We start from the raw sequence: 57,671 nt of genomic DNA, 5'->3' as shown, positions 1-57,671 counted from the left end.
TGCTTTGGCAAAACAAGTTGCTCAGAAAGCAGGTCATGTTGATGACGAAATTAGAGAATCATTTTTTGAACTTGGATATGACGCAAAAGCACTAATGGACTTTATCGCTGTTGTAATCGCTATTACGTTTACGAACTATGCGCAAGCCTTGACAAAAGTAGATGTAGATTTTCCTTTAGTAGAAAACTAAAAAAAGTATTTGTTCCAAATTTAATAAAATGTAAGCAGGGGTAAACAAAAATATTATAATGCAAGAAATTTATTGCCATTGCTAATATTGTAAATAAAAGCCATATTGATTTGGGTTAATACCCCAGTCATTTTGGCTTTTAATTCATTGTTTTTATTAGACCTACTTAGTAAAATCTTATCGGATTCCCTTTAAGTAATGTGTTTGCTATATTTTGTGCTTTACCAAATAGTAATCTTAGGGATATAGATAGCAAGTTTAAAAGCGGTGGGTTTTATTCATTTTGATCATCTTTTAACCCCCAATTATCTAAACTTCTTAAAATATTTTCAAGTGATTTACCTCTAGTCGTTAGCCTGTATTCTACTTTAGGCGGTACCACAGGAAATACCTTTCTGGTAATAAGTCCATCTTTTTCTAAATCTCTTACTGTTTGCGTAAACATTTTGTTGGATATTCCTGGTATTTTCTTTTGTAATATTCCGGAACGTAAACTTCCCTCTAATAAATGAAATAGTACTAAAGGTTTCCATTTTGTCCCTATTAAATTCATTGTGTAATTCAAGGGGCAGCTATTATCTTTATTCAAAATTCAAATTTTATATAGTTGTTTATCAGTATTATACTCGTTTGGGTAACTATGCTACTTTTTGGTAAGTTATTGCTGATGAGGCAAATATAAGTTAATTTTGCAGTCTAAAATATAAGTAATGACAACAAATAAAAATTATCCAAAATCATTTTCTCATATCGGTATAACCGTTCCAGATATAAAAGAAGCCGTAAAATTTTATTCAGAAGTAATGGGCTGGTATATTATTATGGAGCCTTCTATAGTTAAAAAGGAAAAGGAAACAGCTATTGGTAAAATGTGCATGGACGTTTTTGGTAACGATTGGACCAGCTTTGAAATTGCTCATTTAGCAACTTCTGATGGTATTGGAATAGAATTATTTTCATTTCCGAATGGTATTAAGGAAGCTCCCGAATTTAATCCTTTTCATACAGGTCTTTTTCATTTTTGTGTACAAGATCCAAATATTGAAGAACTGATTGATAAAATTGTGGCTTATGGAGGTAAACAAAGAATGCCAATTAGGGAGTACTACCCAAAAGACAAGCCTTTTAAAATGTGCTATGTAGAAGATCCATTTGGAATTGTATTTGAAATCTATACGCATAGTTATGAGCTAACCTATTCTTCAGGTGCTTATTCTAAATAAAAACTAGTTGTAAATAAAATGCTAGTTTGTAAAATAAATAAAACGCAGTTCTAATAGTAGATGATTTAGTAATGCTACTATAGTTATTATTTTACTAAATTACATGTGTAAAGTTATAAGCAATATTTCAAGTGCTTAGATATTTACTTTATTGTATTTTGAAACAAGCATAAAAATGGACAAAGAGAAGAATTATATTGAAATTAATAGGCAATCATGGAATAGCAAAACCGATACGCATTTAAAATCAGCGTTTTATGACCTAGATAATTTTGTGAAAGGGAAAAGCTCCTTAAATACTATAGAGTTAGACCTTCTAGGAGATCTAAAAGGCAAAACGATTTTACATTTACAGTGTCATTTTGGGCAGGATACCATTTCTTTAAGCCGGCTTGGTGCAGAGGCAACGGGTGTTGATTTCTCTGATAAAGCCATCGATAGCGCAAAAGAGCTTGCCATAAACACTCATGCAGCAGCAAGTTTTATTTGTTGTGACATATATGATTTACCAAAGTATTTAAACAAACAATTTGACTTTGTATTTACTAGCTATGGCACTATTGGTTGGTTGCCAGATCTTGACAAATGGGCAAAAATTGTATCTAAGTTTTTAAAACCTACGGGGCAATTTATATTTGTAGAATTTCATCCAGTGGTATGGATGTTTGATGATAATTTTAAAAAGATCAAGTATAGATACTTTAACTCAGGGGCTATTGTGGAATCTGAAAGCGGCACATATGCTGATAAGAGTGCCGATATTACTCAAGAATATGTAATGTGGAATCACAGTTTGAGCGAAGTAATGCGTAGTTTAATTAAAAACGGACTAGAGATAAAAGCTTTTATAGAATATGATTATTCTCCTTATGACTGCTTTAAAGAAACTATAGAATTTGCACCAAAAAAGTATAGGATAAAACATTTGAAAAATAAAATCCCAATGGTTTATTCTATAAAGGCCGAAAAGAAAAGTAATAGCTAGTTTATTAGTTTTGCGCTAAGTCAGGTAGTTTTAGCATATAACTTTATGTTCATCCATCTTACAAAAGAACTCTTTGAAGAAAAGAAAGGTTTTGGAATCGTAACTTCTTTTGATTTGATAATGAAATAAAAAAAGCATTCTATATTTAGAAATAGATGTTGTTGTTTGTATCGAGGTGTATGTGGATTTTCTTACAGAATATTGAAATTGGCTAATCGTTTCTTGTTTAACATAATTAGGAAAAATAAGAGTTTTTTGTACAATGTAGAGTTGCAGAGGGAGTGTAAAAACTAATTAAAACAGGAGGTGGTATATGAAGCTATTAGTAGCGCCATTTAAAAATTGTTTCCAGTTTCAATCTATGAACAAAAATCTTTTCATTTTACTTTTTGGTTATTATTTGCTAACTTAGATGTATTAATACGCTTCAAATCATAACCATATTTATTGAAATAAATAAATGTTAATAATTTAAAAATTCATATTATGGAGCGTAAAGATTTCTTAAAAAAGTCAGCAATTGGAATTGGAACATTGTCGATTATACCAATTTTTAATGCATGCAAATCTGAATCAACAAGGAAGAGTGATGTTAAGTCTTTAAAAACGGTAGGAGCTATTTTACAAAATCCTAAACTTGTTACAAAAAGGGAAAGTGTTAAATTAAACGTTTTGGGAGACAATCAAAGCATCAAGTTGACAGGCGAAGATACTAATGGTCAGTACGCTTTAATTGAGCAGAACAATGAACCGGGAATTGGAATTCCGCCACATGTTCATGAAAACGAGGATGAGGTTTTTCAAGTATTATCTGGTCAAGTGTCTATGAGTATTGGTAATAAAACTAGCATTTTACAAGCTGGCGACTTGGTTTTCTGCCCTAAAGGTGTTCCGCATTCGTGGAAAGTTGTTGGGAAGGAAAATGCCCGAGCTATGTTGAGTATTTTTCCTGCTGGTTTAGAGGTTATGTTTATAGAATTAGCGGAGTTAGCTGCTGGACCAACAGACATGGAAAAAGTGAGTGAAATATGTGGGAAATATAATTTAAGATTTGTTTAAAAATACGGTTACTAAGAAAGTACCGTGGTTAAAAAAGTAATAATATATTACCTTTTCTCCAAAGTATTTCTGTGACTATCCTTAAATTCAGCTCTATATGCTTTGGGTACAGACAATTAATACACACCATTTAAACATTTCTTGCTAAGTAAAGTTTAAAGAATAAAAGACGAAAATTAATTCATTTCGTCTTCTGGTTTAATCAATTTAAATTGATGTTTTTTCAAAAATTCTTTTTGTCTTGCAATCAATTGTTTTTTTATATTATTAAGATCCATAAAATCAGAACCAAAATTGCTTTCGAAGAAACTGTCATTAAAGAAATAATTGCTTACTAATGAATCATTAGCAAAAATATCTTCAAATCCTTGATTTTTAAGTTCTAAGAAATTTGTGAAAAATTTTGATTTAAATGATTGTATTAAACTATCTCGCTGTGATATGGATAGTTTGTTGTATTTGTCCTGAGATGACCAGGAGTAGATACTATCATATCTAATTAGATTGCCGTTTTCGTCAAATTCCTTATCTACTTTCCAGGATCCTTTTGGTTCTTGAATTATTTTCTGATTATCATACTTTGCTTCTGTGTTTTCTAAGTTCTTGTTTTGGCTATTGCAGCTAATACTTAACAAGCTAATTAAGCAAAGAGATATATAAATTTTCATAGTTAAAGGGTTTTAAATTACAAATATCTAGAAGTGTAGAAGAGACCGATTCCTCGGCCTCTTTACTTCTAGTTTCTAGATTTAGTCACAAGAAATAGTGATTCGTTTAAGAAATCTTAATATTTCTTACCGGCTTTTGTTTTGCTTCATCTTTTTTTGGTAAGATAATGCTTAAGATGCCTTCGCTATAACTTGCATTGATTTTTTCATCATTTACACTTTCAGGTAGTGTAAAAGTTCTTTTGAAGGATGAATATCCAAATTCTCTACGGGTATACTTCTCCTCTTTAAGTTTTGTTTCTTCTTTTGTTTCTGATGAAATTGCTAATACTTGGTTGTCAATTTCAATTTGGAAATCTGATTTTTTAAGACCTGGAACAGCCATTTCAACCACAAAAGCATCTGCAGTTTCTTTGATGTTAACTTTAGGTAAGGTAATACCTGTATTAAAGTTTGAGTTAATTACTGATGGTAAGTCACGATTAAATATATCGTCAAACCAATTTGATAAACTAGGGAAGTTTTGATTTGAATTACTGTTTGTTAAACTTCCGTTTTTAGGAACACTAACTAAATTGCTCATAATTACAAAATTTTAAATTAAACATTATTTCAAATTGAAATCGTTTACGACTTCGTTTATGACTTTACAAAGAAAATGCCATTATTGAAATATGGTTGTTTTGTGATTTTTTTCTTTAGATTAGATGAAATTTTGTCTTTTTTTTTGTGAAATTTTCACATGATTACATTAAATAAATGACATATTTTCATGAATGTGCTTTAAGTGGGATTGTTGTAAAACTGATAAATTTATACAATTTTCCTTCTAGTTTTCTATAGGATATAATATAGTAGGTGTTGCTAAAAATTGCTTTTTCAGCGGATTTAAGCCGGGCTTACTTAGAAAAAATGCTTGAAAGTGATAATGATTTTATAGAAGTAATTAGGAGTTATGAAAAGCTAATATGTTGTTTGGAACTCTATAGTGAAAATCTATTAGCTAAAGATTTACCTTTTTATTCGAGTATGAAAAAATGGTTTCGATATACATAATTATGTCAGATTGAAACTTTAAAATGAATCTTTAAAAGGAAATCTTGGAAAAAAGAATCCATGATATTTTTACCATAAACAAAACTGTTTATCTTTGAAAAGTTGTAGGGAGTATGGGACATCAAAAAGCTGCCTCATTCAAATATCATTTCCTTTATAAAACTAGCATGAGAATTATTTCTAAGCACTAATTATAGTTTTATTTTTGACCTGTATAGACAAATACAAAAGGAGAAGAAGCTGAAGTGGCAATAGAATCTGTATCGAAGAAATCTTTGCTTGAAGACCATGCTGCGAAGTGGGATAAAGAATTTTAGATAGCGTTTGGTTGGTATAAGAACCAAGTAAGCATACGAATTAAAACTATATGAAGTTAGTGAAAATATTACATCCATTTATCTTGATACTGTGTTTTTTTATATCGGCAACAGCCTTTGGGCATGGTGTTGATGAAAATACGCAGTCCTTTTTAACATCTAACAAAGGAGTTGCTTTTGGACCTTTTTTATACATGGGAGCAAAACATATGATTACGGGTTACGATCATTTACTCTTTTTAGTAGGAGTTATCTTTTTTTTATATCGGACTAAAGAGATTATTATTTATGTAAGCTACTTTACCATTGGTCACAGTCTTACGCTTTTGTATGGGGTTATGGCAGATATACATGTAAATGCTTATATTATTGATGCTATAATTGGTTTATCTATAGTTTATAAGGGCTTTGATAATTTGGGTGGATTTCAAAAGATATTTGGAAAGCAACCCAATACCAAAGCAGCAATTCTAATTTTTGGTTTTATTCATGGTTTCGGTCTAGCAACCAAATTACAAGAATTTGAATTTGATAAAGACGGACTTTTTACAAACTTACTTGGCTTTAACTTAGGTGTAGAAATCGGACAGTTTTTAGCATTAGGGTTTGTACTATTAATTATTAGTTATTGGCGACAATATAGCAGTTATATCAAATTTTCCCAGCTTACTAACTTAGCTTTAATGGCAGCTGGCTTTTTATTGTTCGGCTATCAATTAGCAGGATACTTTATCTCTTAACCCCTATAATACTATGACTACAGTAAAGCAACTTAATTTAACAAAAGCCCAAATATTAAAATCATTACTCCTATCACTTCTTATAGGAGCAGTTGTGTTAGTAACTGCTGTTTTACCTGCGGAGTACGGAGTTGACCCTTTAGGAACTGGTGAATTGTTTGGATTTTCTAAATTACACCAAGACCATACGAAAGCAGAAACAATAAGTGTATCTACAGGTTTGCGTTTTGATAAAATTACCATGGAAAAGCTAGGGTCTCCGCAAAGCATAGCAAAGCCAATGGAAGCTAACAATCCCCCTCCAGAAGTTCCGTACCCAAACAGAGAGGATTTGGTGGAAGTTTTTGTACCCGCTAAAAAAGGCGTTGAATTTAAATTTTACAGTCTAAAACATGGTAGTATAAAATATGAGTGGGCAACAGATAAAGGGATTGTATATATAGATTTTCATGGAGAAGTAAAGCAGGAAAACCCGCCAAAAGAAGTGTTTTATGAAAGTTATACGCTTGCATATTCCAACAATATGGCAGGAACATTAACTACTCCATTTGAAGGGAAGCATGGTTGGTATTTTAGAAACGAAACAGGCGAGGATATTGTTGTTACTGTTAAGCTAAAGGGAGAGTATAAGTTATTATAATAAAATGTATAAAGCTTACAGAGTTTATGAGTTCTTTGCCATATAGGGAGTATTGAAAGTAGGTTTTTTTGAATTGCATATAAAACACTCAAGAATACATTTTTCTGATTTTTTTTATTTCAGCCAAAGAGGAGTTGTTAAAAATGCATTTAAATAGCATATTGGAAAGGGGGTAAAAAGGCAGTTTAAAAATACTGTAAATACAAGGTTTATAGTATAATCATTTTTTTACCCGTAAAACAGCATATTGGAAAGCTCTATTATAGATTGAGTTGTTGCCATCTCATCTAAAAAAAACGTTAGCAGCACAAGGGCATCTAGTTTGCTGTGATTTTATTTAAGAATTAGATTAACCATGGGTTTAGGTTGAGCCTATTTTAAGTCCCATTAATATAAAAACCACTCCGCTACATTTATTTAGCCTAGAACCAATATTTGGATTATTAATGATTCTTTCATAAAACATGCTAGCTAATATCGTCAGGCTTATATACCAGACAATCCCGATTATAGCAAAAGTAAGACCTAATAGCACAAAAGGAACCGGGTTTTGAATTTCTTCAGGATTAATGAACTGAGGAAAAAAAGCTAAAAAGAATAATGCAACTTTCGGATTTAATGTATTGGTTAAAAAACCTGTCCAAAAGTCGTTTTTTGCCTTCGGTTTTTTATTGTCTATTGAAACATTTGCTAGTAGATCCTTTTTAGTTTTCAGTTTAATAAAACCTAAGTATATTAAATAAACCGCCCCTATGTATTTAATTAAGGTAAAAGCAATAGCAGATTTTGCAATTAAAACAGACAGTCCTAAGGCTCCAATAAGCGCATGAGTCAATACACCTGCATTGATTCCAAGTGTTGCATATACTCCTGACTTCCTACCTTGACCAATAGACTTGTTTAATACAAACATAGTGTCTATTCCAGGGGTCATAACAAATAAAGTCGCAGTTATTAGGAAGGCCAAATAGTTTTCTATACCCATATTTTCTTGCTTTTAAAAATTAAGTATATTTTGACAGCAAAGAAAAGTTTTTGATAGCTTTTAAAAAATACATATTTTTGGTATAATAATGCAAAAACCGCATTAGTTATGAATATTCAACAGATAAAGTATTTTTTAATACTCGCTAATGAGTTGCATTTTTGGAGATCGGCAGAGAAGACGTTCATTTCACAATCCTCTTTAAGTAGGCAAATTCAATCTTTAGAACAAGAACTAGACGTTCAACTGTTTGAAAGAGATAAAAGAAATGTCAAACTTACCGATGCGGGCGCCTTTCTAAAAGAGAAATATACGCATCTAATAAGTGAACTAGACCAGATTCATAGACAGGCTAAAAAAATTAATGAAGGACTATCAGGGAAGATTTCTATAAGTTACCCAGGATCTATTTCCTTTAACTTTTTACCAAGCTTCCTAAAGGTATTAAATACCAATCTTCCTGAGCTCAAATTTGAATTAACGGAGCCTACAGATGAAAATCATGAAAAGCTATTGCTCCGTTATGAAACCGATATAGCATTTAGTAGAGATGCTATAGAAAACATACATATTGAATCTCTTAAATTGCACTCAGAATCCATTTGCTTAGCGGTACCTTATAATCATTGGTTTCATGAAACATCTTTAACCAGCCTTAATAAACTAAAAGATGAAAAGTTTATTATTTCTGGGCTACATGAAAAAACCTTCTTCGCTTCTTTGTTAAGAAGTTTTTTTTTAAAACATGATTTTGAACCAAAAATAATTATTGAATCTGATTTTGGAGGTATGATTTTAAATCTTGTAGCTAAAGGGCTGGGGATTTCTATTCTGCCAATTTCTTTTAAAATAGCAAAGACTCAAAATGTGCGGTTTATTGCTTTAGATGAAAAAATTGATTTATATATGCATTGGAGGAAAAAAGAAGCTAATAAAACCATTAAACAAGTGATTGCATATGCTGAAAGTGTAAAGGTTTTAGAGTAGTTAGGGGAGGTTATGGTTTGTTATGCAAGTAGTTATTGCTATGCTTAGGGGTTTAGTAATTTTAAAGACAGCATGAGTTTAAAATGCTTTATAATTAAAAAAAACGGACTATTTATACAATTGCTTTAAATTTAAATCCTTAAATTAGGGATGTGATTATAAAATTTTATGCAATCCTAAAATAAACAAATGGTTTAGCTAGGTTGAGTTATAAAATCTATATATGTTCTACATACTAAAATCACCGCATGTTCGTTAAACTCTAAAAACCAATAAATTATGAAAACAACTAATTTCTTTTTTCGCTACTTTTTGTTTTTAGGACTGTTTAGTTTCATGATTTCTTGTTTATCCGATGATGATACTACAAATACTTCAACACAAACTCAAATTCAAAATACGGTACAATCAGGAACTTGGATTATTTCTAATTTCATAGATTCTGGTAATGATGAAACGGGGCACTTTTTATGTTATTCTTTTGTGTTTCAATCGGACGGAACTTTGGTCGCAACGAGTTCCAGTAACAGCTATAATGGTACTTGGAGTGTTAGCAATAGTGGTAGTAATGATGATAGCTCGGGTGATTTAGATTTTAATATTCACTTTAACCTTAGTAATGCATTTGAAGATTTAAACGACGACTGGGATATTATAGGTTTCAATGCTAATAGTATATCCCTTATTGATGTTAGTGGTGGTAATGGTGGTACAGATTATTTAACATTTGTAAAAGGAACACCAATGGATGATTGTAGTTCTTCCACGCAAAGTACCATTCAAGATAATGTTGCTATGGGGACATGGAGAATTACCGAGTTTATAGATTCAGGAATAGACGAAACCAATCATTTTACTGGCTATAACTTTAGTTTTAACAGTTCGGGGGTTTTACATGCAAATAATGGCAGTATTAGCTACGATGGCACTTGGAGTATTACGGATAGTAATAGTAATGATGATAGTCAAGATGATTTAGACTTTAATATTTATTTCAACCTAAGCAATGATTTTGAAGATTTAAATGACGATTGGGATTTTATCTCGCACTCTCCTACAAAAATAGAACTAATAGACATTAGTGGTGGAAATGGAGGAACAGACTATCTAAGCTTTGAAAAAAATTAAACCTTAAGATTGAATAACGAGCAAACTGCAATACGAACCACTTATTTTAGCATTTTTGGAAACGCCATTTTAGCATTAATAAAAGGGCTGACAGGAGTTTTTGGTAACTCTTACGCTTTGATTGCTGATGCTATAGAATCTACAACAGATATTTTTGCTTCCTTTTTGGTTTTATTAGGACTTAAGTATGCAAACCGGCCAGCAGACGAAAATCACCCCTATGGTCATGGTAAAATTGAACCATTAATTACCTTCGCCATTGTTGCTTTTTTGGTTATTTCTGCTACCATAATTGCTTATGAAAGTATTCAGAACATTCAAACTCCTCATGAAACCCCTAAATCATGGACGCTATTAGTTTTGGCGCTCATTATAATTTGGAAAGAAATATCCTTCCAAATTGTAATTAAAAAAAGCAAACAAACCAATAGCAGTTCTTTAAAAGCAGATGCCTGGCATCATAGAAGCGATGCTATCACCTCGATAATGGCGTTTATAGGTATTAGCATCGCTATATTTTTTGGCGAAGGGTATGAGACTGCAGATGACTGGGCCGCTTTATTTGCTTCGGCTTTTATATTATACAATAGTTATTTAATTATCCGACCAGCCTTAGGGGAGGTGATGGATGAACAACTTTATGATGATTTAATACTAGAGATAAGAAAAAAATCTGTTCAAGTTACAGGGGTTTTAGGTACTGAGAAATGTTTTGTTAGAAAATCTGGAATGAAATTTCACGTAGATTTACATGCCATAGTTGCTGGGCAAATTTCTGTAAAGGAAGGACATGATATTGCACATAAGCTAAAAGATTATTTGCGAAATGAAATACCAAATTTAGGGCATGTGTTAATCCATATAGAACCAGATAATTAGGGGTTAAGTAATAATAATTTCCGTATAAGCCTGTGGTTTAAGGAACGAAAAAAACAGAAAAAAATATTAAATGGAGTTCCTAAAAAATCTAACTTTAAACCAATGAATACTTTTGTTTTGTTTGCGTAAAAGCATTATGTGATGAAAATCAGCACCTTAATAAGCTGTCTAAATAATAAAAATTAAACCCAAAGAACATATGAAAACACTAAAGAAGATTTTAATCGTTATCGGAATTATTATCGCAATACCATTAGTGGCAGCTTTATTCATAAAACAAGATTATGCTGTAGAAGAAGAAATTGTAATTAATGTGACTAAATCTGAAGTCTTTGCATATATAAAGCAGCTTAAAAACCAAGATCATTTTAGTAAATGGGCTAGTATGGATCCAAACATGAAAAAGACATATACAGGTACAGATGGGCAAGTAGGTTTTATTTCGGCATGGGAAAGTGAGGATGAAAATGTTGGTGCTGGGGAACAAGAAATTAAAAAAATCACCGAAGGCGAAAGAATCGATTTCGAGTTACGATTTTTAAAACCTTTCCAATCCACAGAAGCGGCCTATATGATTACCGAAAATGTAGCCCAAAACCAAACTAAAGTAAAGTGGGGGTTTACAGGAAGGTCGGAGTATCCTAGTAATTTATTCTTACTATTTATGGATTTTGAAAAAATGGTTGGTGATGATTTTCAAACTGGCTTACAAAACCTAAAAAACATACTAGAAAACAATAAGCAATAAATCTTATATTATGACAACAGTAAATACATACATAACATTTAAAGGCAATTGCGAAGAAGCCTTTAATTTTTATAAAGCAGCATTCGGTGCAGAATTCTCCTATGTAGGTACGTTTAAAGATATGCCGCAAGAGGACCCTAACTGTAAAGTAGATGAATCAGAGCTTAATAATATTATGCATATATCCTTACCAATAGGCAATACGACCTTAATGGGGAGTGATGCAGGAGGCGAATGGGCTAGTAAGATAACCGAAGGGAATAACTTTGCCGTTTCTATTAATACCGATACCAAAGCTGAAGCAGATAGGTTATTTGACGAATTATCCAAAAACGGACAAGTAGCGATGCCAATGAATAAAACATTTTGGGACTCTTATTTCGGAATGTTTACGGATCAATTTGGAATTAACTGGATGATTAGCTTTGACCCTAATCAAAAAGAAAACAATCAAAAAGAATAATAGACATGGAACATTATAAACAAAAAGTGCCCGTTTGGTTTTGGATGATAGCAGTTGTTTTCCTTTTATGGAATTTCATGGGCGTCCTTTCCTTTTTTGCACATACCTTTATTACTGAGGAAGCTTTAGCCAAATTACCACACGCAGAAAGAGAACTTTATGGAGATTATCCGCTATGGACTACTATTATTTTTGCCATTGCTGTATTTGGCGGTTTTATAGGATCTATTGGCTTGGTGCTAAGAAAAAAATGGGCAAAATTAGCCTTTATCTTATCCTTATGTGCTATCATTCCGCAAATGATACACAATGTGTTTTTTACAAAATCTATGGAAGTTTATGGACCAGGACAAGCAGCTACTATGCCAATTATGGTGGTGGTTTTTGGTGTTTTAATAATATGGTTTGCCCATTTCAGTATTCACAAAAAATGGTTAAAATAAAACAGATATACAAACAACCCCAGAGCACAACCATCGCATTGCAAAAATGACATTTGCCTCGGTATATCCGCATTATATAACTAAGGTGGAGAGTAAAGGAAGAACTAATGAAGATTTATTACAAGTAATAGAGTGGTTAACCGGATTTACCGAATCTGATTTAAAAACCATGATAGAGGAGAAGGTCAGCTTCGAAACTTTTTTCGAAAAAGCAACTTTAAACCCTAATGCACCTTTAGTTAAAGGCGTAATATGTGGCTATCGCATAGAAGAAATTGAAAACCCATTAACCCGAAACGTACGATATCTAGATAAGTTGGTAGATGCATTAGCAAAGGGTAGAAAAATGGAGAAAATTTTAAGAACTTAAGCACTATGAGCATCCAAGAGATAGCACAAGATTTCCTACAATTAGTGAGCAGCGGAAAAGTACATGAAGGTTTCAGCAATTATGTAGCGGCAAATTTTATTCATCACAATCCATACTTCAAAGGCACTAGAGATGCTTTGCAAACCGCAATGATTGAAGCGCACGAAACTAGTCCGAATGAATTTTTGGAAGTGAAAAAATCGTACGTAGACAAAGATACCGTTATTACACACGCCCTAGTGAAAAAACAGGATATGGAAATTGCAGTAGTACATATCTTTAGATTCGAAGATTCTAAAATAGTTGAACTTTGGGACTTAGGGCAGGTGATAGATGTGCAAAGTCCTAATGAAAATGGCTTGTTTTAGTAGGTTATATTTAACATGAATTAAAAGAAAATTAGCTATACATGGAAGTGTCACAAGAAGTAATAATTTCTAAGTTACTTTACATTTAAACCTAGCACCTTGCAAATATGGAAAATTATATAGACGGCTTCGTTCTTCCGGTCCCTAGAAAGTATTTGGATGAATATAAAAATGCTTCCCGAAAAATAGCTGAAATATGGAAAGAATATGGAGCAATAGATTACTGCGAATTTATTGGTGACGATTTATGTTTAGAAGGCACCAAATCGTTTGTAGAAGTGGTAGAAGTAAAAGAGGATGAGGTTATTATATTTGGTTGGGTGCTTTTTCCTTCAAAAGAAATTCGTGACTCAGCAAATATAAAGGTACCTGAAGACTCAAGAATGGCAAAGTTAGTCGCTCCCTTATTGGATACTAAAAAGTTAATATTTGACGGCAGTAGAATGGTTTATGGAGGATTTCAACCTTTAGAGTAATCGAACGAATAGTTTATTTACAGGAACAGAAGAAAACTATATTTTTCATCGAGTAAGCATAGGTTTAGAGAAGTTTGTTGCTAAGTTTTATAATAACAATAACAAATACCTGTAGCATTAATTGCTCGGTTGAAGCGTGTTAGAGTAGGTTATTGGCTTCATAAAAATTATAAATATAAAGTCAATATGTTGTGCTACAAAATGCATAATAAGTAAGAAAGAAAAAGCGGGAAATCTATTAGGAAATCCCGCTTCATTATTGGTTTAAAAAAAGAAGTAATTAGTTTTTAATAAACTTCTTAGTAACTTGTCCTTTATCTGTTTTTAACTGTAATAAATATACACCAGTGTTTAAGTGGCTTAGATCTATTTGTTTCGTGTTGTGAAATGCTTCTTCTAATTTTCTTCCAGATATATCATAAACAGCATAACTTTCTAGATTAGTTAAGCCTTTTAAGTTTAAGATGTCTTTCACTGGGTTTGGGTGAATTGTCCAAGTGTTTTGCACATTATCTTGTACGCTTAGGGCGTCGTAATTTATATTTACATCATCAATAAATGCAGCACCAGAGTAGTTGTCATGAGCAAATCGAATTTCATCAATATTGTATAATAATTGACCAGTATGCACAAGCGTTCCGTTTAAATAGTAACGTATATCATTTCCTTCGCCTGTTACTCTAACATCATACCAGGTATTTCTATTCCAAGTTCCAACATTAGTCACTGTAAAGTCTGTACCATTATTTTCTAAAATTTTGATACTACCATCGTAGCTAAAGTAGATTTCTAATACTAGTGCATTATCTACAATACTACCACATTCCAAAGCAAAGATTGAAGAGTTTCCACCAGGGTAACTGTCTATGCTAATGCTATAAGCAAGAGAGAAGTTTGTTTTATCTAAAGGATTGTCTAAAACACGGAATGCCCCCATAACGGGAAATGGTTGCGAAGCAATATTTGGATTATTAATAATTCGTAAAGAGTTTAGGCCTGTTTTTTGCTCTTTCATCAGTAACAATTTGCAGATCTGTAAACTGTCCACCTCCAAGACTAGTTGTAGTCCATCCTTGTTGTTGGTTTATGTCTCCTAGCACATAGCTTTCCTCTGTTTCAAAGGAAATGGTGTTGTTTTGAGCGCAGAGAAAAGACACACTAGTTAAGCATGCGGCAAAAAGTGAAAAGTAATTTTTTTTCATAGTTTAATTTTTAATTAGTTAACAATAGACACAAATATATTGTAAATTGTTAGAAATGGTCTTACGTGTTGTTAGGTTTAGCATTAGTATTTTTTGTTACAAATAATATTAGATATTTTTGTTTTAGGTTACTGTTGGAAAGTGTTTAGAGTGTTTTTAGACTGGATTGTTATGGCTTAAAATTTATACTTTTGAAAGTGTTTTTGATAGTCTAATAATCTATTTGTGAACTAGTTATGTCTTAGAGTTATTTTATAACAGATTTTTTAAAAATAACAAGTATAATGTATAAATAAAACTGGATAAGGTTAAAATAAAATTAATTGCTTGTGTAATTCTGGATACGTATCCTTTTTATATATTTATTATTTGGTTTTTGCTACAAATAAAAATATTAAAACCAAGAGACTACACTATTAAAAGTCATTTACTCTTACTATGAGAAATTTATTTCTTTTTATATTTCTAACACCTTTTTATTTAGTTCAGGGTCAGGAAATTGATCTAAGTAAGTGGAAAAAGGATTCTATCCCTATTGGGGAAAGATTGTCTCAAACAAACAAGTCAGATGCCCATTGGTCTTTTGTTATTCGAGATGATAGTGTGCATATTGTTCAAAATACCTATGAACGAATATTAGGAGATGTATTAGCATTTCCTATGGATAGTATTAAAGGAATAGTAAAGGGGAAAAATTATATAAAGAGCATATATAATGGCTATTTGATAGGTGAAAAAGGTAGTTATCTAAGTGGAGGACTGTATTTTGTATCACTACACAATGATTATAGTTATGAGGTAGAAGAAATAATTGAAGATCCTGAGCATATTTATGGCTACACAAATAAAAATATTTTAAAAATATTTGAATTTCATAATAAAATATATGCAACTAGAGGCTACCCATATAAAGGATTAAATACTGGAAATATTATTGAAGTTGTTTATGATCAAGGAAAATGGCAATATAAAAATATTAGTAAACTAATAGAGTCACCAACTATAAGTTTCGTTCACGGTACGTTTCTTTATATAATTACAAGCCAGTATGTTTTGAAAATAGATAAAGATCTTATAATAAAACAGATATTGCAGTCTCCATTTTATTGGGGTGCTTTGTATCCTACAAGCGCCTTTATTAAAAATAAGGATTTATATATAGCAATGAGAAGTGGTGTTTTGGTAATAAAAAATTTTGAAAGCTACCCTAATTATGAATGGTATGTAAAATAATACCATAATAAGTAATGTGTAAATGATCCTTGATTAAGTAAAGTGGTTTTGTCTTGCTTACAAGTTGTTTTTTAAGCAGATGGATAAAAAGTTAAAATTTTCTTAAACCTGCTTAGGTGTTTTTTGTTTTAACTACTTACTTTTGTAGTCATAAAATAGTGCAGTATCTTATGGTTTCAAGAAAAAAAATTATTGTTGTTGGTGGCGGATTTGCTGGTTTAGAGTTGATTAAACAATTAGGGAATTCCGATAAATACGATATCGTATTAGTAGATAGTAATAACTATAATTTTTTTCCACCTTTAATCTATCAGGTTTCTAGTGGTTTTATGGAGCCTTCGGCAATTAGTTATCCGTATCGTAAAGTTCTACGCGATTTAAAAAATGTACGTTTTAGACTTGGTTCGCTTCAAGAGGTTGTTCCAGAAGAAAATAGGATTCTATTAAGCAATGGGGAGTTGAGCTATGATATTCTAGTTATGGCAACGGGTACGGAAACCAATTTCTTTGGTAATAAAAATATTGAAGAAAAATGTTTACCAATGAAAACCATAAGTGATGCTTTATCCTTACGAAATACTATTTTAACCCGATTAGATCTTGCTACAAGAATTTCAGATGCAGAAGAACGAAGAAAGTACCTAAGTTTTGTTATAGCAGGAGCAGGACCAACAGGTGTGGAGTTATCTGGTATTTTATCAGAAATAAGTACCTCTGTAATCCAAAAAGACTATCCGGAGTTAGAGGAAAAAGGGCTGGGAAAAATCTATCTAATCGACGGTCAAAAATCGGTGCTATCTGCCATGTCTGATAAGGCTCAAGAATACACTAGCAAACAGTTATCTAAACTTGGTGTTAACCTTATCATGAATACCATTGTTGAAGATTTTGACGGGGATATGGTAACCTTGTCTAATGGCGAAAAGCTTTCTTCCAAAAACCTTATTTGGTCTGCCGGTGTTGTAGCAAAAGTATTTAAAGGTTTTCCTGAAAATAGTTTTGGTCGCGGTAGAAGAATGAAAACAAATTCTTTTAACCTAGTACATGCTACTAAAAACATCTACGCATTAGGAGATTGTGCTATTATGGAAGGCGATAAAAACTACCCGCATGGTCACCCGCAACTTGCTCAGCCTGCAATTCAGCAAGCTAAAAATTTGGCAGAAAACTTATTGAAAAATGAAGCTGCGTGGAAGCCTTTTAGTTATAAGGATAAAGGTTCTTTGGCTATCATTGGAAGGAATAAGGCTGTAATGGATTTTCCGAAACATAAATATTTCTTGAAAGGATTTATAGCTTGGTTAATCTGGATTTTTGTGCATATCATGGGGCTAGTAAACTTCAAGAATAAAACAAGAACCTTATATAATTGGTTGGGTTATTATGTTTATAAAGACCAATACTTTAGAATGATTATAAAGCCTAGTAAAAGGAACATAGAGTAGTTAATACTTATACTATTTGTAGACTGATTTCGTCATTCTGTTTATTGCGATTACAGAATGCATACTAATTATAGTGCATTCTTTGCTTGTATTTTAGAAGAAAAACTAGTGTCAAATTCGTAACTTGCAAGCCAAATACCACTTTAGATGCCCATAGAAAACATACCTGAAATTTACTTAGAGGAGTCAAAAGAGCCGAAAGATATATTTGTTTACGACTTTAAAATGACCAATGATGTGGTGAAAAGTAAAGTCAATCTTAGTATGAATATGTTTAGCTTTCTACAAGTAGGAAAAAAGCAGGTGCATTTTGCAGATACTTCTATTGCGGTGAATAAAGAACAATCCTTATTGCTTAAAAAAGGAAATTGGCTATGGACAGAATTATTGGATATGGAAGCGATTTACTATTGTAAGCTCTTTTTCTTTTCTGAAAAAAAATTAAGGGACTTTTTGAAAAAGTACACAAATAACTCTAAACCGTATCAGGAAGAAATACCGTATTTTGTAATTGAAAATGATGCATATATTGCTTCTTTTATAAGCTCCTTGTCTTCTACAACCTTTACAAACCAAAGTTTTAGTGATGCTTTATTGGTTTTGAAGTTTGAAGAAATTATGCTGTATCTCTTAAATAAATATGGCTCTAAATTTGAATATTACTTACATTCTTTAATCTCAAAAGAAGTATCGCCATTTAAAAAAATTGTAGAAAGTAATGTGCATTCTAATTTAAAATTAGAAGAAATTGCCTTTTTGTGTAATATGAGTTTATCTACTTTCAAACGGCATTTTACAACAGAATATCATACAGCTCCAGGAAAATGGTTAAAAGATAAGCGCTTACAGAAAGCCAAAGAGTTATTAGAAGGAGGTGACTTGAAAGCCTCAGATATTTATTTAGATATAGGTTATAACAACCTTTCTAACTTTAGTGTAGCCTTTAAAAATAAGTTTGGAATTAGTCCAACAGATATTTCGAATTAATATATTTGAATTTAAATTACTGATAATCAACCAGTAAAACGTCTTTCTGCTTAGTTGATTATCAAAATTACTCACATTGAACTTTTTTCATAAGTTATTGAACCGTATCAATAAATAGAAAGGAGAGAAGCCGACCTACATTTGCAGTGTAATTACACAGCGCTTGTTTTTAGCAAGCATAAATCAAGAATTAAAATTAAAACTATATAATTATGGCAAATGTAACAAAACCTGTATTCAAAGAAAGATACGGGAACTTTATTGGCGGTAAGTTCGTGGCACCTGTAAAAGGGCAGTACTTCGATAACGTATCTCCAGTAGACGGTAAAGTATTCACGCAAGCAGCACGTTCAACTCAAGAAGATATTGATCTTGCACTAGACGCAGCTCACGAAGCGTTTCCATCTTGGAGTACATCTTCAGCTACAGAACGTAGTAATGCGTTATTGAAAATTGCTCAAGTAATGGAAGATAACTTCGAATATTTAGCAACATTAGAAACAATAGACAACGGTAAACCAATCCGTGAATCTCGTGCAGCAGATATCCCTTACTGTATTGATCACTTCCGTTATTTCGCAGGTGTTATCCGTGCAGACGAAGGAACCATTTCAGAGCACGATAAGGACACTGTAAGTATCGTATTAAACGAGCCTGTAGGTGTTGTAGGTGAAATCATTCCTTGGAACTTCCCAATGTTAATGTTAGCTTGGAAAATAGCTCCAGCTTTAGCAGCAGGTTGTACAGCGGTTGTAAAACCAGCAGAACAGACACCAACAAGTGTTATGGCATTAATGGAGCTAATTGGTGACATTTTACCAGCAGGTGTATTAAACATCGTAACTGGTTTTGGTGCAGAAGCAGGAGCAGCATTAGCTACCTCTAAGCGTATTGCTAAACTTTCTTTCACTGGTTCTACTGAAACAGGTCGTAAAGTATTACATAATGCAGCAGAAAACATTATTCCTGTAACTATGGAATTAGGTGGAAAGTCTCCTAACATTTTCTTCCCATCGGTAGCCGATCAAGACGATGAATTCTATAGCAAAGCTATTGAAGGCGCGTTAATGTTCGCTCTTAACCAAGGTGAGATTTGTACGGCACCAACGCGTATTTTAGTACACGAAGACATTGCTGACGATTTCATCGTAAGAATGCAAGAACGTTTGAGAAAAATCAAAACAGGAAATCCATTAGATCCTGAAACAATGATTGGATCACAGGTTTCTAAAGCACAATATGACAAGATATTAAGTTATATTAATATTGGTAAAGAAGAAGGTGCTGAGGTATTAGCTGGTGGTGACGCTGGTAACTACGAAGGGGAACTTTCAGAAGGATATTACATCCAACCAACCGTATTAAAAGGGGATAACAACATGCGTGTATTCCAAGAAGAAATTTTTGGCCCAGTAGTAGCTTTAACAACATTCCGTTCTACTGAAGAAGCTATCGCCATCGCAAACGATACGCCTTACGGATTAGGTGCAGGTGTTTGGTCTCGTGACGCTCACGAATTGTTCCAAGTTCCACGTGCTATCCAAGCGGGTAGAGTTTGGGTAAACCAATACCATACGTATCCTGCTCACGCTCCTTTTGGTGGTGTGAAAGAATCAGGATTTGGTCGTGAAAACCATAAAATGGCTTTAGATCATTACCGTGTTGTAAAAAACATGTTGATCTCTTACGACAAGAAACCTATGGGCTTCTTTTAGTCAAAACTTGATCAGATAAGTTTATAATACAAAACCCCAGCAGATGCTGGGGTTTTGTTGTTTCAATGAAGTTGGTTCTTACCAACCTAAGAAAATCATTCCTGCACCACAGATGGCGATCGTTGCACCTGCAATGGCAGTCATATATTTCTCGAAGAAATCTGTTTTTATTAGCTTAAATCCATAATGTCCCAAAACCACCATCATTACCATCATTAATAAGGTGAAGAATAAAAAGACCCCAGTAATTAGATATATGCCGTAAGTAGAATCCATAATGGCAGGATAAGTAAGTAGGGGAATCATAGGTTCACATGGCCCTAACAAAAAGATGATGAACATGACCCATGGCGTAACTTTGCGTCGTTCTGTGGGCATGACAGGTCCCTGACCGTGTTTATGCTCATAGACATATACATCGCCACTATCATACACGTCAAAATGTTTGTGTTTTTTATTTCTGTAGACTTGAAACAATCCAATTAATAGAAAGACAATGCCAAAAAGGAATAATGCCCAGGCAGCCCAACCACCTCTCACTTCTTCAAACCACGTCAGTTTGTTTAAAGAAAATCCTAGTGCCACACCTCCTAAAGCCAAGAAAACGGAACTCATGACATGGCCAGTACCACAAACGACGGTCCAAAAAATAGTGCGTCTGAGGCTCCAGTTCTTCGCTTTTCCTATAGCTATAAAAGGGATGTAATGATCTGGTCCTGTTAAGGTGTGAAGCACGCTAATGGATATAGCGGCCATTAATAATACATTTAATTCTGATTCCATTCTTATACTAACTTGAGCTCTATTTCCTTCTTACGTAGAGCGTTTGCGTGTTTATCTAATTGTTTTTGAATTTTTTTTAAGGCTGAAAAAAGCTGTTCTCCGGAATTTCCCAAAACTCTTAAAGCACAAGCATCTTCTGAAAGTTGTGATACTCCAAATAGAATATCTTCTTCTTCGGCCAAAACCGTGGATATAAAGGCCATCCGATCTTTTGCTGAGTGGAAGGGATCAATACTTACAAAATTGGCTTGGTAGGTGAACGTTTCATATTGTCCAAGGGTCTTAAAATCTACGGCAGATGGCTTCAGGTATAAATTGTCTTTATAAAATAATTTGCCTTCGCGATAAATTTCCGTCAGACTGCTATATTTCGTAAAAGCGAAGGATTCGCCATTAAGTTTTCGGCCACAAGCCAATATTTCGCCCCAAATAAGCACACTGTTTTTAGCGAGATTGATGTTGTTTTTACTTTCGAAAATAGCGCCTTTATGTGGTACTGAAGGATGTGGCACATGACTGAAGTAAGCATCTTCCTCAATAATTACCTTCATTTCCTGCCGCGCGCCATCAGGTGTGTCATACACCCGTTGGTAGGATTGTGTTTGTAGATTTAGCAAGGTATCGGTCTTAACGTTTATTTCAATTTTATAATCATCCAGATTAAAAAAGCCTGGTGAAGAGCTCATAATCATCACTTCCATTAAAGGGTTGGTTTTATCCTCACGTATTTCAACCACGTTAAACGGCGGCGTAAAATAGGTGTCCTTTAAAATGGTGCGCTCTTGGTACAAGCCGGTTTCAATACTGTATTGCCCCATACCTTAATATTGTAATGCTGGTTCTGGAGCTTCTTCTTCAATTAAGGCGTATTTTTTAATCCAATTGATGACATCTTCTAATCCGTCTCCTCGCATCAAATCAGTAAAGACGAAAGGTGCCCCTTGGCGCATTCTGCTGGAATCGGAACGCATTACCTCAAGATCAGCATTGACATATGGTGCTAAATCAGTTTTGTTGATGACCAATAAATCGGAGCGTGTAATTCCTGGGCCTCCTTTTCGTGGAATTTTCTCGCCTTCAGCTACTGAAATCACAAAAATGGTGACATCTGCTAAATCTGGACTGAAGGTTGCTGATAGGTTGTCTCCGCCGCTTTCGATAAAAACAATTTCTATTTCTGGATGACGGTTAACTATCTCATCTACAGCCTCTAAATTCATACTTGCATCTTCCCGAATAGCTGTATGCGGACAACCACCTGTTTCCACACCAATAATACAATCGGCAGGTAATAAGGAGTTTTTCGTTAAGTATTCCGCATCTTCCTTGGTATAAATATCATTGGTGATGACGCCAATACTATAGTCTTTAGCTATTTTATGGGATAATTTTTCAATTAAAGCGGTTTTCCCTGAGCCTACAGGTCCGGCAACGCCTATTTTTATATATGTTCTCTCTGACATTTTATGTTTTGTTTTTATTTACTTTAAAAATCCATTTTGTAAATAGTTGTACTTCTTAAATCTTGACCTCAATCCTCATACCTAATCCCTCATACCTAATCCCTAACACCTAACGTCTATTTTAGGACATATAGAGTCGTGAGTACAAAGTTTCGTGTTGCATACATCTGATATCGAATGCAGGGTTGCATAAGCCGCGCATCTCTTCGTCTAAGGTTAAGGTGTCGTTCACAAGGGTGGCAATTAAATCGTGCATGTTGTACAAGATTTCCTGTCCGTCCATTTGTCCCAAGGGTACCATTTTTACACTATTCGTCACCATATTAACTGCGGCGTTGTAATAAAATGCACTGAGTACCAATTTAATCTCAGCACCTAAAAGGGCGGTAATCATTCCGAAAACTATTGCATAGTGTCCAGGAGTTTCTTTGTTTTTTACTTTTTTGAAAAAGGAATGCATCAATTCATAATCGTGTAGCCGCACATAAATCTTAAGCAATCGCATGCCTAATTTTAAACTGCCATCACGGAGTTCCATAGGTGTTTTTAAGGCGTGCGACTCATTATCCAATTTTAAAAGCGCTTCGAGATTTTGTTCTGTTCCGTATTTAAAAGCATCACGAACAAAAAGCCCATCATTGTATTTGTAATTATAAATGAGCATATTTTGCACGAATTCGCGGGTAGTGTCCACATCTTTCACCACTTTTTGCTGAATATAGGTTTCTAATCCGTTGGAATGCGAATACCCGCCAATCGGCAACGTCGGATCTGAAATATGCAGCAATTCCAATAAAACCCTCTGTGTGTTGTGTGTCATATTCATTATTGTTTTGTGGTGAGGTCTAAAATTCTTGAGAATAAAGAAGGTGTATCACTTGCATGCGAATGGCCAACGTTGGCTTTTAACATGTTCAACAGTTTGCAATTTCTTTTCTCTACGATATAACCTGTTGCTTCCAACTGGCGTTCCAAAGGTTTTTCGTAAGGCACCAAAACTTTCTCCTCTTGAATAAAAATAGGCAAGTGTTTGTTTCCTATTTCGTAGCAAACCGTTCCCATTTCCACAATATTTCTTGGTGTTACCTGAATGCTATCACAAGGCAATACATCAACAACTACCACAGTTGTCTCATCCTCCAAAAGAATATCCCCTTGGTGAAGGCGCTGTCCTTCCTTCAGGAATTTCACTGCCACCTCGCGACCATGTTCAGTTCTTTTCCGCATGATACGTTTGGTCATTTCAAACCATTCCAGATGTAGTGTGTCTACCGTTTTGTTTCCTATGGGATAAGATTCTATGTTTCCAATAACTTCTTTACAAAGCATATGAGCATTTCGTTTTAAAATAAAATACGCAAGGTTTATACGACGTTGCGCAGCTTTAAATTCTTATTAAAATAAAAAATAACGTTGTGCTAAAGGCACCACATCAATTGGGTCGCAGGTTACTTTTACGCCATCTACTTTTACTTCGTAGGTTTCAGGATTGACTTCAATTAAAGGAGTTTTATCGTTATGGATTAAATCCTTTTTAGAAATACTTCTGCAATTGGTAACAGCGAATAATTGTTTTTTGAGCCCGTATTTTTCTTTAATATTATTGTTCATTGCGGCTTTAGAAACGAAAGTGGCGCAGGTTTTATGTACGGCAGCTCCTAGAGCGCCAAACATTGGGCGCATCATAATAGGTTGCGGTGTTGGGATTGATCCGTTTGGATCTCCCATTTTACTGGCAATTGCCATACCTCCTTTAACAATCATTTCTGGTTTTGCTCCGAACAAGGCAGGTTTCCATAATACAAAATCGGCCATTTTTCCAGGTTCAATAGACCCAACGTGTTGGGAAATACCGTGAGCAATTGCTGGATTGATGGTGTATTTAGCCACGTAACGTTTTGCACGAAAATTATCTGCCTTCATTTTTTTATCTTCTTCCAAAAAACCTTGTTGAATTTTGTTTTTATGCGCTGTTTGCCAGGTTCTTGAAATGGTTTCACCCACACGTCCCATGGCTTGTGAGTCGGAACTCATAATACTGAAAACGCCCATGTCGTGAAGTCTGTCTTCAGCAGCAATGGTTTCTGGTCTAATTCTAGAATCAGCAAAGGCGACATCCTCAGGAATGTTTTTACTTAAATGATGACATACCATCAGCATATCCAAATGTTCATCTATAGTGTTTTTTGTAAAAGGTCGCGTCGGATTTGTAGAGGCTGGCAACACATTCGGATACATTGCTGCTTTAATAATGTCTGGAGCGTGGCCACCGCCAGCGCCCTCTGTATGGAAGGTGTGGATGGTTCTTCCGTTTATGGCGTCCATAGTATCTTCTAAAAATCCTGCTTCATTTAAAGTATCAGAATGCAGAGCAATTTGAATATCATATTCATCTGCTACTTGTAGCGATGCGTGAATAACCGATGGTGTTGCTCCCCAATCTTCATGCACTTTCAACCCTAAAACACCTGCTTCCACCTGTTCTTTTAAAGGAGCTAAATGTGAACAATTACCTTTTCCGAAGAAGCCTAAATTCATTGGTAAATCATCTGTCGCCTGAAGCATACGTTCTATATTCCAAGCGCCAGGGGTTACTGTGGTAGCGTTCGTGCCGTCAAAAGGTCCTGTTCCGCCACCAATCATGGTGGTGATTCCGCTAAAAAGCGCGTGTTCAATTTGTTGTGGAGAAAGAAAATGGATGTGTGTATCTATTCCTCCTGGAGTAGCGATTAGGTTTTCACCAGCATGTACCTCTGTCGAGGCGCCAATAATCATGTTTGGATCCACATTTTCCATGGTATCTGGGTTTCCGGCTTTTCCTACACCCACTATTTTACCATCCTTAATTCCAATATCTCCTTTAACAATTCCCCAGTGATCTAAAACAATACAGTTTAAAATCACTAAATCCAAAACGCCACTATCACGAGTTGCTGTACTGGATTGCGCCATGCCATCACGAACCGTTTTTCCGCCACCAAATTTATTTTCCTCACCATAGAAAGTATAGTCTTTTTCTATTTCAATAAATAGTTCGGTGTCTCCCAATCTTATTTTATCGCCAAGGGTTGGTCCGTACATATTGGCATACTTAATTCTGTCGATTTTAAAACTCATGACTTTTTGTTTTTGAAGGATTCACGTTCTACATTTAGCATTGCCCTCTTTAAATTTTGAGGATTCATGGTGTCGCCAATAGCAAGATTGTTCAGTCCGAAAGAGTTGCGTTTCCCGCCTAAATGGATGAGTTCAATTTTTGTAGCTTCCCCTGGCTCAAAACGAACAGCTGTTCCTGAAGGGATATTCAATCGGTAGCCAAAGGACTTTTCACGGTCGAATTCCATTTCTCTATTCACTTCAAAAAAGTGGTAGTGAGATCCAACTTGAATGGGTCTGTCGCCTTTATTGATAACCTTTAATTTGATGGCTTTTCGGAAGGGATTGCATACAATATCTTCTTTCTTCAATATATATTCACCTGGTATCATAGTTTGTAAATTAAGGTTAACGAATAGGATTATGGACGGTTACCAGCTTGGTGCCGTCGGGAAAAGTTGCTTCAATTTGTACATCGTGAATCATTTCAGGAACGCCTTCCATAACATCCTCTCGTGTTAAGTAAGTTGCGCCTTCTTGCATTAAAGAAGCGACGGATTTACCATCTCGTGCAGCTTCCTGCAATCGGTTGCTGATTAATGCGATGGCCTCTGGGTAATTTAATTTCACGCCTCTAGCCTTGCGTTTTTCTGCGAGTTCACCCGCCATGAATATGAGGAGCTTTTCTGTTTCTCTAGCTGTTAAATGCATAGGGTTTTATTTAAAGGTTCATATTGGATGATAAGAATAGGTGTTTGATAATCTTTTCTATAAAGGGTAGAAGTTGTTACTGGTTCCTATTCTTAATCGTTTTTTTTTTTTTTAACTCTTCATTGATTTGTTAAGGTGTCTTTTAGGTGACTCTTTATGTCTAAAAAGGATGATTTTCTTTATCAAAAGTGAGTTGATTTTATAGCTATTAATATATGTTATGTTTTTTGTTTTTAATAATAGTTTTAATTGTTTACGATAATTTATTTACTAAATTAACGTAAATACTGAATAAAATCGTTTTTTATTTGCAAAATTTTATGTATTTGTTAAAATATTTGAGGTGTGTTAGGGTGGTATGTGTGTGTTTTTTTATAATTTGATTAAGTAAGTTTATAATACTAGCTCTGCAAATGCTGGGGTTTTGTTGTTTTTGCTTAAATTTGCAAACCTTAAATTAGGTTGTTGTAACAGCTTTTAAAATATATCATGAGTGCGGGAAGTTGCTTTAAAAGTAGTAACACATTAGCTTCAACAAAAAGATGCAATTGCTATATGAATAAACATAAAACCATTCGGTTTTTTACTATATCTATTATTTTACTGCTTCAAATTACACTTTTAATGCTGATGATACGGAAGCATTTTGCATATGATACTTTTATTGCTTTATTTTCTGCATTATTTGTTACAATTGCCGTTTTATTAGGGTATAAATATTTAGACTTACATCATGATGCATATGGTTATGAAGATTTTTCAGTAGCTATATGGGTTCCAATAGGTGCCATTATTTGTCATCTATTATATGTTTCTACTGATTTAGGTGCTGTTTTATCTGCAAGTTTAGTAGGTGTGTTAGCATCCTTTTTTCCTAACTTGTATAAAGAATCCGCATACTTAAAAAAGTTACCAAGTCCTATTTACTGTGGTGTTTTTGTTGGTATGTCTAGTGTTGTAATAGCACCTTCTATTTATTTTGTGATGTTAGCGGGTATGCTATCTGGTTTACTTTTTATGTTATCCAAAAATATATTTCTAGGTATAGGAGGAAAGCTTGGTACTGTTGCTTTTGGTGGTGTTGTAATTACTTCTTTAATTTATTGGTTAGCATGCATGTTATAATACTTTTGTTATCAAGTATTCTTGGTTCGGTACTTACTTATTATTTCAGCCTCCGATTTAAGCAGAGTGCTGTGCGTTCCTCTGCTTTACTTTCTCTAATTGTAGGATTGTTTTTTTATAGTTTTCCAGATTTACTTCCTGCTTACTTAACAAGAAATATTCCGGTAGTTTTTTTCGGATCTTCCTTTATTGGAATGGTTTCTTCTGAAGCTAAAGTTGGTTATTTTAGATTGGGAATTGCTGGAGTTTTGTTCTGTGGATTATATATTTACAAAAGTCCGTTATTTGATGGCTATGGTGGTGGACTTGGTGCATTAGCTTTTATTTCTCTTTTAGCAACAATGGGATTTTCAGAAGTTGTTTTTAAGCATTCGAAAATAAAGGATATTCTTTTAGATTTAAGGAAAAGGTATTTAATGGATAATGATGATAGATGAGCGATTTTATATTTAATAAGCAAGAGTATTTAAGACGAATTAATCTTGAAGCTCCTATTTCTGTAAATTATGAGAGTTTAAAGGCTTTGCATCGTGCACAACATTTGAGCATTCCTTTTGAAAACATTGATATTTGTTTGGGAAAAAATATCCCCATAGATGCGCATTCCATATTTCAGAAATTAGTGAAGCACAAGCGCGGGGGCTATTGTTTTGAGTTAAACGGACTACTATTATTGGCCCTTCAAGCATATGGCTTTGAAGTAAGGCCTTTGTTGGGACGTGTTCATTTAACAGGTGAGCCAGGAGGAAGAACGCATCAAGCCCTTCTTGTAACTATAGATTCCCAAACCTGGCTTGTAGATGTAGGTTTTGGTGCCGAATCTCCTACTATTCCCATTCCTTTTGTTATTAACGAAGTTGTTCGTTTTGAGCACCGCAGCTTTAGATTGGTTTCTAGTGAACTGTTTGGTTATATGCTACAAAGCAATCAAGGGGATACATGGAAAAACCTGTACAGTTTTGATTTAAGTCCGGTTTTAGATATAGATTTGAAGCTTGGGAATCATTTTACTTCTACCAGTCCAGATTCTTTTTTTATCAACGCTAGAATTGCTGCACTCCCTGTTCCATATGGTGTGCTTACTTTGTATAATGACCGATTTAAAAAGGTAATTAACGGTAAGGAGGAGCAAATTTTTCTTAAAGATGATGCTTCTTATTTATCTTTTCTAGCTGAAGCATTTGACATTCATTTAGAAGCTAATTATAAGGACTTGAAAGCAATACCATTCAATTCTGCTATGTAGGTTGTGAGGTTTCTTCTGAAACAAAATCATAGGTTTCTATCCCTTATATTCTCTTATTTCGACTAATCCTTAATGGGGGAGAGGTAAAGGTGTTTTAAAAAATATTATTTCGGAGATTGAAGATTGTGCAGGGAAGTCTAATCTAACGGCACTACAAATTGTTGAAAAGCTAGAGAAGCATTTCTTTAATAAGCAGGTAAATGAGAATTTAAAACTGTATAAGAAAAGAAAGAAAAAAGTGCGCGAAATTACGAAAGATCTTAAAATATCACCTCGTAAATTTTATGCAATTCTAGAGAAAAAGAAAATTCAACACAAAAAATATAATAAGGAGAAATTGCTTATTAATCCTTAAAGAAATTTCATTAAAATAAAGCGAACTACACGTATTGTTCACTAGTATAACTAAATACTTGTTATTCTTTTCACCTCTTAAAAGTGTTTTTTTTATTGTATTTCTTTCGATGTAAACAAACTTTCGTTTTATTTTTTTGCTAAATTAGATGCTTCATACATGTAAAAAAATAAAAATAACAAAGACTAAAAACATGGAAAGCATGCTATTTCTATGTTTCAGTTCTAAAAAAAAACTATGATTAAGAATTTATTAAGGTGTTTCCTACTAGCTCCACTTTTTATGGCGACTACTTGCGAAGATGATGTAGCGGAAAATATGTTTATTTTCAATAAGTACCAAGTGGAAGTAACACCGGAGTCTAGTTTTACCATGCAAGATACTATTTGGATTCATGGAAAGGTCTCTAGTAATGTGTTTGATGCAGCTGTTAACGACTCTGTTTTTATAAGCACTCCAGAACCGGACTATTTTTCTATTTATAAATTTATAACACCTACACAGGATGCCAATTGCAAAGATGCTATAGATGCATTCGAACTTGTTGTAGATACCGGGCAATTTATGTTTTTGCCTTCATGTGAAAACGGAAAAATAGAAGCCCATCCAGATCTTGAAAGCAATAATGCGTCTTATAGTTATAGAATAGGTTTAAAGCCTAGTAGTAGTGGTGATTTTGTGATTAGTTTGCGAGAAGGAATTTTAGAAAACAGTAATAGAAATGAGTTTATAATAGCAGAATATCCTCTTGAACATCATCCAAATTCGATAGGCTTTGATAGTTGTGGAGAAGTTTCTTGGCGAGACTTAGACAGCTCTGAAAAAGAATATTATTTTACAGTAGAATAAAATACATCAAACACCTTTTTATTCGCTTTTCTGAAGGCAATCAGGTCCGGATACAATAAAACTTATTAATCATTAACTTATTATACAATGAACAGAGGAAACAAATCCATAGTTATAACCGGTGGAGCAGGAGGTATAGGAACAGCTTGTGCGCAAGCTTTTAAGGGTGAGAAACTTATTCTAACAGATTATTCACAAGAATTAGTAGCTGCGGCAGTAGATAAGCTACTTAAAGAAGGTTATGATGTAAGTGGTATTGCTTGTGATATAACTTCTAAGGAGGACGTGAATAAACTCCGCCAATATGTAGCAGATAAGGGTGGTTTTAAAGCTTTTATTCATACAGCTGGTGTAAGTGGATCTATGCAAAATCTGCGTAAAATTTTTGATATAGATTTAGTAGCAACAGATTTATTAGTAGACGCCTTTTATGAAATGGCAGATGCGCATTCTGTGGCCATTTTACTTTCCTCTATGATGGCTCATACTATTCCTGCAAGTGAAAAATATGATGCGGCACTTATGCATCCGCAAAAGCCTGATTCTTTTGAAACGGTTAGCCAGTTTGTTCATAATAATTCTGATAGGATGTATAATTTTGTGAAGCGAGGAGTAATATTAGTATCAAAGAAAAACCTAAATAAATGGGGACAGAAAAAAGCAAGAATTCTTACTGTATCTCCTGGTGTTATTGAAACAGATATGGCTTTAAAAGCAGCCGAAGAACATCCTGAACAAATGGAAATGATGAAAAAAGCAACACCCATGCAAAGAAACGGTCAGCCAGAAGATATTGCAAATGTGGTTGCTTTTTTAGCAAGTGAAAAAGCCTCTTTTATTACAGGTACAGATATTCTTGTGGATGGTGGAGTCATGGAGAATATCAAAAAAATGTAATCCGTAAACCCTTAACTGTAAAAGCTAAACCTTACTAATTTTCTATTCCTCTTAAACCCCACTACTATGTATAAACTTCTAATTTTTTTCTTTCTTATCAGCTTACCAATTAGCGCTCAGAAAATTGACAGAAAAAGTTTTTATGATTATTCTGAAAATATAGAATTTAGGATATTCAGTTTAAATAAAAAAAGAATTATAGACAGGGGTGGTGGTAACTATACGGAAAATATTATTGCAGAAAAAGGAAGGCGATTTATAAGTATAGTGTTTGAATTTAGAAACAATTCTTCTGAAGATCAAGAAATTGATTTTGAGAAGGTTTTTATTCGAAATGATAATGGCGATTTACATGCTATAGATTTTGTAGTAATGGCTATGAAACTAACCAGCAGAACCAATAAACTTCAGCAAAAGCTTAAAGCAAAAAAGAAAAGAAAAATCGCCGTAGAATTTAGACCTTCAATAGATAAAGAAGAGCTTATTGACGAATTAGTAATAGGAGATAAGCTTATTAAACTTCGTTATTCAGAATAATAAGAATATATAAGGAATCTTATAAACACAAAAAAAACCAATACTACATTTTATGTAATATTGGTTTTTTGCTTTAAGCTTAACAGCTAATAAGGTAAAGTTTTAATGTATTATCTTACACTTTCAATATTTAGTATTTTGTAAGTTAGATTTGTTAAGAGTATTAAAAAGCTCTAATTGCACGTACCATTAATTGTCCGATTTTACCAAGGTATCCATTATTTCCCGTTGCCATGTTAACCGGAAAAGCAAATGTATGATTTAATTCTGTAGAACTCCAATAAGTGCCTGATATTATAGACCCTCCATTAGCAATTGCAGTTGAATTAATAGCGCTTTGATTGCTATATACTCGCATTAATTCATTAATACTAGGTAGATACCAATCATCATAATTGTTTAATATTAAGTTTTGACATTTTGCTGCAGCAGATCCAGGTTCAGAACAATTTGAAACAATACGAAGGGTGTTATTTTTTCCAGAACCAATTGCATCTGAGGTGCCACCTATGGTTTGTCCACTACACCCCCAAACAGTTTGTGTCGCTGTGTCTTCAATAGTTACAACTAAACCATGCTCTCCTGTGCCATCTATATAAAAAACCACACCTCCATAAGCGAAATCTCCTATTTGTGGTGGAGGTCCGGGAGGTAAGGTTGTAAAAGTTAAATTATTACCATAGGCTGTTCCTTTTGCATTGGTAGCATAAGCTCTCACATAATAGGATGTAGATCCTGTTAAGCCAGTCATACTACTTGTATAGTTGCCACTCCCACTTCCATTTGAGGTTGAGTTATTTGCTAATGTAGGATCTGGTGAGGTGCTCCAGCAAACACCCTTTTGGGTTATTGGTGAACCGCCATCAGACAATATTGTTCCTCCACTATAAGCTGCACCTGGTGTAATTGAGCTGATGTTCGTAGTTGTCACATGAGGCACGCAAGAGCCCCATGTAGGAACGTCGTCACAAAATCGAAGTGTATCTCCGTATGAACCTGCTGTTACAGGAGTCCATTCGGAGCCATTCCAATATAGCATGTCACCAACATTTGCAGCTGCACCTTGTGCATTACTTACAGGTACTAATGACCATGTTCCATTTTGAAAAATGAATGTCTCTCCATTTATGGAGCTAGTCCATTCATCTCCTTCCATTGGATCGCGATCCATTTCAGAGGCGATAGCTGAACCACCATCTATCGGAGTTGGAGTTGTGCCTATAAAGTTTTTAGCGTTTTCCATTGCAGGAGCAACCCATGTTCCGGTAGTTCCGTTTTGATTCCATACATAAATGCCATTACTAGTTGGAGGCTTGATTAGATTGGTTGTTGTTCCTTCAAAGGAAGTTGTTGCTGTGTCATCAGTATTTTCTGTTAATAGTACCCCATCCGTTCCAGGTGGTCCTTGTGGTCCAGTTAAGCCGATAGGTCTCTGTGGTCCAGTTGCTCCATCGTTTCCTGTAGCTCCTTGCGGTCCTACAGCACCATCGTTACCTGTTGGCCCTTGTGGTCCTGTTAAGCCGATAGGTCCCTGTGGTCCAGTTGCTCCATCGTTTCCTGTAGCTCCTTGCGGTCCTACAGCACCATCGTTACCTGTTGGTCCTTGTGGTCCTGTTAAGCCGATAGGTCCCTGTGGTCCAGTTGCTCCATCGTTTCCTATAGCTCCTTGCGGTCCTACAGCACCATCGCTACCTGTTGGCCCTTGTGGCCCTGTTAAGCCAATAGGTCCCTGTGGTCCAATTGCTCCATCATTTCCTGTAGCTCCTTGCGGTCCTACAGCACCATCGTTACCTGTTGGCCCTTGTGGTCCTGTTAAGCCGATAGGTCCCTGTGGTCCAGTTGCTCCATCGTTTCCTGTAGCTCCTTGCGGTCCTACAGCACCATCTTCTCCAGCTGGCCCTTGTGGTCCAGGAATGGAACTTCCTGATGTTTTTGCGTATAAGGCATAAGGGACACTTAATAACTGGCTGATATCTGTTATACTATAATTGTTTCCGCCTGTTGGGTCGGTTTCTGTTTTAATGAAATAAGTGTCTGCTGCCCAGTCTATAGTTGTAAAATCCCCTGATACTATATTTCCTGTTCCAATTTCTAAAGTTACTAGTCCGTTAATATTACTAGTAGGAGTTTGTGTTTCAACGTAAACAGCTGTTCCTGTAGGAGTAGCTTGTAGGATGCTTATTTGTATTCCTACAGCTTGGTTTGTAACTAAATTAGCTCCACTGTCTCTAACAACTGCTTGATAGCTCATTTTTTCTGGTGTTTGGGCAATACTTATTGTTGTGCATAGTATGGTTAGTATGAGGGTGTATATCTTTTTCATATTTCTTTTTAATTTTTAATGATTTTAAAAGATTTTAAGGTGCGTCTAGCTTGGTTAATTTTAAGTACATAAGTACCCATTTCCAATCCTTGCATATTTATTTGTGTCTTGTCTTGCTTTGTTTGTCCTTGCGCTACGGTTCTACCTAGTATATCGTAAAGCACAAAGTTCAAATCTATTAGACTGCCATCGCTTATTGCTAATACTACATAGTCTGATGCGGGATTAGGGTAAATACCAGCGGTTAGATTTACCGTTGTAAGATTAGGATTTGTTAAAGTGTAGAGTTCTATGCTTTGTTGTATTCCTTGGGTTAAGGTACCGCCGCCTGAATGGGTGGTGTAAAGTAATTGGCCTATGGTGTAACTAGATGAGCCACCGTTTCCCGAAGCGTCTCCACCTGATATAGGGATAGTTTCTTGTGAATAAATAGATGCTGCAGCAAGTAAATACATTGCTACTAGTGTTGTTTTTTTCATAGAGTTATTTTTTAAAGATGTCGTTTCTTTATAACTCAGATGAAATCTAAAAAACCAACTAGCTTTTATTAATAGTGCAATAAAAGTATATTTTTAATGTTAAAAACGCATGTTTTTAGTGTTTTTATTTTGTTTATTATTTTTTCGTTAAAATTCCATTTATGAAGGTTGAAGTGTCATAAATATATTCCTACAATAAGTTTAGAGTATAAATATTCCTGCATCCTGTTCTGTTACTAATTTATTTCTTATATTCCATATAAATATAATAGCCATAATTACTTTTAACATAAAGGGTTATAGGCGCCAATAGAAACGAACAAATAGCTTTAAAATGATAGATAAGAATAAATGGTATAATAGATATATAGTAGGTTATTTGTTGATTTTTATTCCGCCATTAGGACTTTATGGTGTTTATAAAAGTGAAACTATTCCCTTACATTGGAAAATTGCAACATACGTTGCGCTAGCTTTAGCTGTAATTACAGGGGTTCTTGTTTATGTCTTTTAGTAGGCAGGAGTTCTAAAAAAACACGGTAGCCCTGCTAGGTACTTCCTAATAATGTTTACATTGCATTTTTTAGCAAAGCATTTGTCGAATAAGAAGGAAACTAGCAAGTGAAATTAAAACGTAGAAGAAAACTAGTCAGTTATTTAAATATATTAGACCAACCTATACGGTTTAATCCTTTTGTTTTTAGTAGAACTTTTTTATTGTGGGCTTTCCTGGGTTTATTAGGAGGTCTTATTGCGGGTGTTTATTGGATTGTACTTGAGTTTTTAACTCATCAATTAGCTTTTTTTAGTGGTTGGGAAGTGATTCCTGTTATGGCAACTTGTGGTCTTTTTGTAGGTTTGATTATTTACTTTTTTGGAGATCCTGGGGAAATAAATCTTATAGTCAATAATATTCGATTTAATAAGGGGAAGCTAAACCCGAAGAATAATTTTTCCATGGTATTATCCTCTTTATTTTGTGTAGCCTCTGGAGGTAGTCTTGGACCTGAAGCTCCCTTGGTACAGGTAACAGGTTCTATGGGTACCTGGATAGGGAAGTTGTTTCGACTTAAAGGAGAAGCCTTACGATCTTTAAGTATTGCGGGAATGGCTTCTGGTTTTACAGCATTATTTGGTGCGCCTTTGGGAGGGAGTTTATTTTCCTTAGAAATATTACATCATAAGCATGCAGCTACTTATTATAAAGCTATTATCCCTGCTTTTGTAGCAAGTAGTTTTAGTTATTTGGTTTTTGCTATCATCATTCATTTAGGTCTTGGTCCGATTTGGGATTTATCCGCTTATGAGTATTCTGGGATATTTGATTTTGCTTATGCCGTTCTATTTGCGATTGTAGGAGCAGCTTTTGGTTGGGCTTTTATATTTTCCACTAAATTTTTTAAGTATCTTTTTGAAAAACGTCCGATACCCATCTATATAAAAACTTTTATTGGAGGAATTTTACTCGGTGTTATCGCTTTTTATTTACCAATCACACGTTATTTCGGACATCATGAAATCAACGAACTCCTTTCGTCTAGATTTTCTATAACGTTATTATTAGCCATTTTAATCTTTAAGATTATTGCTATTTCCATCACGGTAACTTCTGGATGGAGAGGTGGATTTATTATACCATTATTTTTTGTAGGAGCTACCTTAGGGATTATTTTACATCGGTTATTCCCTACTATTCATCTTACTTTAGCTATTGTAAGTTGTATGGCAGCTATAAATGCATGTGTTACTCGAACACCAATGAGTACCACTATATTGCTTGCTACTTTAACAGGCTTTGGGCATTTCATTCCGATTTTATTTGCTAGTTTGACCGGTTACTTTTTAGCGCCTAGAATTCCTTTTATTAGTTCGCAGCGGGATTAGGGGTTAGGCATTAGGTAATAGTTGTTGGGTGTTGTGGGACTAAAGGATTTATTCTAATTTTTTCCTTAAAATGAGGGTGTACAAACTTTTATAAAAAATCATTTTTACTAATCAAAAGGCTGTTATTCTTCAGTATATGATTTAAGGAGAGGGTTTACGCTTTAAAGTGGAATAGTAGTGTGAATACCTTATTTAAAATGGAACATCTAACAAGACTTATATGGGTGACTTTCGGTATTATTGGTAGAGCAAATTATTATTCAAAAACGGAGTATTTTATTGCTGGGCTGATGTTTGTGGTTTTTGTTCTTTATTCCATTAAACTAATGAAAAATTTATAAGCATAATACAGGTAACTTTCATAAGACGTATGATGCTTTCTTGCTTTTTATTATACAAATTGCTGTGGATGTATGTATACATATCATGATGTTGTTTTCATTGAAATTATATATTTTGCTGAGGTGATTTTACCTTTTTCCGAGCGAATATATAACCTCTTTAAAAGGTGTTTCATGTAATGAGTAAAGTATAGGAAAAGTACTTTTATATTTATAAACGAAGTGCAAAAATCATTATCTGTACTTAAGTTTTTAAAGTGGTTTTAATTTGTTAACTTCCCTTTTTTAAATATAAAATAATAGCCAATAGAACCATGAGACAAGTGCTTTTAATTCTAATTGTTTTTAGTTTTTTTTCTTGCAATAATTCTTCCGAAAGCAATAAAGTTTTGCTTAATCGTATTGAAGCATTAGAAAATAAACTTGCTGATGCTTATAAACCAGGTTTTGGTGATTTTATGGGGACTTTACAAAATCATCATGCTAAACTATGGTTTGCTGGTGAAAATGAAAATTGGAAACTTGCCGATTTTGAGATTCATGAAATAGAAGAAACCATGGAGGATCTTATGAAATATCAAGCAGATAGAGAGGAGAGTAAAATGATTGAAATTTTAAATCCAGCTATAGAAAGTATTGAAGATGCTATTGAGAAAAAAGATCTAGAGTTATTTAAAAGAAGTTATATCTTACTTACCAATGCCTGTAATAAATGTCACCAAGCAACAGGGTATGAGTTTAATAGAGTAAAGGTTCCTGAAATATCTAATTTTAGTAATCAGGACTTTAGTACTTTAGAGTATAAATAATAGTTTATAGTTCTTGATCAAATTCTAAAATATCTTTAGAATTAAACCCAACATAAATGGTATCTGCTATGTTTTGATCTTGGGTCATTACTGTTAATTGTTCGCCAGATTCAAGTTTTAAAACTAATTGTGTGGCGTTTCCTAAAGGGATTTTCTTAATCACCTTTGCAGCAGTAATGTATTCACAGTCTGCTTCGGTAGAAGATTGACTCACAATTATTTTTTCGTTTCTTATCGCGTGGCAGCAATCCTCTTTTAATGGACATCGGAAGGCATTTTGTAGGTTTTTGTTGATATGTACTGTATTTCCAAATAAGGAAGCCACATAAAGGGTGTTTGGTTTTACGTATAGATTTTCTGCTACATCCTTTTGAATTACTTTTCCTTTCTGAAGAATTAAAATTTCATCGGCTACCGAAAGTGCATCTTGGGTGTCGTGTGTAACGAATAAGACGGTAACTTCCGTTTTTTTAATAATATCGAAGACCTCGTTTCGTAACTGTGTACGCAGCATGGTATCTAGGTTACTAAAAGGCTCGTCTAAGATTAATAAAGAAGGTTCCGGAGCCAATGCTCTTGCTAGGGCTACACGCTGTTGTTGTCCGCCAGAAAGTTGGTGCGGATACCGTTTTTCCATGCCGCTTAAGCCCACCAAGTCGAGCATTTCTTGCGCTTTTTCTTTTTTGTTTTTTACTTTAGAAATCCCGTATAACACATTTTCTAAAATGGTTAGATGTGGGAATAGCGCATATTCCTGAAAAACCAAACCAATCTTTCTTTTTTCTGGCTGTACAAACTTATCTAGCGATGCAATGACTTTTTCATTCATTGTAATGCTACCGTTGTCTGGTCTTTCTAAGCCAGCAATTAAACGCACTAAGGTGGTTTTTCCGCTACCACTTTCTCCAACAATGGCACAGACTTGACCTGCTTTCAGGTTGAAAGTCACATTTTCTAGGGCATAAGATTTCCCTTTGTCAAAGCTTTTAGAAAGAGCGTTTATTGTAAGCATGTTTATTTTTTAATCAAAAGTTTATTTAAAAATATCACCGGTATCATTGCAGTAAAGATAATGAAAAGTGATGGGATGGAAGCCTCCATAACCATTTCGTCACTTGCGTATTCAAAAGCTTTTACTGCTAAAGTATCTATATGATAAGGTTTTAATATTAGTGTAAGCGGTAATTCTTTCATCACATCAATAAAAACCAAAATTACGGCACTAAACACCCCTGTTTTAATCAGAGGAAAATCGATTTTAAAAAAGGTTTTTAAATTTCCAACCCCTAATACTTTGGAGGAATCTGGAATTGAATTATCCACTTTTAATGCTGTAGAATCAATAGGATTATATGCTACTGCTAAAAAACGTACTGCATAGGCGTAGAATAGGGCTAGCAAGGTTCCGTTGATAATCAATCCGCTATCTATACCAAAATTTCCTAGTATATTGATTAGCCATTTATCTAATGCTAAAGTAGGAATCATGATTCCAATGGCAATCACTGCTCCCGGAATGGCATATCCTAAAACGCCAACTCTAGAGATGTTTTTAATAGTAGTAAGTGTGCTCCATTTTGAAAAATAAATTAGCACAAGAGCAAAGAAAACTGTTATCACTGCAGAGGCAATTGCGATAGCAAAACTCTGAAGCGAAATCATAATAAATTCCATATCAAATACTGTAGAAGCTGTTATTACTGCCCAGTATATTAATTGTGCTACCGGTAAAATAAAACCTAGTAGTATAGGTAAAAATACTACAGAAAATATAAGCCACTTCATGGCTCCCTTTGGTCTTTTTCTTTGAATTTGGTTGCTATTTGTTTTAGAGGAGGTGAATTTTATTTTTCTTACTTGCCATTTTTCAAAGAGGATTAAAGCAAAAATAAAACAGATTAATAAGGCCGATAAGTATACTGCTGTTTGAGGTTCTTCTAAAGAAAACCAAGATCTAAATATTCCGGTGGTAAAGGTGTTTACTCCGTAGTATTTAGCCGCTCCATAATCATTAAGTACTTCCATTAAAACTAATACCAATCCAGCAACTATAGCAGGGCGGGCTAGGGGAAGCATTAATTTGAAAAAGGTTTTTAGTTCGCCAACTCCTAACATTTTAGAAGCCTCTAAAAGATTATTAGCTTGGTTTAAGAAAAAAGCTCTAGCACTTACATACACGTATGGGAATAATGAAATACTTAGCACGAAGGCTAGTCCGGCTCTATTCATGATATCTATACGCATAAACTCTAAACCTAGTTGACGGAAAAGTAAGTCCATACTCCCGCCATAATCAAAAAAGCCAGCATAGGCATAGCCAACAATATAAGAAGGTATGGCTAGCGGAAGGATTAGTAACCATTCCATTTGCTTTCGGAAAAGAAAGTCGTAGCGAGAAACAAACCAAGCCGAAGAAACCCCAAGGAGTAAAACGAGGATGCTACAAACAAGTACGAGGTATAGAGAATTCCATATATAATCCAGTAATAGATAGTCTACAATGTGCCCCCAGGTTTCCCCTGGACCGGCAAAAAGCTCTACTCCAATGAATATAATAGGTAAGGCCAAGAAAAAAACAATGGCCAGTGTAAAAACTGACCACTTATTTATATCTCTTTTAAGCCTTTTAATTCTCGTTTTTAGAGAGAATGCTTTGTTATTATTTCCAGCCTGCTGCATCAAAAATCAATACTGCTTTTTTGTTGTTTTCTCCTAGTTTGTTTAAGCCTAAAGTGTCTTCTTTAAAATCTCCCCAAGCCTGAATATCTTTAACAGGTTCTACGCTTTCTAAAACTGGATATTCGTAATTTGCTTCTGTAAATACTTGTTGTGCTTCTTTTCCAATTAAAAACTCAATAAATTGAATGGCATTTTCTTTGTTTGGTGCATATTTAGCAACTCCAGCACCACTTACGTTTATATGGGTCCCTCTATCTTCTTGGTTAGGAAAGAATAATCCGATTTGTTGTGCTGTTTTTACTTCTTCAGCATCTGGAGAATTTAGCATTTTACCAATATAGTAGGAATTCACAATTGCAATATCCCCTTCACCGGCTACTACCGCTTTTACTTGATCTCTATCGGAACCTTTTGGCGAACGTGCCATATTTGCAACGATTCCTTCTGCCCAAGTTTTAGCAGCTTCTTCTCCGTCATTAGCAATAATAGAAGCCATTAAGGATTGGTTGTAAATATTAGCAGAAGATCTTACTAAAATTTTCCCTTTCCATTTTTCATCTACTAAAGCTTCATAAGAAGAAAGGTCTTCAGGTTTTACTCTATCTTTTGCATAAGCAATAATTCTAGCTCTTTTGGTTAATCCGAACCATTGGTTATCTACATCTTGTAAGTGTGCAGGTATGTTTTTCTCTAGCACTTCAGACTCGATACTTTGTAATAAGCCTTCGTCCTTAGCGCGGCTTAATCTACCAGCATCCACTGTTATTAAAACATCGGCAGGAGATTGCTTGCCTTCCATTTTCATTTTTTGAATCAGCTCATCTGCACTAGCGTTAATTACCTTGACTTTAATACCCGTTTTATCTTCAAACATTTTAAAGATATTTTGGTCCGGCTCGTAGTGGCGGTGCGTATAAACGTTTACAACCTGTTCTTTTGTAGTTTCTTCGGTTGCTGTATTTTCATTCTTTTTGCTTTTTCCGCAGGAAATAACCAAGGAAATTGTTGCTATAGCTAGTATTAACTTCTTCATAGAATTATTTTTAGAAATGCAAATATAGCAATTTAGAATAGATATAAATAGTGATTGTGCTTTAATTAGAAAGAAGCGTAAATCTTATGTTTTTGTTAACATTTTAAGGGAATTGTATTAGTCGTTTCCTATGCCTTGTCAAGACAGATTTACGAGGTTTGTTTTATTGTAATCTTTCGCTTTTATAGACTTTCTTCGTCAAAAAAATATATTAACTTTAAAGTCTTAACAGTTGGTTCCTTCCTTCAGAGCTTTTTGTTATCCTTAATTTTTTAATTCAGCAATAATGGAAATAGATTTCAATAGCATTTTTAGTGAATTTTTTCATCAGATAACGGCGAGAATTCCGAATATTATTTCGGGAATCATCATATTGGTCGTAGCTATCATCTTAGGAAAAATCATTTATAAAATTATAGACAAAGCAACAGAGAAAAAATGGCAGGATAGTATTCTTTCTACTTTTTTAGCTCAGGTTATTAAATGGTCTATATATCTTTTTGGAGCTACCATGGCTTTAAGTGTTTTTGGGTTTTCTGGAGTTGCAGGTACTGTTTTTGCTGGGGCGGGAGTAAGTGCTATTGTATTTGGTTTCGCCTTTAAGGATATTGGAGAGAATTTTTTAGCAGGAATTATTTTAGCTTTAAAAAGACCTTTTGAAATTGGGGATATCATAGAAATTCAAGGCGTAAAAGGTACGGTGAAGGAGTTAGATATACGTTTAACGCATTTACGAAATGCCGAAGGGAAAGATATATTTATTCCTAATTCTTCTATTATTAAAAACACCCTTATCAATTATACGAAAGATGGTTATTTGCGAATTAATTTTATGATAGGAATTGCTCCAGAATGTGATATTGAAGAAACTAGAAAGTTGATACTTGACTATTTAGATACGAATAAAAATATATTAAAAAAACCAGCACATAATGTCGTCGTGCAGGAATTAGGCGAGTATACCACCGATATTCAAATTTTCTTTTGGATAGATATATTGTCTAGTAAAAATTTACCAGATGAATATCTAGGACATAATATTAGAAGTAAGGCCATTACGGATATTAAAAGAATTTTAGATGCCAATAATATTGAAATGCCTTCCCAAGTTTTAGAACATAAAATGTATAGGCAAAGTGAAATTAAATTAGAAACGAAATAAGAAATCGAGCAGTAATAATGGATTTGGAAAAAGATTACAGTAGTCAGGTACTTTCGCTTCCACCTGATTACGAAGGAGAAGTGCAGGCGGTTTTGGTTGCGTCCAACTATAATACTGGAAATCGAAAAAGTATCTTATTTGTACATGGCTATGTAGATTATTTTTTTCAAGCACATTTGGGTGAGCAGTTTCACCGCGCTGATTTTGATTTTTACGCTTTGGATCTTCGTAAATATGGTAGAGCACTTTTGAAGCATCAGCATCCGAATTACTGTAAAAGTATAGACGAGTATTTTGAAGAAATTTCTATGGCTCTTCGTCAAATAAAAAGTAGCAGTAACTCTGTTTTTTTGATGGGTCATTCTACAGGAGGTCTAACCGCTAGCTGCTATATGAATTATGGAAAGGAAAAAAATCTAGTTTCAGGTCTTATTTTAAACGCTCCTTTTTTAGACTTCAATAAGACGAAAATAGATAAAAGCATCAGTATCTTTTTTGCAAAATTAATAGCGAGCGTTTCCGATTACGCAAAGATAGATGGCGTTTTATCTCCTGCATACGCTCAAAGTATTCACAAGGACTATTATGGGGAATGGGATTTTAATTTGGCATGGAAGCCTATAAAAGGATTTTCTACTTATTTTAAATGGGTAGTGGCAATAGCAAGGGCGCAAAAAAGATTAGAGAAATCCGATATACAAGTCCCAGTTTTGGTCATGCATTCCTCCAGATCTATTAAAATATCCAAATTTACTAAAGAAGCTATGTACCATGATATTGTTTTAAATATTGAAGATATACAACGTGTTGGGGAAAAACTAGGAAACAAGGTTACTCTCATACAGATAGATGACGCAGTACATGATATCTTTTTATCTCCTAAAGCAGTAAGAGAAGAAGCTTTTAAAAAGATGTTTTCATGGTTAGATACATCGAAGTTTTAAAGCGTTATACAGCAGCTAATTACTAATAGTATAAATAATACAATATGATAGATAATAAATTTGATTTAGGCTTTTTTCCAACCCCTTTACATGCCTTAAAAAACGTATCAAAAAAATATCCGGGATATCAAATTTATATGAAGCGAGATGATACTACCGGCTTAGCTTCCGGTGGAAATAAAACTAGAAAGCTAGAATATCTTATACAAGAAGCCCTTGATGCAGGTTGTGATACTATTATTACTGCAGGGGCACAGCAATCTAATCATTGTAGGCAAACTGCAGCAGCTTGTTCTAAAGCGGGTTTAAAATGTCATTTACTTTTAGGAGGAACAGCCCCAAAAGTATATGAAGGAAACCTGTTATTATCTTCTATTTTGGGTGCAGCAATTCATTTTACAGGTGCGAATAGAAAAGGGGAGGACATAGAGGCGTTAAAAAGTAAGCTTCAGCAGGAAGGCGCTAAGTGTTTTGTTATTCCTTACGGGGGGTCTAACTTTACAGGGGCATTAGGTTTTGTGCATGCTGTAAAGGAGCTGAAAGCGCAGCTTACTGCGCAAAACTTAGAGATAGACTATATCTTTTTTGCTTCTAGTTCTGGAGGGATGCAAGCTGGCTTGACGCTAGGAAAAGAACTCTTTTCGCTAGATGCTACACTCATGCCAATTAATATAGATAAAGATGGTATACAGGGAGGTTCTTTAGAGGAAGTGGTTTTTAAAATCGTTCAAGAAGGAGTTGAAAAATTAGGTCTTTCAGAAGCTTTTTCCCTTTCAGATATTTCTTTATATAGAGACTATGATAAGAAAGGATATGGTAAGGTTACTCTAGACGAAATAAAAGCTATTAAGGAGCTAGCTACTTCGGAAGGTATTTTGGTAGACCCTGTTTATACCGGAAGGGCCTTTTATGGCATGTTAGATTTTTTAAATGAAAAGAAAATCCCATCGAATTCCAATGTATTGTTTTGGCATACCGGTGGATTGCCTGCTATTTTTAAGTATGCTGATAAGTTGCAATAACTAATAGGGAACTGATTAAAGGACTACAAAAAAAACTAGAAAAATATAATGAAAAATATAGTCTACGTACTGATTTTAGTTGTCATTAATTTTAACTGTAAAGAAGCTAAAAAGGAAGAAGCGATAGACGCACCATTCCGCATAGAGCTTGATGAAAGTGTAGAAGCATTATCGGATAGTATTCAGATAAAAAACATTCAAGTAGGGTCGGATACTTCTAACGATAAAAATAAACTTCATATTTCTTACCCAAGTACGGTGTATAACTTTATTAATAACGATCAAGAAGCATTTGCTCAATCATATTTAAAGGAATTTGAAGCTGCAGCTAAAGGAAAAAACGAAGAAGCTATTGCAGGTTTAGATTTTGGTCAGCACTTTGAGTTGGTTGCTAGTAGTCCGACTGTTCTTACATTTTTAATAGAGCGTTATACTTCTTACGGAAACAATTATGACACACAGTTTTTTACCTATGTATATGATGTAAAAGACCAAAAAAGACTTCCTTTTTCAAGGCTATTTTCTCCTAAAGAAAATTTTGAAAAACTAGCGACAATCGTACAGTCCGAAACAAAAGCCATTTTAAAGGAAAAAATTGCAGCTATGGAAGGGGTAAGTGCTTCAGATAAAGAAGCTCTTTGGAATAATGCAGAGGAGATGCTTATAGAGGGAACCATGCCTAGTGATGAAAATTACGATGGTTTTTCTTGGGATGCCTCAGGAAAGCTGACTATTTATTTTGATAAGTATCAAGTAGCCTCCGGAAATTTTGGTGCTATTGAAGTAAAATTATCTCCAGATAGCTATCGCCATTTAGTAGCTGAAAAGTACCTAGAAGTTTTTTTAATTCCAGCAGAAAAAGGGGAGGAGATACTTCCTACGGAAAAAGAACCTAAAACTGCAGAAACTTCTTTTGAAGTAGATTGTAGTAAGGAACCATGTGTTGCTATCACTTTTGATGATGGTCCGGCAAAATACACCACCCAACTTTTAGATATTTTAAAAAAGCATGAGGTTAAGGCTACCTTTTTTGTTTTAGGGAAGTCGGCCAAAGTGCAGAAAAACACACTTTTAAGAGCTTATAAAGAAGGACATCAAATTGGTAATCATAGTTGGGATCACAAAGATTTAAAAAGACTGTCAGAGGAAGCTGTTATCCAACAGATTAATGAAACCAACGAGGTGATTTCTAATATTATTGGTGAAGATGTTCAGGTTTTAAGACCACCATACGGATCTTTAAATGATATGGTAAAAGCGCATGCGAATATGCCTATTATTTTATGGAATCTAGATCCTTTAGATTGGAAAGATCGCAAGACCGACATTGTAGCAGAAAGGATTAGTGAAGCCTCTATTAATGGCATTGTCTTAGCGCATGACATTCATCCGTCTACCGTTGCAGCTATGCCTCAAGTAATTAGTAATTTAAAAGCAAAAGGCTATCATTTAGTAACCATTGAGAACCTGTTTGCAGGAAAAGAATTGGAGGAAGGGAAGGTTTATAGTCGTAGGAGGTAGGGTTTCTTAATAGCTGCATGATAAAAAATCTTTCGGAATTGTTGCTTTGCCTAACGAGACTGAAAATCTATTGCTTGTTTTTTCGTATCCTATTATAAATTAACTTGATTTATATCTTTCCTATATATGGGAAATTCTATTCCTTTAGGCTTCGTTATACATGTATTTCAAAATAGTATTATTCTTACATATAGTGTCTTTATTAGGGCTTAATGAAGCAAATGTTAAAGGTTTTATAAAAAAACAATGGATTTTATCATTGAGTTTTATAAGTTTGAAGGCTAATTAATTGATAATCCTACTTATGCGCTCCAATTTTGTAAAATATAGCCTAAGCGCTTATATTTTATTACACTCTTTTTTTAGCTTTTCTCAAGACGTTTCTTGCGATGACTTATTGTCTTTTATAACAACTAAAGCTTATAGTAAAGGGACATTAAGTAGTTATACCTTAGACTCAGACTGGTTGCAAGAGGTAAAAGCCTATAGTTACGATTACAAAACTTATGTAATAGCTAAAATCAAAAAAAACGAATATAGTTACCAGACCAATACTTATATCTTTTGCGGAATCCCTTCGACAAATTGGTCTAATTTTCAATATGGAAGTTATGGAGACTCTAAGTCTTATGGAGAACGATTCCATAAGTATATTATAAATTATAAGTGTCATTGTTATTAGTAAAACAAACATGAAACTCATACCAACTAATTCTTTAAAGAATCATTTAAAACGCTATGGCTTTTGATGTAAACTTTATTGGGTTTTTAGTGTGATCATTTTAACAAACAAGTTTAAATTATGAGGTATAGAAGTTATATTTATACAGGTGTTATATTTTTTATTGTAGTTTCTTCGGCTATTGCTTTTAATAGGATACATGTAGTTGCTGAAAATTTAATAGCACCACCGACCGTTAGTTTTTCATATAATAACAATGTTTGTTCTGGGGAAACGGTGTCTTTTAACTCTACTGTCACAGGAGATGGACCTTTTGAATATTTATGGGATTTTGGGGATGGTGCAACTTCTACAGAAGAAGATCCTGAGTATATTTATGAAGCCTTTGGTTGCGGGACTCAGACTTTTGATGTGACCCTTGAAGTTACAGATGATAATGGGGAAACAACAACTTTAACAGAGACTGTTACAGTTAATGAAGAACCTGATATTAATTTCATAGATCTTAATCCGGGAATCGCAGGTCCATTTAATAATTGTGGAAATACAGGTACAAGTTCTGAATTTTTAGTTGAAGTAGGTAATAATTCTTCCTCTAGCTGTATTAGTACATATAATATTTCATGGGGTGATAATCAAATTGATAATAATGTAAGCTTTCCTATAACACATAATTATGTAGGGTTTGGAACGTACAATATGACAATCACTGCAATTGGTGATAATGGTTGTACAAGTACTAAAACGTATGTTGTTAAAAATGCAACTAACCCTTCAGGAGGAATTTCTGGTCCAGGTGACACACAGAATCTATGTGCACCTTCTACTCCTATACAATTTGAAATTACAAATTGGGGAACAAACACTTCTGATACCACTTATGAAGTCGACTACGGTGATGGAGTTACTGTTAATTATACTCAAGATGAGTTGGTTAGTTCCGCTTATTATAATGCAACAGACCCATCAAGTTCTTTACCCTTCCCAATACAGCCACATTCATATACAGAATCTAGTTGTCCAGGTGAATATGTAGCTAAATTATGGATAAGAAATGCCTGTTCTCCTAATCCAAACCCAGCAACGCTTCCAAATATATTAATCATAATAAGTCCCGATGTAAGTTTTAATGCACCTGACACAGGTTGTGTTGATACTACAATTTTATTTAATAACACTACAGAGCCAGGTTATGGTTTTAATTGTTCTTCAGATGTGAATTTTATTTGGGATTTTGGGGATGGAACTGATACCATTTTAACTAGTGATTTTCAGAGTGTAAGTCATGTTTACTCAAGTCCAGGAACATATACCGTAACCCTTACAGGAGATAACTTTTCCTGTGATGAGTCTGTATATACCCAAGAAATATGTATTGAAGCTCCTTTAAACCCAGAATTCACATCTACTACTAACGAGTCTTGTGCTCCTTTTACAACTGTTTTAAATAATACCACAGTTGTAACTGACCAATGTGGCGTTCCTGTTTTTGAATGGGATATTGATTATACTCCTAGTTATTGTGGTACAACAAGCGGATATAATTATATAAATGGTACGGATGCTAATTCTGAATCTCCGGAAATAGAATTTATAAATCCAGGTACTTATATAGTTAGCCTTAAAGGAACTAACTCTTGTGGAACTACATCTAGTGTACCGCAAGAAATAATTGTAACAGCACCACCCCAAGTTAGTATAAATAATATTGCAGACTTATGTGATGCTTCCTCTGTTATTATGCCTACTGCTGATGTTGCTAGTTGTGGACCGAGTAGTGGAACTTACACTTGGAGTATTAATACGGGAGCCTCCCCTACAGATTGGGAGTTTGTTAATGGTACAAATGCCAATTCTGAATTTCCAGAAATTAGTTTTTATACCTCTAATACTTATGTATTAAGTCTTGAAGTTTCTAATAGCTGTGGAACTAGTATAGATACAGAAGAGTTTCTAATATCATCTGTTCCAACTATAACCAATACAGATTTGACGCAAACCATCTGTTCTGGAGCAACAACAACTGAAATTGCTATTTTAGCAGATGATTCGAATGCTACATTTAACTGGTCGTCTAATAACCCATCAGGTCTTACAGGTTATATCCCTAATGGAACTTCTAGTACTATTCCCGCTCAAACTATAATCAATACATCTACTACTTCGGTAACACTTACTTATACGGTAACTGCAGCAATTGGAGAGTGTGATGGAACTCCTGTAGATTTTGAGATTATTGTGGAGCCTGCTCCACTAATTATTAGTCAACCTCAGTCAAATTCCGTTTGTGAAAACGGTGTGGCCGATGATTTATTTGTAGATATAGATGGTACTGGGACACCAAATTATCAATGGTATGAAAATAGTGTAGATAATACCAACTCTGGGACAGCTATCACAGGTGCTACTTCTTCCACTTTTACACCAACTACAGATACGGTAGGTACCACTTATTATTATGTAGTAATTACATTTTCAACTGGTGGCTGTAGTGAAATTATATCTGATACGGCTGAAATTATAGTCGCTAATGCCCCTCAAATTGAAACACAGCTATTAAGTATGCAAAATATTTGTGTTGGAGGTCAGTCAGAAGTACTTTCAGTGGAGGTATCAGGAGGTGCCGGAGTAGCTAGTTACCAATGGTATACTAATACAAGCAACAGTAATACCGGTGGAACATTAATTTCTGGAGCTACAGCTTCTACCTATACGCCTCCGGCTTTTACTAGTGTTGGTACGTTTTTTTATTATGTTGTGGTTAGTTATGCTTCTAGTGGCTGTGGAAACCTTAGCAGTGCTGTGGCTGAAGTTGAGGTAGTAAATGATCCTATTATAACTTCAGAACCAATTGATTTTCAAAGTTTATGTCAGAATACTGCAGCTCAAGATTTAGAGGTTGCTGCTTCAGGCGGAATAGGTACCTTATCCTATCAATGGTATGAGAATACAGTAAACAATACTAACTCAGGAACTCCTATTACAGGGGCTACTTCAGCAAGTTTTACTCCACCAACATCCGATGTAGGTACTATGTATTATTACTGTGTAGTTTCACAAGATGTTTCAGGCTGTGAAGCAATTAGTGTAATAAGTGAGGTTGCAGTGAGTGCAGGAGCTCAATTTGTTTCGCAACCGGTTTCAGATGTACTATGCTTAGGGGAAACAACTTCAGATTTAACGGTTTCATACAGTAATGGAGCAGGAACTCCAACCTATCAATGGTATCAAAATACAGTAAATGAGACTACTTCAGGTACAGTAATTACAGGTGCAACTTCAGATAGTTACACCCCTGATGTATCCACGGTAGAAACATTTTATTATTATGTGATTATATCGTTTGATTCGGGTGGATGTTCTGAGATTATATCCGATACAGCAGAAATTGTTGTAAATGAAACACCAAGTGTAAGCGATACTTCCATCCTAATTTGTAGTGGTAACACCTTCGAATATTTACCTGATACTAGCAATGGAGATTCTGTGCCAGTATCTACTGAATATACATGGACAGCACCTGTGATTAATCCGGTAGGAAGTATTTCGGGAACATCCGAACAAGCAACACCTGTTTCGACTATTTCTCAATTTTTAGAAAATACAACTACCAATCCAGCTACTGTTACTTATAGCGTCACACCTATTTCTGGAAATTGCGTAGGTGATTCCTTTGAAGTAGTAGTTACTGTTAATCCGTCTATTAGTGTTGCATCCGTTATTAGTAACAACACATGTTTTGCGTCCAATAATGCCTCTATTGAAATCACAGTAACCGGGGGAGTGCCATTTACAGGAGCTTCGCCATATAGTATTACTTGGGAAGGACCAAACGGATTTAGTAGTACGGATGAGGATATATTTAATTTGGAAGCGGGTACTTACACACTTACTATTTTAGATGATGGAGGTTGTCCTTATTCAGAAACATTTACTATAGCAGAACCAGACGAATTAGCTTTTAGTAGTATTAATTTTGATCCAGAAACAATAAGTTGTTTTGAGGCTAATGACGGCTCTATAGATATAAATATAGTAGGAGGAACTTTACCATATTCTTATACTTGGACTCTAGATGGAATGCCATTTTCTACAGATGAAGATCTTGTGAATATAGGTCCAGGGGTATATGAGGTAACAGTAACAGATGCAAATAATTGCGGCCCCATTGTGGAGAGTTTTACTGTTGTAGAACCACCATTGTTAGAAGCCACGCTAAACTCTTCTACTAATGTATTATGTTATGGTGATGCTACAGGTGCTATAGATATTGATGTAGTAGGAGGTAGACCTGATTATACTTTTTTATGGACAGGTCCTGATGGTTTTACAAGTACTAGTCAGAATATAGATAATTTAATGGCTGGCACCTACACTGTTCAGGTAATGGATAGTTCAGGATGTGTTGATACAGAGGAGTTTATTATAAGTCAAAATGATGCAATTGTTATTGATTATGTTACTACAGAAATTGCTTGTTACGGAGATAATGATGCAACAATTACAATAAATGATATTTCGGGAGGGATACCACCATATAGTATTTCTTGGAGTAATTTTGCTACAGGAATGGAATTAACTGATTTGTCTGCCGGAATATATACTCTTACCGTAACCGATGCAGTGGATTGTGTTCAAGAGTTTCCTATTGAAATAGAAGAAGCTCCTCTGTTTTTAATTGAACCAGAGCTAACCCAAATGTCCTGTGCAGGTGAAAATGATGCAAGAATAGTTCTGAACTTTCAAGGAGGAATGGATCCTATTACCGTTGTATGGGATGATGATCCAACAGCAGGAGTAGAGCGAAACAATTTGGCGCCAGGAACCTACACTGTAACCATTACCGATGGAACCCCTTGTGTTATTCAAGAGAGTTTTACTATATATAATATTTTACCTTTACAGTTATCCGCTAATGTTTCTCATGCCTTTGATTGTGATGACCCTAATAGTGGTTCTATAAACTTACTAATACAAGGAGGAACACCACCGTTTAGTGTTGTGTGGTCAAATGGTGCAACTACCGAAGATTTAGATAACGTACCTCCAAACACCTATGTAGCTCATGTAACCGATGCAAATGGATGTGAAATTGATGGTAGTTGGACGGTAAATAGGTTTGAACCATTGGCTTTAAGTGTAGATACACAAACAGAAGTAGATTGTGATACTCATACAGTAAGTCAAACTTTTGTAGCTGTAGCTAGTGGTGGCGTACCGCCATTTCAATATAATTGGTCTAGCGGAACTATTAGTGGTATGAATAATGAGTTTATGACTACAGATGTTAATGGACTTGTAGTTTTAGAAGTAACAGATAGTTTAGGCTGTAGTATCGATTATAGTTTTAATGTGGAAACTCCTATGATAGGAGATCCGGACTTTGATGTTGATTCGTTTAGTTATAGTAATTATGGCGTTTATTCCATTCAGGATCCAATACAGTTCACCAATACCGCTACAGGAGATTATGAAAGTGTTTTATGGGATTTTGGAGATGGAAGCTTCTCTGGGGAAGAAAACCCAGTGCATACCTACTTACAAGTAGGGAATTATGTGGTAACACAAACCGTTACTTATCCATTTGGATGTTCTTATACTAAAATTGTTACACTTGTTGTAGAAAAAGGCTATAAGTTGCTTATGCCTAATGCTTTTACAGCAAATGAAGATGGTGTTAATGACTTTTTTGGACCTAAATATGTTGGACTTAAAAACATGGAGTTGCGTATTTACGATACTTGGGGGAGTCTTATTTATTCCGAAGTTGGAGAGGATATTCGAGGTTGGGATGGTAAGATAAAAGATGAAGAAGCTGAAAACGGGAATTATTATTTCACCTTTTTAGCAAGTACATTTTATGATGAGGTAATTGAAGTAAATGGGACATTCGTACTTATAAAATAAAAGATAGCATGAAATTTAAAATTATATTTTCGGTAATATTCGTTGTCTCTATATTTACAGTAAGAGCACAAGATCCTATTTTTTCACAATCTAATTATGTGCAAGAAACTTTAAATCCTGGATTCTCGGGGTTTGAAGATAATGGAAGGGTGTATGCAGGATTTTTAAGTAGGTTACAATGGCCTAATCTAGATTTAAAATTAAATACACAATATGCTTTTGTAAATAAATCTTTTGACTACGGTCCAAGATTAGGTTATGGTATTGGTGTTAACGCAGTATGGCAATACGAATCCTTTAATAATTATAATTATTATCAAATAAACTTTAATTATGCACAGCGCATAAACTTAAATGGTGGATGGTTTTTTAGACCAGGTGTTGAAGTTGGGCTAGGAAATAAAAGCAATAATTTTAGAAACTTGACTTTAGGAGATCAGATAAATATTAATACCGGAGTAATCAATCCTGTTTCTGTAGATCCCTATAGCTATAATATTCATAATCCTTTTTTTATGGATTTTTCTACCGGACTTGTTTTTGAAAAAGAAGAAGTTTATGGTACCACGTATTGGTTTGGGGTTTCCGTAAAGCATCTTAACAGGCCTAATATTTCGTTTGTAGAAGGAGAAAAAGAGCCTTTAGATATTTTCTATTCCATTCACGGTAATTACCGTTTTCCTTTTCTAAGAGACAATAGCATCATGATGACCGTAAATTATATGCAACAAGCAGAATATAATAGGCTAGATGTGGGGTCGATGTTTCAATTAAGCCAGTTTCTTATTGGAGTTACAGCAGCAACAAATCCTGCACGAAATGATGCTAATAGTCATTTGTTAACCTCTGTAAATGCTTTTATTGGGCTAGAATATGAAGAGTTCCGATTCGGTTTATCTTATGATATGAATACTTCAAGAATAGGTAATACTAATGGGGTTTATGAGTTTTCATTAACTTATTTGTCTAGATGCCGTAGCTGTAACTTAGATAGAAGTAGAAAGCGTTAAAAATTCATAGGTTATAACTTATAATGTGAGCTAAAATTCTAGTTGACTATCTAAACAGTTTTACTATTTCTTTTGTAGGAAATTTCAAATCCTTAACTTTATAGATGTTAATACATAAACATATTTTATCAAGAACTATATATGGGAATATTAAATAAAATTTTAGGCAATGCAAGTGAGGTTTCTATAGAGAAACTAAGCGAAAAGTACGCTAGGTTATTATTAGATGATGAGCAGATTGAACTAGGTTTTAAGCTATTTAGAGATGTGTTTATGTTTACTAATAAGCGATTGATTCTTGTGGATGTTCAGGGGATAACAGGAAGTAAGATAGAATACAATTCAATGCCTTATAAAAGTATTTCTAGATTTTCATTAGAAACCTCTGGTACCTTCGATTTGGATGCAGAATTAAAAATTTGGATTTCTAGTGAAGACAGCCCTTCGGTAAGTAAAAAGTTTAATAAAAGTATCAACGTTTACGAGGTTCAAAAGTATTTGGCTTCTAAAGTAATGTGATAGCAACATTATGACTAATAAATTTTAAGCTGAAATATTTCTTTTAGTATTTTATATTATTTACTTTCTACAAAATCAGGCCAACGCTCCATGTATTTTATAAAATTCACACTTAGGCCTTCCTTTTTTAGGTATGCTGAAGAAACAGGAGTTTTGGCTGGTTCAAAAAACGGATTTTCTATCACTTTATTAGGAAAATCATGATGAAGAATAGCAGATCGTCCGATGGTAAGGAAATCGACACCAGCTTCTAATACTTTTTTTACATCTGTGCCATTATTTATTTTTCCAGCCACTGTTAAACGAATGTTTTTACGATCTATTTCGGTAAAATGATTTAAAAGGGATTGGTCTCTATAAGCTTCTACTTCCGGATCTTTAAAAACATCCCAAAGGGATATGTCTAGAAAGTCTATTTTATTTTCTTTAATGAATCGCTTACAAACCTCTTTCACTTCAAGTAAGTCCATACCAAAACGCTCTGGGGAAAGTCTAACTCCTAGTAGAAACTCTTTACCACAAACTTCTCGTATTTCCTTTGTAATTTCAAAAAGTAGGCGGGAACGATTTTCCAGGCTTCCGCCATATCTATCTGTTCTTTTGTTTATTTCGGCACTTAAAAACTGTGTAAGTATATAACCATGAGCGCCATGTACTTCGACACCATCATAACCACATTTTTTAGCACGTATTGCCGCTGAAACAAAATCTGTTTTTAGTTGTTCTATTTCAGAAATAGTTAGTGCTCTTGCTCCTTGTTTTTCATTATCTGAAGGGCAGACAGGTGATTCTTTGATTAGTTCTTTAGGAGAACGCATTCCTGCATGGTGTAGTTGTATTACGGCAAGGCTTCCGTAGGATTTTATTTTTGAAGCCAATCTGGTATGTCCTTCTATATGTTTATCAGAAAATATTCCTAATTGCCCAGGAAAACCCTGGCCTATTTTTTGAACATGCGAAGCGCAGGTCATTACTAAGCCGAAATTTCCTTTGGCTCTCCTAGTAAGCCATTGGTATTCTTCTTCCGAGAGGGTTCCGTCGTCGTTACTTTGTGTATTGGTTAATGGGGCTAACATGAACTTATTTTTCATGGTTGCACCGCATGGAAAATGGATAGGAGTTTCTAATATTTTTTTCATTGCGACTTGCTTGTTTCTTGTGCGTTTTAGTACAACTATTTATTTTTTTGAGCGTTTTTGGAGGATGCTATCTAAAGAAAACTTATCCCATTCTTTAGGTAAAATTAGCAATGTAACTAGCAGCATTGTGCGATACATCACATGCGATAAATCCCAAATAGGAGCTGCTAATCCGTGACCAAAAGTCACAATAATTAGTACCGAAGCTAGTGCATATAAAGCATAATCTACTTTTAGTCCGATTACTAACAAAAAGCCTGCAATGAGCTCTACATAAGAGGTGTAGTAGGCAGTGGCATAAATTAGATATTCTGGTAGTATGTCTTTGAATGTTCCGTGAAAGAAGTTTTTGTTATATAGTTCTTCCATTCCCCAGGTAAAGACTTTTCCGAATCCTTGCATAAAAAAGATAAAACCTAAAATGGTTCTTACCGTAAATGCACTAACTATTCTGTTTAAGTTTATATGTTTCATATATTTTTTTTTTGCCTATTTTGGTAGTAGGGATTTAAACAACTTATTATCGTGTAAGTTTTCAAAATGCTTTTCATTTAGAAGTTCTTCTTCTAGGGTATCTGATAAATCAATTGCTTTTTTTATGTCTTTTAACGCTTCAGCTTGTTTGTCCATTTTAGAATAAGCACAAGCACGTTGCCAGTAAGCAAGCGCATATTCGTTATCAAGTTCGATAGCGTTATTAGACAGATCTAAAGCCCAACGAATTTCTCCTATTTCTAATAGGGCATCCGCTTTATAGGTCATTGCTTCAATATCATCTGGTTTTATGCTTAAAATCTCATCGTAAACCGAAATCTTATCCTCGTCACTTTTCTCTAGTCCAGCGCGCATCCACAGGGAGTGAATGGAATTGGTGTCCGTTATATTTTTTTGTGTCTCAATAATGACTTTAGAGCGTTCTGTCATTTTTACCTCCACTTGTTGTAAACGATCTTCGTAGTCGGAAGTAAGTGTTTGTATCTTCTTCGCCATATCAATCTTCAAACTCTTTTTTATATCATTTAGTGAACGCCAACCTAAAAGAACCAATAAGGATGCAGCAGCAGTTATAATATAAAAAATATTATTGATGGTGCTTGTGGTGTAGTTTACGGCTCTGTCTGAGGATTCTAATTTAGCCTCTGCAATTTTTTTAGTGACTTCTGCACGCAAACTTTGGTTTTCTTGTCTTAAGGTTTTTATTTCATCTAGAATATATCTTTCTATTAAGGGTCTGTATAGTGGCTCCTCTAAAGAATCGACTTGGATGTTGTTTTGTGAAAATAAAGTAATTGGTAAAGTAAAAAATAGGATTGCTAAAAATAATTTCGACATTCTAAAGGTTTCGTTTTTTTATAATTATACGTAAGTCGCAAGGTTTATAAAATTATTGACAAAGACAATTTTTTATCTTTTTCCTTAACATTTGGGGTAGTAGTTAGTATTTAGGGATTAGGGATTAGGGATTAGGGATTAGGGGGGAGTGTTTAGTCGTTAGTAATTAGAGATTAGGGATTTGTATGTCCCTGATATAGGTTGACCACTTCAAAGAAAACTCAATACATCCTATATAGTTTCCTTTGTATTCCTATAATAAAAATCAAAATCATATATTTGAATTAAGAAAACTAATACCATATATACAATTATGTCAAATGTCCAATTAATCATAGAAGAAAGAGCAGCAGATATAGGTAACTTTATGGTTGGTCGCTTATTGCCATTCCGACAAAAGCGTATGGTTGGCCCATTTATATATATCGATCATATGGGGCCGGTGAAGCTTTGTGAACGAGAAAATTTTGATGTATTGCCGCACCCGCATATAGGTCTTTCTACCCTTACTTTTTTATTTGAAGGTAGTATCATGCACCGCGACACTCTTGGTAATGCAATAGAAATTAAACCTGGAGCCGTGAATTGGATGACAGCAGGAAAAGGAATTGTGCATTCTGAAAGAACTCCAGAACACTTAAGAGATTCGGAGTTGTTTATGCACGGATTGCAAATTTGGGTGGCATTGCCAAAAGCACTAGAAGAAATGGATCCGACATTCTCTCATATTGAAGCGAAAGATATACCGAGTTGGAAAGAAGGGGATCTAGAATTTACTTTGGTTGCTGGGGAAGCTTTCGGGAAAAAATCACCAGTTCCTGTATTTAGTAAACTGTTTATGATAGAAATAAAGAGCAAAACAAAACAAAAAGTAAATATTGGGGAGCATTTGTATGGCGAGTCTGGCTTGTATATTTTAGAAGGAGGTATAGAAAGTGACGGAAACGTTTATGAAGCAAAACAATTACTAGTTGCAAAAGACAGTACTTTGTGTGAGTTTACTATACAAGAAAATAGTTCTATTTATATTTTTGGTGGTGAGCCTTTTGAAGAAGAACGTTTTATCGATTGGAATTTTGTTTCTTCTTCTAAAGAGCGTATTGAAGAAGCAAAACAAAAGTGGAAAGCCCAAGAATTTCCGAAAATTAAAGGGGATAACGAATATATTCCATATCCAACACCAAGATTTTAATAGAAAACAACTTTTTAAATCCGATATATTAGACACTTATGAAAACAAGCCGATTAGAAGCATTTAGTGATGGCGTTTTAGCAATTATTAGAACTCAAAGCACCTGAGGAAACCACTTTAAATGCACTCCTGGCAAAAACACCTATACTCTTAAGTTATATTTTTAGTTTTATTTATTTAGGGATTTATTGGAACAATCACCATCACTTATTTCAAATCACTCAGAGGGTGAACGGAAAAATCCTATGGGCAAATCTGCACTTACTTTTTTGGCTATCCTTGATTCCGTTTACAACTGCATGGATAGGAACAGATTACGACGAA

At 34.4% G+C, this 57,671-nt stretch carries 59 protein-coding genes and 1 pseudogene (2 of these 60 only partly in view); 38 read left to right on the top strand and 22 right to left on the bottom strand.

The genetic code is table 11. The annotated features are described in order from the left end of the window. Positions 1 to 190, top strand: the 3' end of a protein-coding gene (locus tag DU428_RS12440; protein WP_072352718.1) for a carboxymuconolactone decarboxylase family protein. It extends 353 nt beyond the left edge of the window; the window shows 190 of its 543 coding nt (coding positions 354-543); its start codon lies off the left edge, out of view; its stop codon occupies positions 188 to 190. Positions 191 to 464: 274 nt separating this feature from the next. Here the strand turns inward: DU428_RS12440 and DU428_RS12435 are convergent, their stop codons facing one another. Beyond that, positions 465 to 743: a winged helix-turn-helix transcriptional regulator gene (locus tag DU428_RS12435; protein ID WP_207802374.1), complete on the bottom strand. Its 279-nt coding sequence runs from the start codon at positions 741 to 743 to the stop codon at positions 465 to 467. A 157-nt stretch (positions 744 to 900) separates the two neighbouring features. Here DU428_RS12435 and DU428_RS12430 point away from each other — a divergent pair, with 157 nt between their 5' ends. From DU428_RS12430 to DU428_RS12420, 3 genes are all read left to right on the top strand, one after another. Beyond that, positions 901 to 1,413, top strand: a complete 513-nt coding sequence (locus DU428_RS12430; RefSeq protein WP_072352720.1) for a VOC family protein — start codon at positions 901 to 903, stop codon at positions 1,411 to 1,413. A 175-nt stretch (positions 1,414 to 1,588) separates the two neighbouring features. Then, entirely contained in the window at positions 1,589 to 2,398 is an 810-nt protein-coding gene (locus tag DU428_RS12425; protein ID WP_113966644.1) for a class I SAM-dependent methyltransferase, read from the top strand. Positions 2,399 to 2,884: 486 nt separating this feature from the next. Continuing rightward, positions 2,885 to 3,457: a cupin domain-containing protein gene (locus tag DU428_RS12420; RefSeq protein ID WP_113966643.1), complete on the top strand. Its 573-nt coding sequence runs from the start codon at positions 2,885 to 2,887 to the stop codon at positions 3,455 to 3,457. A 176-nt stretch (positions 3,458 to 3,633) separates the two neighbouring features. On the opposite strand, the gene DU428_RS12415 is transcribed toward DU428_RS12420, so the two are convergent. Both DU428_RS12415 and DU428_RS12410 read right to left on the bottom strand, forming a co-directional pair. Further along, a complete protein-coding gene (locus DU428_RS12415; RefSeq protein WP_113966642.1) occupies positions 3,634 to 4,125 on the bottom strand; it encodes a hypothetical protein in 492 nt (163 codons plus the stop codon). Between the two features lie 106 nt (positions 4,126 to 4,231). Next, entirely contained in the window at positions 4,232 to 4,708 is a 477-nt protein-coding gene (locus tag DU428_RS12410) for an Hsp20/alpha crystallin family protein (protein WP_072352724.1), read from the bottom strand. An 840-nt stretch (positions 4,709 to 5,548) separates the two neighbouring features. Here DU428_RS12410 and DU428_RS12405 point away from each other — a divergent pair. Next, positions 5,549 to 6,238, top strand: a complete 690-nt coding sequence (locus DU428_RS12405; protein ID WP_072352726.1) for a HupE/UreJ family protein — start codon at positions 5,549 to 5,551, stop codon at positions 6,236 to 6,238. Between the two features lie 13 nt (positions 6,239 to 6,251). Next, positions 6,252 to 6,878 (top strand): hypothetical protein, encoded by a 627-nt coding sequence (locus DU428_RS12400; RefSeq protein WP_113966641.1) that lies wholly within the window; start codon positions 6,252 to 6,254, stop codon positions 6,876 to 6,878. Positions 6,879 to 7,239: 361 nt separating this feature from the next. Here DU428_RS12400 and DU428_RS12395 read toward each other — a convergent pair whose 3' ends face one another. Next, positions 7,240 to 7,863 (bottom strand): LysE family translocator, encoded by a 624-nt coding sequence (locus DU428_RS12395; protein ID WP_113966640.1) that lies wholly within the window; start codon positions 7,861 to 7,863, stop codon positions 7,240 to 7,242. 108 nt (positions 7,864 to 7,971) lie between these two features. Here DU428_RS12395 and DU428_RS12390 point away from each other — a divergent pair, with 108 nt between their 5' ends. The 9 genes from DU428_RS12390 to DU428_RS12345 all read left to right on the top strand — a co-directional run bounded on the left by DU428_RS12390 (position 7,972) and on the right by DU428_RS12345 (position 13,725). Further along, complete coding sequence (locus DU428_RS12390) at positions 7,972 to 8,850, top strand: LysR substrate-binding domain-containing protein (RefSeq protein WP_113966639.1); 879 nt, start codon at positions 7,972 to 7,974, stop codon at positions 8,848 to 8,850. 279 nt (positions 8,851 to 9,129) lie between these two features. Then, positions 9,130 to 9,978 (top strand): hypothetical protein, encoded by an 849-nt coding sequence (locus DU428_RS13555; protein WP_243633534.1) that lies wholly within the window; start codon positions 9,130 to 9,132, stop codon positions 9,976 to 9,978. 9 nt (positions 9,979 to 9,987) lie between these two features. Next, a complete protein-coding gene (locus DU428_RS12375; protein WP_113966638.1) occupies positions 9,988 to 10,857 on the top strand; it encodes a cation diffusion facilitator family transporter in 870 nt (289 codons plus the stop codon). A gap of 199 nt (positions 10,858 to 11,056) precedes the next feature. Beyond that, complete coding sequence (locus DU428_RS12370; protein WP_113966637.1) at positions 11,057 to 11,605, top strand: SRPBCC family protein; 549 nt, start codon at positions 11,057 to 11,059, stop codon at positions 11,603 to 11,605. Between the two features lie 10 nt (positions 11,606 to 11,615). Then, on the top strand, positions 11,616 to 12,068 hold the full coding sequence (locus tag DU428_RS12365) for a VOC family protein (RefSeq protein ID WP_113966636.1): 453 nt from the start codon (positions 11,616 to 11,618) through the stop codon (positions 12,066 to 12,068). Between the two features lie 5 nt (positions 12,069 to 12,073). After that, positions 12,074 to 12,511 carry a hypothetical protein gene (locus DU428_RS12360; protein WP_113966635.1) on the top strand — a complete coding sequence of 146 codons (438 nt, stop codon included), beginning with the start codon at positions 12,074 to 12,076 and terminating at the stop codon, positions 12,509 to 12,511. 7 nt (positions 12,512 to 12,518) lie between these two features. After that, positions 12,519 to 12,881 carry a DUF2200 domain-containing protein gene (locus DU428_RS12355; protein ID WP_072352732.1) on the top strand — a complete coding sequence of 121 codons (363 nt, stop codon included), beginning with the start codon at positions 12,519 to 12,521 and terminating at the stop codon, positions 12,879 to 12,881. 5 nt (positions 12,882 to 12,886) lie between these two features. Next, a complete protein-coding gene (locus DU428_RS12350) occupies positions 12,887 to 13,249 on the top strand; it encodes a nuclear transport factor 2 family protein (protein WP_072352733.1) in 363 nt (120 codons plus the stop codon). A gap of 107 nt (positions 13,250 to 13,356) precedes the next feature. Continuing rightward, positions 13,357 to 13,725, top strand: coding sequence for a DUF1428 domain-containing protein (locus DU428_RS12345; protein ID WP_113966634.1), 369 nt, complete (start codon positions 13,357 to 13,359; stop codon positions 13,723 to 13,725). A 280-nt stretch (positions 13,726 to 14,005) separates the two neighbouring features. Here the strand turns inward: DU428_RS12345 and DU428_RS12340 are convergent, their stop codons facing one another. Further along, positions 14,006 to 14,740: a T9SS type A sorting domain-containing protein gene (locus DU428_RS12340; protein WP_113966633.1), complete on the bottom strand. Its 735-nt coding sequence runs from the start codon at positions 14,738 to 14,740 to the stop codon at positions 14,006 to 14,008. After that, positions 14,697 to 14,927: a hypothetical protein gene (locus DU428_RS12335; RefSeq protein ID WP_072352736.1), complete on the bottom strand. Its 231-nt coding sequence runs from the start codon at positions 14,925 to 14,927 to the stop codon at positions 14,697 to 14,699. Before DU428_RS12335 ends, DU428_RS12340 begins: the two co-directional genes overlap by 44 nt. A 438-nt stretch (positions 14,928 to 15,365) precedes the next feature. Here DU428_RS12335 and DU428_RS12330 point away from each other — a divergent pair, with 438 nt between their 5' ends. The 4 genes from DU428_RS12330 (at position 15,366) to DU428_RS12315 (ending at position 20,307) form a co-directional block, all read left to right on the top strand. Then, entirely contained in the window at positions 15,366 to 16,160 is a 795-nt protein-coding gene (locus DU428_RS12330; protein WP_072352737.1) for a hypothetical protein, read from the top strand. A 170-nt stretch (positions 16,161 to 16,330) separates the two neighbouring features. Continuing rightward, a complete protein-coding gene (locus tag DU428_RS12325; RefSeq protein ID WP_072352738.1) occupies positions 16,331 to 17,605 on the top strand; it encodes an NAD(P)/FAD-dependent oxidoreductase in 1,275 nt (424 codons plus the stop codon). A gap of 147 nt (positions 17,606 to 17,752) precedes the next feature. Continuing rightward, positions 17,753 to 18,592: a helix-turn-helix domain-containing protein gene (locus DU428_RS12320; RefSeq protein ID WP_072352739.1), complete on the top strand. Its 840-nt coding sequence runs from the start codon at positions 17,753 to 17,755 to the stop codon at positions 18,590 to 18,592. A 212-nt stretch (positions 18,593 to 18,804) separates the two neighbouring features. Next, positions 18,805 to 20,307: an aldehyde dehydrogenase family protein gene (locus tag DU428_RS12315; RefSeq protein WP_113966632.1), complete on the top strand. Its 1,503-nt coding sequence runs from the start codon at positions 18,805 to 18,807 to the stop codon at positions 20,305 to 20,307. 78 nt (positions 20,308 to 20,385) lie between these two features. Here the strand turns inward: DU428_RS12315 and DU428_RS12310 are convergent, their stop codons facing one another. The 8 genes from DU428_RS12310 to ureA all read right to left on the bottom strand — a co-directional run bounded on the left by DU428_RS12310 (position 20,386) and on the right by ureA (position 26,360). After that, on the bottom strand, positions 20,386 to 21,090 hold the full coding sequence (locus DU428_RS12310; RefSeq protein ID WP_072352741.1) for a hypothetical protein: 705 nt from the start codon (positions 21,088 to 21,090) through the stop codon (positions 20,386 to 20,388). Positions 21,091 to 21,092: 2 nt separating this feature from the next. Then, positions 21,093 to 21,908 carry an urease accessory protein UreD gene (locus DU428_RS12305; protein WP_113966631.1) on the bottom strand — a complete coding sequence of 272 codons (816 nt, stop codon included), beginning with the start codon at positions 21,906 to 21,908 and terminating at the stop codon, positions 21,093 to 21,095. 3 nt (positions 21,909 to 21,911) lie between these two features. Then, positions 21,912 to 22,553, bottom strand: a complete 642-nt coding sequence (ureG, locus tag DU428_RS12300) for an urease accessory protein UreG (protein WP_113966630.1) — start codon at positions 22,551 to 22,553, stop codon at positions 21,912 to 21,914. 121 nt (positions 22,554 to 22,674) lie between these two features. Continuing rightward, a complete protein-coding gene (locus DU428_RS12295; RefSeq protein ID WP_113966649.1) occupies positions 22,675 to 23,373 on the bottom strand; it encodes an urease accessory protein UreF in 699 nt (232 codons plus the stop codon). Positions 23,374 to 23,378: 5 nt separating this feature from the next. Beyond that, positions 23,379 to 23,882 carry an urease accessory protein UreE gene (gene ureE / locus DU428_RS12290; protein ID WP_113966629.1) on the bottom strand — a complete coding sequence of 168 codons (504 nt, stop codon included), beginning with the start codon at positions 23,880 to 23,882 and terminating at the stop codon, positions 23,379 to 23,381. A 66-nt stretch (positions 23,883 to 23,948) separates the two neighbouring features. Next, positions 23,949 to 25,670: an urease subunit alpha gene (gene ureC, locus DU428_RS12285; RefSeq protein ID WP_113966628.1), complete on the bottom strand. Its 1,722-nt coding sequence runs from the start codon at positions 25,668 to 25,670 to the stop codon at positions 23,949 to 23,951. Further along, positions 25,667 to 26,041, bottom strand: coding sequence for an urease subunit beta (locus tag DU428_RS12280; RefSeq protein WP_113966627.1), 375 nt, complete (start codon positions 26,039 to 26,041; stop codon positions 25,667 to 25,669). The genes ureC and DU428_RS12280 overlap by 4 nt, the downstream gene beginning before the upstream one ends. A gap of 16 nt (positions 26,042 to 26,057) precedes the next feature. Then, entirely contained in the window at positions 26,058 to 26,360 is a 303-nt protein-coding gene (gene ureA, locus DU428_RS12275) for an urease subunit gamma (protein ID WP_113966626.1), read from the bottom strand. A 555-nt stretch (positions 26,361 to 26,915) separates the two neighbouring features. Here ureA and DU428_RS12270 point away from each other — a divergent pair. The 6 genes from DU428_RS12270 (at position 26,916) to DU428_RS12240 (ending at position 31,369) form a co-directional block, all read left to right on the top strand. After that, positions 26,916 to 27,485 (top strand): hypothetical protein, encoded by a 570-nt coding sequence (locus DU428_RS12270; RefSeq protein ID WP_113966648.1) that lies wholly within the window; start codon positions 26,916 to 26,918, stop codon positions 27,483 to 27,485. Beyond that, on the top strand, positions 27,473 to 27,922 hold the full coding sequence (locus tag DU428_RS12265) for a hypothetical protein (RefSeq protein ID WP_113966625.1): 450 nt from the start codon (positions 27,473 to 27,475) through the stop codon (positions 27,920 to 27,922). The genes DU428_RS12270 and DU428_RS12265 overlap by 13 nt, the downstream gene beginning before the upstream one ends. Beyond that, positions 27,919 to 28,731: an arylamine N-acetyltransferase family protein gene (locus DU428_RS12260; RefSeq protein WP_072352749.1), complete on the top strand. Its 813-nt coding sequence runs from the start codon at positions 27,919 to 27,921 to the stop codon at positions 28,729 to 28,731. Before DU428_RS12265 ends, DU428_RS12260 begins: the two co-directional genes overlap by 4 nt. Positions 28,732 to 29,368: 637 nt before the next feature. Continuing rightward, on the top strand, positions 29,369 to 29,935 hold the full coding sequence (locus DU428_RS12250) for a hypothetical protein (RefSeq protein WP_072352751.1): 567 nt from the start codon (positions 29,369 to 29,371) through the stop codon (positions 29,933 to 29,935). 87 nt (positions 29,936 to 30,022) lie between these two features. Continuing rightward, positions 30,023 to 30,832, top strand: a complete 810-nt coding sequence (locus DU428_RS12245; RefSeq protein ID WP_113966624.1) for an SDR family oxidoreductase — start codon at positions 30,023 to 30,025, stop codon at positions 30,830 to 30,832. Positions 30,833 to 30,898: 66 nt separating this feature from the next. Beyond that, a complete protein-coding gene (locus tag DU428_RS12240) occupies positions 30,899 to 31,369 on the top strand; it encodes a hypothetical protein (RefSeq protein ID WP_072352753.1) in 471 nt (156 codons plus the stop codon). Positions 31,370 to 31,532: 163 nt separating this feature from the next. Here DU428_RS12240 and DU428_RS12235 read toward each other — a convergent pair whose 3' ends face one another. Together DU428_RS12235 and DU428_RS12230 are read right to left on the bottom strand one after the other, a co-directional pair. Next, positions 31,533 to 33,692, bottom strand: a complete 2,160-nt coding sequence (locus DU428_RS12235) for an Lcl domain-containing protein (RefSeq protein WP_123796521.1) — start codon at positions 33,690 to 33,692, stop codon at positions 31,533 to 31,535. Positions 33,693 to 33,700: 8 nt separating this feature from the next. Continuing rightward, positions 33,701 to 34,171: a T9SS type A sorting domain-containing protein gene (locus DU428_RS12230; RefSeq protein WP_113966622.1), complete on the bottom strand. Its 471-nt coding sequence runs from the start codon at positions 34,169 to 34,171 to the stop codon at positions 33,701 to 33,703. Between the two features lie 334 nt (positions 34,172 to 34,505). Here DU428_RS12230 and DU428_RS12225 point away from each other — a divergent pair, with 334 nt between their 5' ends. The 3 genes from DU428_RS12225 (at position 34,506) to DU428_RS12215 (ending at position 37,205) form a co-directional block, all read left to right on the top strand. After that, positions 34,506 to 34,685 carry a hypothetical protein gene (locus DU428_RS12225; RefSeq protein WP_113966621.1) on the top strand — a complete coding sequence of 60 codons (180 nt, stop codon included), beginning with the start codon at positions 34,506 to 34,508 and terminating at the stop codon, positions 34,683 to 34,685. 107 nt (positions 34,686 to 34,792) lie between these two features. Continuing rightward, a complete protein-coding gene (locus tag DU428_RS12220; protein WP_113966620.1) occupies positions 34,793 to 36,055 on the top strand; it encodes a chloride channel protein in 1,263 nt (420 codons plus the stop codon). Positions 36,056 to 36,785: 730 nt separating this feature from the next. Beyond that, entirely contained in the window at positions 36,786 to 37,205 is a 420-nt protein-coding gene (locus DU428_RS12215; protein WP_123796520.1) for a hypothetical protein, read from the top strand. Positions 37,206 to 37,209: 4 nt separating this feature from the next. Here the strand turns inward: DU428_RS12215 and DU428_RS12210 are convergent, their stop codons facing one another. Genes DU428_RS12210 through DU428_RS12200 form a run of 3 tightly spaced genes read right to left on the bottom strand, consistent with a single transcriptional unit; the run spans position 37,210 to position 40,917 of the window. Further along, on the bottom strand, positions 37,210 to 38,217 hold the full coding sequence (locus DU428_RS12210; RefSeq protein ID WP_113966618.1) for an ABC transporter ATP-binding protein: 1,008 nt from the start codon (positions 38,215 to 38,217) through the stop codon (positions 37,210 to 37,212). Between the two features lie 2 nt (positions 38,218 to 38,219). Continuing rightward, positions 38,220 to 39,884 (bottom strand): ABC transporter permease, encoded by a 1,665-nt coding sequence (locus DU428_RS12205; RefSeq protein WP_113966617.1) that lies wholly within the window; start codon positions 39,882 to 39,884, stop codon positions 38,220 to 38,222. Beyond that, positions 39,865 to 40,917 (bottom strand): Fe(3+) ABC transporter substrate-binding protein, encoded by a 1,053-nt coding sequence (locus DU428_RS12200; protein ID WP_072352760.1) that lies wholly within the window; start codon positions 40,915 to 40,917, stop codon positions 39,865 to 39,867. The genes DU428_RS12205 and DU428_RS12200 overlap by 20 nt, the downstream gene beginning before the upstream one ends. A gap of 286 nt (positions 40,918 to 41,203) precedes the next feature. Here DU428_RS12200 and DU428_RS12195 point away from each other — a divergent pair, with 286 nt between their 5' ends. From DU428_RS12195 to DU428_RS12160, 7 genes are all read left to right on the top strand, one after another. After that, entirely contained in the window at positions 41,204 to 42,079 is an 876-nt protein-coding gene (locus DU428_RS12195; RefSeq protein ID WP_072352761.1) for a mechanosensitive ion channel family protein, read from the top strand. Positions 42,080 to 42,096: 17 nt separating this feature from the next. Further along, positions 42,097 to 43,023 carry an alpha/beta hydrolase gene (locus tag DU428_RS12190; RefSeq protein WP_113966616.1) on the top strand — a complete coding sequence of 309 codons (927 nt, stop codon included), beginning with the start codon at positions 42,097 to 42,099 and terminating at the stop codon, positions 43,021 to 43,023. 44 nt (positions 43,024 to 43,067) lie between these two features. Then, positions 43,068 to 44,045, top strand: a complete 978-nt coding sequence (locus DU428_RS12185; RefSeq protein ID WP_113966615.1) for a D-cysteine desulfhydrase family protein — start codon at positions 43,068 to 43,070, stop codon at positions 44,043 to 44,045. A 48-nt stretch (positions 44,046 to 44,093) separates the two neighbouring features. Further along, positions 44,094 to 45,566, top strand: a complete 1,473-nt coding sequence (locus DU428_RS12180; RefSeq protein ID WP_113966614.1) for a polysaccharide deacetylase family protein — start codon at positions 44,094 to 44,096, stop codon at positions 45,564 to 45,566. 802 nt (positions 45,567 to 46,368) lie between these two features. Continuing rightward, complete coding sequence (locus DU428_RS12170; protein ID WP_113966613.1) at positions 46,369 to 52,155, top strand: PKD domain-containing protein; 5,787 nt, start codon at positions 46,369 to 46,371, stop codon at positions 52,153 to 52,155. Between the two features lie 8 nt (positions 52,156 to 52,163). Then, positions 52,164 to 53,165, top strand: a complete 1,002-nt coding sequence (locus DU428_RS12165) for a PorP/SprF family type IX secretion system membrane protein (RefSeq protein WP_113966612.1) — start codon at positions 52,164 to 52,166, stop codon at positions 53,163 to 53,165. Between the two features lie 141 nt (positions 53,166 to 53,306). Then, positions 53,307 to 53,684, top strand: a complete 378-nt coding sequence (locus tag DU428_RS12160) for a PH domain-containing protein (RefSeq protein ID WP_113966611.1) — start codon at positions 53,307 to 53,309, stop codon at positions 53,682 to 53,684. Between the two features lie 56 nt (positions 53,685 to 53,740). On the opposite strand, the gene DU428_RS12155 is transcribed toward DU428_RS12160, so the two are convergent. From DU428_RS12155 to DU428_RS12145, 3 genes are read right to left on the bottom strand one after another with little or no spacing between them, the layout of a single operon-like run. Next, complete coding sequence (locus tag DU428_RS12155) at positions 53,741 to 54,823, bottom strand: NADH:flavin oxidoreductase (RefSeq protein WP_113966610.1); 1,083 nt, start codon at positions 54,821 to 54,823, stop codon at positions 53,741 to 53,743. 39 nt (positions 54,824 to 54,862) lie between these two features. Then, entirely contained in the window at positions 54,863 to 55,297 is a 435-nt protein-coding gene (locus tag DU428_RS12150; protein ID WP_072352769.1) for a DoxX family protein, read from the bottom strand. Between the two features lie 15 nt (positions 55,298 to 55,312). Then, positions 55,313 to 56,155: a tetratricopeptide repeat protein gene (locus tag DU428_RS12145; RefSeq protein WP_113966609.1), complete on the bottom strand. Its 843-nt coding sequence runs from the start codon at positions 56,153 to 56,155 to the stop codon at positions 55,313 to 55,315. 313 nt (positions 56,156 to 56,468) lie between these two features. On the opposite strand from DU428_RS12145, the gene DU428_RS12140 reads away from it, so the two are divergent. The 3 genes and pseudogenes from DU428_RS12140 to DU428_RS12135 form a co-directional block, all read left to right on the top strand. Then, positions 56,469 to 57,347 (top strand): pirin family protein, encoded by an 879-nt coding sequence (locus DU428_RS12140; protein ID WP_072352771.1) that lies wholly within the window; start codon positions 56,469 to 56,471, stop codon positions 57,345 to 57,347. A 129-nt stretch (positions 57,348 to 57,476) separates the two neighbouring features. Beyond that, positions 57,477 to 57,575, top strand: a pseudogene (locus DU428_RS13600) (TMEM175 family protein); the annotation flags it as partial. Next, positions 57,576 to 57,671, top strand: partial view of a TMEM175 family protein gene (locus DU428_RS12135; protein WP_317047512.1) — the start only. It continues 267 nt past the right edge of the window; only the first 96 of its 363 coding nucleotides appear in the window; it begins with the start codon at positions 57,576 to 57,578; its stop codon lies beyond the right edge, outside the window.

The sequence above is a fragment of the Oceanihabitans sediminis genome, from assembly GCF_003337215.1.
GTDB classification, from domain to species: domain Bacteria; phylum Bacteroidota; class Bacteroidia; order Flavobacteriales; family Flavobacteriaceae; genus Oceanihabitans; species Oceanihabitans sediminis.
Note: the sequence above shows the minus strand (reverse complement) of the source record. Positions and strands in the feature narration are given on the sequence as shown.

What these genes read in the sequence shown, in the direction of transcription:
- DU428_RS12230 (WP_113966622.1), bottom strand. Translation starts at nt 34,171, where the DNA reads ATGAAAAAAACAACACTAGTAGCAATGTATTTACTTGCTGCAGCATCT.
- DU428_RS12420 (WP_113966643.1), top strand. Translation starts at nt 2,885, where the DNA reads ATGGAGCGTAAAGATTTCTTAAAAAAGTCAGCAATTGGAATTGGAACA.
- DU428_RS12335 (WP_072352736.1), bottom strand. Translation starts at nt 14,927, where the DNA reads ATGAAAAAAAATTACTTTTCACTTTTTGCCGCATGCTTAACTAGTGTG.
- DU428_RS12430 (WP_072352720.1), top strand. Translation starts at nt 901, where the DNA reads ATGACAACAAATAAAAATTATCCAAAATCATTTTCTCATATCGGTATA.
- ureE (WP_113966629.1), bottom strand. Translation starts at nt 23,882, where the DNA reads ATGCTTTGTAAAGAAGTTATTGGAAACATAGAATCTTATCCCATAGGA.
- DU428_RS12310 (WP_072352741.1), bottom strand. Translation starts at nt 21,090, where the DNA reads ATGGAATCAGAATTAAATGTATTATTAATGGCCGCTATATCCATTAGC.
- DU428_RS12150 (WP_072352769.1), bottom strand. Translation starts at nt 55,297, where the DNA reads ATGAAACATATAAACTTAAACAGAATAGTTAGTGCATTTACGGTAAGA.
- DU428_RS12340 (WP_113966633.1), bottom strand. Translation starts at nt 14,740, where the DNA reads ATGAAAGAGCAAAAAACAGGCCTAAACTCTTTACGAATTATTAATAAT.
- DU428_RS12360 (WP_113966635.1), top strand. Translation starts at nt 12,074, where the DNA reads ATGGAACATTATAAACAAAAAGTGCCCGTTTGGTTTTGGATGATAGCA.
- DU428_RS12295 (WP_113966649.1), bottom strand. Translation starts at nt 23,373, where the DNA reads ATGACACACAACACACAGAGGGTTTTATTGGAATTGCTGCATATTTCA.
- DU428_RS12180 (WP_113966614.1), top strand. Translation starts at nt 44,094, where the DNA reads ATGAAAAATATAGTCTACGTACTGATTTTAGTTGTCATTAATTTTAAC.
- DU428_RS13555 (WP_243633534.1), top strand. Translation starts at nt 9,130, where the DNA reads ATGAAAACAACTAATTTCTTTTTTCGCTACTTTTTGTTTTTAGGACTG.
- DU428_RS12345 (WP_113966634.1), top strand. Translation starts at nt 13,357, where the DNA reads ATGGAAAATTATATAGACGGCTTCGTTCTTCCGGTCCCTAGAAAGTAT.
- DU428_RS12140 (WP_072352771.1), top strand. Translation starts at nt 56,469, where the DNA reads ATGTCAAATGTCCAATTAATCATAGAAGAAAGAGCAGCAGATATAGGT.
- DU428_RS12400 (WP_113966641.1), top strand. Translation starts at nt 6,252, where the DNA reads ATGACTACAGTAAAGCAACTTAATTTAACAAAAGCCCAAATATTAAAA.
- DU428_RS12390 (WP_113966639.1), top strand. Translation starts at nt 7,972, where the DNA reads ATGAATATTCAACAGATAAAGTATTTTTTAATACTCGCTAATGAGTTG.
- DU428_RS12145 (WP_113966609.1), bottom strand. Translation starts at nt 56,155, where the DNA reads ATGTCGAAATTATTTTTAGCAATCCTATTTTTTACTTTACCAATTACT.
- DU428_RS12315 (WP_113966632.1), top strand. Translation starts at nt 18,805, where the DNA reads ATGGCAAATGTAACAAAACCTGTATTCAAAGAAAGATACGGGAACTTT.
- DU428_RS12240 (WP_072352753.1), top strand. Translation starts at nt 30,899, where the DNA reads ATGTATAAACTTCTAATTTTTTTCTTTCTTATCAGCTTACCAATTAGC.
- DU428_RS12190 (WP_113966616.1), top strand. Translation starts at nt 42,097, where the DNA reads ATGGATTTGGAAAAAGATTACAGTAGTCAGGTACTTTCGCTTCCACCT.
- DU428_RS12260 (WP_072352749.1), top strand. Translation starts at nt 27,919, where the DNA reads ATGAGCGATTTTATATTTAATAAGCAAGAGTATTTAAGACGAATTAAT.
- ureA (WP_113966626.1), bottom strand. Translation starts at nt 26,360, where the DNA reads ATGCATTTAACAGCTAGAGAAACAGAAAAGCTCCTCATATTCATGGCG.
- DU428_RS12155 (WP_113966610.1), bottom strand. Translation starts at nt 54,823, where the DNA reads ATGAAAAAAATATTAGAAACTCCTATCCATTTTCCATGCGGTGCAACC.
- DU428_RS12365 (WP_113966636.1), top strand. Translation starts at nt 11,616, where the DNA reads ATGACAACAGTAAATACATACATAACATTTAAAGGCAATTGCGAAGAA.
- DU428_RS12280 (WP_113966627.1), bottom strand. Translation starts at nt 26,041, where the DNA reads ATGATACCAGGTGAATATATATTGAAGAAAGAAGATATTGTATGCAAT.
- DU428_RS12415 (WP_113966642.1), bottom strand. Translation starts at nt 4,125, where the DNA reads ATGAAAATTTATATATCTCTTTGCTTAATTAGCTTGTTAAGTATTAGC.
- DU428_RS12320 (WP_072352739.1), top strand. Translation starts at nt 17,753, where the DNA reads ATGCCCATAGAAAACATACCTGAAATTTACTTAGAGGAGTCAAAAGAG.
- DU428_RS12170 (WP_113966613.1), top strand. Translation starts at nt 46,369, where the DNA reads ATGAGGTATAGAAGTTATATTTATACAGGTGTTATATTTTTTATTGTA.
- DU428_RS12270 (WP_113966648.1), top strand. Translation starts at nt 26,916, where the DNA reads ATGAATAAACATAAAACCATTCGGTTTTTTACTATATCTATTATTTTA.
- DU428_RS12370 (WP_113966637.1), top strand. Translation starts at nt 11,057, where the DNA reads ATGAAAACACTAAAGAAGATTTTAATCGTTATCGGAATTATTATCGCA.
- DU428_RS12195 (WP_072352761.1), top strand. Translation starts at nt 41,204, where the DNA reads ATGGAAATAGATTTCAATAGCATTTTTAGTGAATTTTTTCATCAGATA.
- DU428_RS12250 (WP_072352751.1), top strand. Translation starts at nt 29,369, where the DNA reads ATGGCGACTACTTGCGAAGATGATGTAGCGGAAAATATGTTTATTTTC.
- DU428_RS12305 (WP_113966631.1), bottom strand. Translation starts at nt 21,908, where the DNA reads ATGGGGCAATACAGTATTGAAACCGGCTTGTACCAAGAGCGCACCATT.
- DU428_RS12235 (WP_123796521.1), bottom strand. Translation starts at nt 33,692, where the DNA reads ATGAAAAAGATATACACCCTCATACTAACCATACTATGCACAACAATA.
- DU428_RS12200 (WP_072352760.1), bottom strand. Translation starts at nt 40,917, where the DNA reads ATGAAGAAGTTAATACTAGCTATAGCAACAATTTCCTTGGTTATTTCC.
- DU428_RS12405 (WP_072352726.1), top strand. Translation starts at nt 5,549, where the DNA reads ATGAAGTTAGTGAAAATATTACATCCATTTATCTTGATACTGTGTTTT.
- DU428_RS12205 (WP_113966617.1), bottom strand. Translation starts at nt 39,884, where the DNA reads ATGCAGCAGGCTGGAAATAATAACAAAGCATTCTCTCTAAAAACGAGA.
- DU428_RS12160 (WP_113966611.1), top strand. Translation starts at nt 53,307, where the DNA reads ATGGGAATATTAAATAAAATTTTAGGCAATGCAAGTGAGGTTTCTATA.
- DU428_RS12265 (WP_113966625.1), top strand. Translation starts at nt 27,473, where the DNA reads ATGCATGTTATAATACTTTTGTTATCAAGTATTCTTGGTTCGGTACTT.
- DU428_RS12395 (WP_113966640.1), bottom strand. Translation starts at nt 7,863, where the DNA reads ATGGGTATAGAAAACTATTTGGCCTTCCTAATAACTGCGACTTTATTT.
- DU428_RS12225 (WP_113966621.1), top strand. Translation starts at nt 34,506, where the DNA reads ATGATAGATAAGAATAAATGGTATAATAGATATATAGTAGGTTATTTG.
- ureC (WP_113966628.1), bottom strand. Translation starts at nt 25,670, where the DNA reads ATGAGTTTTAAAATCGACAGAATTAAGTATGCCAATATGTACGGACCA.
- DU428_RS12185 (WP_113966615.1), top strand. Translation starts at nt 43,068, where the DNA reads ATGATAGATAATAAATTTGATTTAGGCTTTTTTCCAACCCCTTTACAT.
- DU428_RS12425 (WP_113966644.1), top strand. Translation starts at nt 1,589, where the DNA reads ATGGACAAAGAGAAGAATTATATTGAAATTAATAGGCAATCATGGAAT.
- DU428_RS12350 (WP_072352733.1), top strand. Translation starts at nt 12,887, where the DNA reads ATGAGCATCCAAGAGATAGCACAAGATTTCCTACAATTAGTGAGCAGC.
- DU428_RS12330 (WP_072352737.1), top strand. Translation starts at nt 15,366, where the DNA reads ATGAGAAATTTATTTCTTTTTATATTTCTAACACCTTTTTATTTAGTT.
- DU428_RS12165 (WP_113966612.1), top strand. Translation starts at nt 52,164, where the DNA reads ATGAAATTTAAAATTATATTTTCGGTAATATTCGTTGTCTCTATATTT.
- DU428_RS12210 (WP_113966618.1), bottom strand. Translation starts at nt 38,217, where the DNA reads ATGCTTACAATAAACGCTCTTTCTAAAAGCTTTGACAAAGGGAAATCT.
- DU428_RS12435 (WP_207802374.1), bottom strand. Translation starts at nt 743, where the DNA reads ATGAATTTAATAGGGACAAAATGGAAACCTTTAGTACTATTTCATTTA.
- DU428_RS12325 (WP_072352738.1), top strand. Translation starts at nt 16,331, where the DNA reads ATGGTTTCAAGAAAAAAAATTATTGTTGTTGGTGGCGGATTTGCTGGT.
- DU428_RS12410 (WP_072352724.1), bottom strand. Translation starts at nt 4,708, where the DNA reads ATGAGCAATTTAGTTAGTGTTCCTAAAAACGGAAGTTTAACAAACAGT.
- ureG (WP_113966630.1), bottom strand. Translation starts at nt 22,553, where the DNA reads ATGTCAGAGAGAACATATATAAAAATAGGCGTTGCCGGACCTGTAGGC.
- DU428_RS12245 (WP_113966624.1), top strand. Translation starts at nt 30,023, where the DNA reads ATGAACAGAGGAAACAAATCCATAGTTATAACCGGTGGAGCAGGAGGT.